The sequence below is a fragment of the Enterobacter cloacae complex sp. 394F7 genome, from assembly GCF_057320385.1.
Genome location: NZ_JBXWCS010000006.1, coordinates 1 through 56,840 on the forward strand (window position 1 = coordinate 1; position 56,840 = coordinate 56,840).

Genomic DNA, 56,840 nt, shown 5'->3' on the forward strand with positions numbered 1-56,840 from the left:
ACCAGGGCGTCCATCCGGTGACACCGTTTTCCGTGAGCAGGGTGGAGGAAATGGCCTGAATATCCTGCTGCTGAAAGATGCGGAAGTTCTGGCGCAGTCCGCAGCGCCAGAGTGGTGGGGCGATGGTCAGGTGATAATGCATCTGCCAGCCGTCGTTGTTGCCCAGAGCCACGGTAGTGACGATGCCACTGATACAGCGCTGTGGCGTGTTGCCCTGCCAGATGGTCAGAACGATATTTTTTTCCAGGAAATCAGGAGCAGTCAGTCTGAAGAGGGTGCTGGCAACGTTGACCTCCATCACAAAGGGAAGGGAGTATTGCTGGTAAAGGGTGAAATCCACCACGGCCAGTGCTGTCTCTTCCTGACCGTCGATACTGAGTGTAAAGCGTAGTCCTTTCAGTGACATAAACACATCTCCTTATGTTAATGAGCACAACGATATCTCTTCTTAACGAAGGGAAAAATAATGGATGGTTAAATTCAATATAAATTCAGAAAACATTTATCTTATTATTTTTAAAATATATTAATTGGATGCAACTATTTGTTTTTATGATATATTTGATAATGCGCGCTGTTTAAAATAAATAAAGTCAATAAAATTTAATAGTCCGGTATGATACATACAAACTTGTTTATATAATTACTCACACATATTCATCCGCTCTTGAAAAACAATGCTCCTGCTTTTCCCGCTAACAGAATGTAAGGACAGTAAGATGATGAAAATGACCCGTATTGCTGTGGTCGCTGCGTCTCTGATGGCATGCAGTTTCACGGCGCAGGCCGCAAATGTGGAAGCTGCTCCAGCACCATCGCAGGATCCGCTGGTACAGCACCTGAAGCTCAGCAATGACCAGGTTAAGAAGATTGACGATCTCCACAAACAGCTGGAACAAAATGTCAGCATGATCCCGATGACCGGCGTGAAGAACGGCGCACTGATCGACATGTTCCAGGCGGGTAAATGGGATGAAAGTACGGTGAAAAGCCAGCTTGCCGCTTTCAGTAAAATTGAGGAGCAAACCCGTTATTATCGCGTGAAATATTACTTCGACGTCAGCCAGGTATTGACGCCGGAACAGCGTAAACAGATCAGAACCGATATGGCTAACGCGCTGGCAGAGTAATGTCGTACCCGCGCATGACGCGGGTATTTATTTCTTGATCGCCGTCACTTTTAGAAATTACTCGCTAAAAAGCCTCACCACGAAGCAAAATTTCCTCTAAAAAAAGAATATCCTTATTTATCTTGTGACTTTTTTCTCCTTCGCTCCGGTTACTATTTTCCCACACCAATAATACGCACCTGCACTCCTCTTACTCGCTATCGCTGGCGATAAGAACAACATAAAAACAATGTCTTACCCTACAAAAAGCGAGTGCCTTATGGATACGGCTACAAACAGCAGTGTGATTGTGAATGATTCCCCCGCGGCAAGGCGGGCGGGAATGCGTGAGAGCGAATGGCGCGAGGCGATCAAGTTCGACAGTACCGATACGGGCTGGGTCATCATGAGTATCGGGATGGCCATCGGCGCGGGGATTGTTTTTCTCCCGGTGCAGGTCGGATTAATGGGGCTGTGGGTCTTTTTGCTCTCGTCCGTGATTGGATATCCGGCGATGTATTTATTCCAGCGCCTGTTTATTAATACGCTGGCGGAATCACCGGAATGCAAAGATTATCCGAGCGTCATTAGCGGATATCTCGGGAAAAACTGGGGCATCTTATTAGGCGCACTCTATTTTGTGATGCTGGTCATCTGGATGTTTGTCTATTCCACCGCCATTACCAACGACAGCGCCTCTTATTTGCAGACCTTTGGCGTTACCGACGGGCTACTCTCAGAAAACCCGTTCTACGGGTTAGTGCTGATCTGTATTCTGGTGGCCATCTCTTCCCGCGGTGAAAAGCTGCTGTTTAAAGTCTCCAGCCTGATGGTGTTGACCAAGCTATTTGTGGTTGCCGCGCTGGGCTTGTCAATGATTGGCCTCTGGCATTTAGCCAACGTAGGCATGCTGCCGCCAATGGGGCTGCTGATTAAAAATGCCATCATTACGCTTCCCTTTACCTTAACCTCAATTCTGTTTATTCAGACCTTAAGCCCGATGGTGATCTCCTACCGTTCACGGGAAAAGTCCGTTGAGGTGGCGCGTCATAAAGCGCTGCGGGCCATGAATATCGCCTTTGGCGTGCTGTTTGTGACGGTATTCTTCTACGCCGTCTCCTTCACGCTGGCGATGGGGCACGATGAAGCGGTCAAAGCCTATGAGCAGAACATCTCTGCCCTGGCGATTGCGGCGCAGTTTATCAGCGGAGAGGGTGCGGGCTGGGTCAAAATCGTCAGCGTGATCCTCAATATCTTTGCTGTTATGACGGCGTTCTTCGGCGTCTATCTTGGTTTTCGCGAGGCCACGCAGGGCATCGTGATGAACATCCTGCGTCGCAAAATGTCGGCAGAGAAAATCAATGAAAACACCGTCCAGCGTGGGATCATGCTGTTCGCCATCCTGCTGGCCTGGAGCGCGATTGTGTTAAACGCGCCGGTGCTGAGCTTCACGTCTATTTGCAGCCCCATCTTCGGCATGGTGGGCTGTCTGATCCCTGCATGGCTGGTCTACAAGGTACCCGCCCTGCATAAATATAAAGGCGTATCACTGGTGATTATCATCATTACCGGGCTGCTGCTTTATGTTTCTCCTTTCCTCGCATTCTCCTGAGGAGCAATTAAGGTCGTAACGATGTCTGAGCAAACTAACCCTTTATGGAATCATTTTATTCGCGCGGTGCAGGAAGAGGTTAAACCTGCCTTGGGGTGCACTGAACCCATCTCTCTGGCGCTGGCCTGTGCGATAGCCGCTGAGCACCTGCCCGGTGAGGTAACGCGCATTGAAGCATGGGTATCGCCCAATCTGATGAAAAACGGGCTTGGCGTAACGGTACCCGGCACCGGCATGGTCGGGCTACCCATTGCGGCGGCGCTGGGAGCGACGGGCGGGAATGCCCGCGCCGGGCTGGAGGTGCTAAAAGGGGCGTCAGCCGATGCGCTGGAACGCGCCAAAGCCCTGCTCAATGCGGGTCAGGTCCTGGTGAAACTGCAGGTGCCGTGCGAGGAAATCCTTTATTCGCGCGCCTGTGTTTATGCCGGAGAGGCCTCGGCCATGGTGACCATCGCAGGCGGGCATACTCGCGTGGTGGAGGTGGTCTGTGAGGGCGAAACACGCTTCACCCGTGATGAACAGCCGGGAGAGGCGGGTGACGATCCGCTGGAGGTGTTCTCTCACACCACGCTGTCGGCGATCCTCACGTTCGTGGAGCAGGTTCCGTGTGAGGCGATCCGCTTTATTCTGCAGGCGGGGCAGCTTAACGATGCCCTTTCTCGTGAAGGGCTGAGCGGAAAATGGGGGCTGCATATTGGCGCGACGCTGAATAAGCAGCGTATGCGCGGATGGATGGCGAAGGATGTTGGCTCGGACATTGTTATCCGCACCAGCGCGGCCTCTGACGCCCGAATGGGCGGTGCTACGCTTCCGGCAATGAGCAATTCAGGGTCCGGCAATCAGGGGATCACCGCCACCATGCCGGTAGTGGTTGTGGCGGAGCACGTTCAGGCTGATGAGGAACGGCTGGCCAGAGCGCTGATGCTGTCCCATCTTTCGGCGATCTATATCCACGCCCAGCTTCCGCGCCTGTCGGCGCTGTGCGCTGCGACAACCGCAGCGATGGGGGCGGCAGCCGGCATGGCCTGGCTGATGGGGGGAAACTATCAAACGATCGCGATGGCCATCAGCAGTATGATCGGTGACGTCAGTGGGATGATTTGCGACGGCGCGTCAAACAGTTGTGCGATGAAAGTCTCAACCAGCGTCAGCAGTGCCTGGAAAGCGGTGATGATGGCGCTGGATGAGTCTGCCGTGACGGGCAATGAAGGGATTGTGGCGCACGATGTGGAGCAGTCTATCTCTAACCTGTGCGCGTTAGCGTGCCGCTCAATGCAGGCAACGGACCGGCAGATTATTGAGATTATGGCGAGTAAGGTGTAGCGAGTTCAGGGGCTCGATCGGTTCCCTCTCCCTGTGGGAGAGGGTTAGGGTGAGGGCATTCTCTACACCGGCAAATCAATCAGCAGCGCACGCAGCGGCGTATCGGCCACCAGCGTAATATTCGCTTCATCACGAATAAATGCCCCGTCGCCGCAGGTGAGCGCCTCTTTCTCTTCCGTGTGCGTTACCGCATGCACCGTACCGTGAATCGATTGCAGGTAGGCGCGTGGGCCATGAAGCTGGAAGCTAGCCTGTTCACCTTTCTTCAGTTCGATATGGTGTAGCCACACCTGTTGACGCAGTTGCAGGCTGCCTTTGCTCCCGTCCGGAGAAGCGATCAGCTGTTGCTTTTCGCTCTGCAGATCGATTTTTTGCACCAACGGATTTTCCCGCTCAGGGCAGGCATCCAGCCATAGCTGCATGCGGGTCAGCGTTTTGTCTTTGCTGAGGTTATGCTCGCTATAGCTAATGCCTGGCTGCGTGGAAATTAACAGCGCTTCGCCAGCCTTTGCCTGGACATGATTGCCCTCGCTATCGCGGTATTCTGCCTCGCCTTCCAGGATCAGGTTCAGGATATCGACTTTCGGATACGTACGCGGCTGGAAGGAGGCGCCCGGGGCGAGCACTTCCTGATTTAACACGCGCAGTGAAGCGTAACCGAGGAGTTTAGGGTCAAAGTAGTGTCCAAAGGAAAAGGTGTAGCGGGCCTGCAGCCAACCGAAATCGGCTTGTCCGCACTGTTTAGCTGTTCTTGTCGTAATCATAAACTTGACCTCTCTTTACACTAAAACAATGGTAAAGGTATGGACGCTTCATTGTTAGCCAGATATTCTGCCCGGTATGTTCAAATTTCCTGAATGAGAACGAGATGGCTAAAGAGAGAGCATTGACGCTTGAGGCGCTTCGCGTCATGGACGCGATTGACAGGCGTGGCAGCTTTGCCGCCGCGGCAGATGAACTGGGGCGCGTTCCGTCTGCGCTCAGCTATACCATGCAAAAGCTGGAGGAAGAGCTGGACGTGGTGCTCTTTGACCGTTCCGGTCATCGAACAAAATTCACGAACGTTGGACGGATGCTGCTGGAACGTGGTCGCGTACTGCTGGAAGCGGCGGATAAACTGACGACGGACGCCGAGGCGCTGGCACGCGGCTGGGAAACCCACCTGACGCTGGTCACTGAGGCTCTGGTGCCTACCGAGGCGTTATTCCCGCTGGTAGACAGGCTGGCAGACAAAGCGAACACGCAGCTTTCAATCATCACCGAGGTGCTGGCAGGCGCGTGGGAGCGTCTGGAGACGGGCAGGGCGGATATCGTGATTGCGCCGGATATGCACTTCCGTTCATCGTCTGAGATCAACTCCCGTAAACTCTACAGCGTGATGAACGTTTACGTCGCCGCGCCAAATCACCCGATTCACCAGGAGCCGGAGCCGCTTTCTGAAGTGACGCGCGTGAAGTACAGGGGCGTGGCGGTTGCGGATACCGCGCGCGAACGTCCGGTGCTAACGGTGCAGTTGCTGGATAAACAGCCGCGTCTGACGGTCACATCGCTGGAAGATAAGCGCCAGGCATTGCTGGCAGGACTGGGCGTGGCGACCATGCCGTATCCGTTTGTTGAAAAAGACATTGCTGAAGGGCGTCTGCGCGTCGTCAGCCCGGAGTACACCAGCGAAGTGGATATCATTATGGCGTGGCGTCGCGACAGCATGGGCGAAGCCAAATCGTGGTGTTTGCGAGAAATTCCAAAGCTCTTTGCGCATCACAACAAATAAAAGAGTAAGCCCGATGTGCCTAAGCGCCATCGGGCATAAATTTACGCGCCGATCTTCGGATCCGGACCAAAGCGGTTTTCACCCGGCGTCCCGCTCTGACAGTTGAAGATTAAAATCACAATCCACCCCACTACCGGGATTAACAGCAGCAGTAACCACCAGGCGGAACGATCCGTGTCGTGAAGCCGGCGGAACTGTACGGCCCAGGACGGCAGAAGAATAAAGATGGCATAAATCGATGTAAGGACGCCTTCCCCACTCGCCCACTCCCAGCCCAGAATTTTATCCACGATGCTCAGCACCAGAGCAAAAATGAAGTTCACCAGAATGAACATCCAGTACTCTTTGCGGCGCGCGCGGCCACCAAATCCAATGTAGTTGCGCAGTACGTTTAAATACCAATCCATTTCCTTGCCTCATTTATCAGTCAATCACTTGTTTTCTAAGCGATCGAGGTAAGGATAGATGGAGATTGTGAATTAAAAAAGGGCATCTCACGATGCCCTTAATATTTATCCAAAACGAACGTCGCGCCCGTGGGGTTCATTCAGATCCTGCCACGGCCCGATGGATATAATACCCGTCGGGTTAATGGTTTTGTGGCTGCGGAAATAGTGGGTGCGGATATGGTCAAAATCGACCGTTTCGGCAATTCCCGGCATCTGGTAGATGTCGCGCAGGAAACCATACAGGTTCAGATAATCGCTGATGCGGTGTTTGTCACACTTAAAGTGGGTGACATAGACCGGATCAAAGCGAACCAGCGTCGTCCACAGGCGGATATCCGCTTCCGTCAGACGATCGCCCGTCAGGTAGCGGTGCTGGCCGAGGATCTGCTCCAGACGCTCAAGAGATTCAAAGACTTTTCCGACCGCTTCGTCGTAGGCTTCCTGGCTGGTGGCAAAACCGGCCTTGTAAACGCCGTTATTAACGTTGTCGTAAATCCAGCTGTTCAGCTCATCGATTTTGTCTCGCAGCTCAACCGGATAGTAATCCCCGGCGCGCGCGCCATGGGCGTCGAAGGCGGTGTTGAACATGCGGATGATCTCCGCAGATTCATTGCTGACAATCGTCTGGTTTTTCTTATCCCACAGAACCGGTACGGTGACGCGCCCGGTGTAGTGTGGGTCGGCGCGCAGATAAAGCTGGTAGAGGAAATCGTGATGATACAGTTCATCACCCGTCGCAGCAGGGAAATCACGGTCGAACGTCCAGCCGTTTTCCAGCATTAGCGGGTTCACCACCGACACCGGAATTAAGGATTCGAGGCCTTTCAGCTTGCGCACAATTAGCGTGCGGTGCGCCCACGGGCAGGCGAGGGAAACATAGAGGTGATAACGATCTTTCTCAGCCGCAAAGCCACCTTCGCCACTCGGGCCGGGAGCACCATCGGCGGTAAGCCAGTTACGGAAGGCCGAAACAGAGCGCTTGAAGCGTCCACCGGTGGATTTGGTGTCATACCAGACATCCTGCCAGACGCCGTCTACGAGTTGTCCCATTTTTTTCTCCTCCGTCAGATAGCAAAAGCGAGGAGAGGTCTCCTCGCTTTGTGTTTATTCAGTATAGCGTTCTTACCATTTCTTATTCAGAACGCGGTCGATGCTGTATGCGCCCGGGCCGGTGACAGCCAGCAGCAGGAAGCCACCCGCGATGGTCAGGTTTTTCATGAACATCAGGGAGTTCACACCTTCAGCAAAGTTGCTGTGGAAGATGAACGCCGTCAGCAGGGTGAAACCTGCGGTAAACAGCGCGGTGGTACGGGTCAGGAAGCCGAACAGTACCGCCAGGCCGCCGCCGAACTCAAGCAGAATGGTCAATGGCAGCATGAAGCCCGGAACGCCCATGGCTTCCATATACTGCTGGGTACCCGCATAACCGGTGATTTTGCCCCAACCTGCAACGATGAACAGAATTGGCATCAGAATACGTGCTACCAGTACACCAACATCTTCTAATTTTTTCATTTTACTCTCCAGGAAACCACATCAGCGGCTGAACATTATTTCTCTGCAAATTCGGGTAGATACCGCGTCTTTGCTGTCGATGGAGAGCATCATAAACGTGACGGTTGGCGATTGTTAGCAAGGAAAACTGTCAATCTTTTTCAAAGATATTGAGTAAGGGCAGGTGCGCGCTGGTGCCCTCACCCCAACCCTCTCCCACAGGGAGAGGGCGTAAAAACAAAAAACGGTAACCAGGGTTACCGTTTTGCTTTTATCACCGAAGCTGCTGCTGGCGAATCGTGGCTTTCACCAGGCGCCAGGCGCTCCAGGCACCAAAACCGCGTCGGGCCCAACGGATCAGCATATTCGGATGACGGATCGTCCAGATTGCCATCACACTGCTGCCAACCAGAGCCCAGGAACGCAGGCTCAGGAAGGTGTTCCAGCCACGGTCAAACCGACGCGTCGCGTCAATCCAGTCGCGGCGGCTGGCAGACAGATCCAGCCGTTGCTGCTGGATCTGACTTAACAGAAAGGCTTTTCGCTTTTCACGTTCGGCTTTATCGCTCACGGCTTGTCATCCTCCAGCAGAGCGCGATCGTTCGCCAGCTCCTGGCGCGTATGGCGCAGGAAAGTGGACTTACGCGCTTTGCGCATCGTCCAGATACCGCCAATCAGTGCTGCAACCAGCAAAACGACGGTGGTGGCAATCATCGCGTTGAGTCGATATTGCGGATCGATGGCCCAGATGATGAGTACCATCAGGCTCATCAGACCAAACGCGGCGAAGAGCATGGTCAGTCCAAGCATCAGCAGCATCTGGAAGAGGTTGGCTTTCTCCTCTTCCAGCTCTACCACTGCCAGCCGGACGCGCGTTTCGGCAATCCCGACCAGCGTCGTTAAGATACGCTGGCCGATGCCGAGGACGTTGTTAGCAGGCCCTTGTGCGTGACGAGGATCTTCCATATCAACGACGCGTCAGCAGTACGCCCAGTACCACACCGATTGCGGCACCAATACCGACACCCGTCCACGGATTATCGCGTACATATTCGTCGGCGCGAGCGGCGGCTTCACGGGTCTGTTTCGCCAGCGCATCACCGGTTTCACCCAGACGATGACGGCTCTCTTTCAGCGCTTGCTCCGCTTTACTGCGCAGTTTGCTGACCTCTTCTTTTGACTTATCTGCGGAGGAGTTCAGCACCTCTTCAAGGGTGTCAGCCAGGGATTTCAGTTCAGCGCGCAGATGTTCAGACGTCGTATCTTTTGACATGATTTTCTCCTGTTGAGATTTCCGTTAACTCAATAATCGCGAGCTTCCAGCGCTTTCAGGTCGTCCTGCGCTTCTTTCAGCTTTCTCTCGCGCTTGGTAATTTTTTCCGCATCCCCTTTCTCTTTCGCTTCCTGCAGGTCGCGACGGCGCTCGGCTATTTCGTCCTTCTGTTCAGCGATTTTTTTCTGGTGATCGGCACGCAGTTTGCTGTCCGAACAGTTAGCTTTGACTTCACTCAGCGCTTTTTTCAGACCCTCAACACGATGCTGATTGTTGTGCTTTTCGGCATAACCGATCTCACGCTGAATATCCTGCTCTTTCTCCTGACAGAGAGAGTTAGCGAAGGATGCAGTGCTTAAAGATAAAAGGGCCAGAGCCAGAGTAATGCGGAATTTCATTATCGAAACCTTCCATTGTGTTGCGGCATACGCCGCTATCCAGACTAAGCGGAGAACATCTGAGGGGTGCTCCGCGTACTTAAGCATAGTAAGTAAACGGGGGATTCACCAAAGTAAGTGAAAAGATTCGGAATCCTGGTAATTATCCAAATCGATGCGACGTATCGCGAATCAGCGACAGCCAGGACGCAGGCTGGCTGTCATCGTCCTGCTGAGCAATGATATATCCATGGGGCAGCGTGCGGTCGAGAACCACTTTCGCGGCCGCGCTCTGCGCACGGGAGTCAAACTTGATCAGTAACACATCATTTTGCGGCGTAATGCTTTTAAAGCGGATCCCGTTGGCATCCAGATGATGCCAGACAGAGAAACCATCAGGTACGCTGGCACCCTGATTCACCGGGCGAATGGCCAGCGTAGACTCCTGATGCGAAAGCGCGCTCCAGACCAGAAGCATGGCGCTAATTAGCACCAGCACGGTCAGGGCATACGCACAACGACGCAGGGAGAGCGCTGAGATAACCATTGCTAGCTCCTGGCTCCGTATTTTTTCTTCCACAGGACAACCAACGAACCAATCAGGCCGAAGACCAGCAGAACGACAGGCAGCAGCATCAGGCATGACATCAGCTGATCTTCATACTTCATAAAGACCGGCGTTTTACCCAGCGCATAGCCCAGCGTGGTGAGGATCAGCACCCACAACAGGCCGCTCATCCAGTTAAAGAACTGGAAGCGCGCGCTGCTGAGCCCTGAAAGACCTGCGATGGTTGGCAGCAGGGTACGCACAAAGGCGATAAAACGGCCAATCAGCAGTGCCGAAAGTCCGTGCTTATGGAAAAGATGGTGCGCCCGCTGATGGTAATGGGCGGGAAGATGAGAGAGCCAGTTCTGCACGAGTCGCGTATTGCCAAGCCATCGTCCCTGGATGTAGCTCACCCAGCAGCCGAGGCTGGCGGCGACGGTCAGTAAAAAAATGGTTTGCGGGAATGCCATCGCCCCTTTAGCGCACAGCACGCCGACCAGCACCAGCAAACTGTCGCCTGGCAAAAAGGCCGCAGGCAGCAGACCGTTCTCAAGGAACAGGATCATAAACAAGACAAAATAGAGCATGCCAATCATGGAAGGGTTGGCCAGCGTTTCGAAATCCTGAGCCCAGAGGGCATTCAGTAGTTGGGTCAAAAGTTCCATTCAGTGTTCCTGGAAATCGGTTAACGTCACGCCTGTTATCCGGGACAAACAGCACGGCGACATTATTGTGATTTCATTATGGTCGCTCGCGGACACATTGCGGTGTGGCCAACACTGTTCCCTGTTAATTGGCTGGTTAGCAAGCACTAACTTACAAAATAAGGAATTGAATCCAATTGTAACAAAGCCCAACGTTCTGCGTCACAGAATTTGCAGGGTGTGATGATTTTGGCGTAAGCCCTGGAAGTGAGCGAGGGGATTTACAAAGGCTGACACTATATATGTTTTGCTTACCCATCAGCGCCGGAAGGCGCAGCGAAGCGCCTGCCAGCACGGAGGCAAACTATTTTGCCTGACTTGAGGCGGTATCGAGATGAACGACCGGATTATCCGCAAAAAGATAACGGTCAGCGTTAAATTCGAAGTCGTCACTGGTCTCATTGAACAACATCTGCTTGGTGTTCTCCAGGTGCTGCCACATGGCCAGTTTCGCGGCATGGGGATCTTTACGAATCAGCGCCTTGAGGATTTGGTCGTGATCGTCACACCAGTTATCCACCGTTCGAGAATCGATATGATCGTGCAGTTTTTTCCAGTACGGGTTGTGAACGCGCTGAGTCCACATTTTTTCTACAATTGCGGCCAGCGCGGTATTTTGTGTTGCCAGTGCCACCTGAACGTGGAACTGCAGATCCCACTCCGAATCGCGGAAACATTTTTCCTTGCGGGCGTTCTCCTGGATCTCCATCAGTTTCATGATGTCCTGCTTGGTCACCTGGGTTGCCGCAAATTCCGCAATGTTGCTTTCAATGAGCTGGCGGGCCTGGAGCAGCTCAAACGGACCATAGCTGGCAAATTCCAGGCTTTCGTCCGCAACAGGAGAGTGTTTAGGCTGATTAGAAATCACATGAATGCCGGAACCTTTGCGAACCTCAACGTAACCTTCCACTTCCAGCATGATGATCGCTTCACGCACCACGGTGCGGCTCACGTTTTTTTCATCGGCTATGAAGCGCTCAGCGGGGAGTTTGTCACCGACAAGATAGACCCCTTGCTCGATGCGATCTTTCAGCTCGGCAGCAAGTTGTTGATATAAACGACGTGGTTCGGTGATTTCCATATGCGCTCCAGGCAGGGTACGGCGGATGATTTGTTATACCACTTTTGCATGCCACTCTCCAGATTTTGCCATTAAAAAAGCCGCCCGGAGGCGGCTGGTTTTATAGCTGGGGTAAGCGCAGCGCCACCCGGCACAGCAATGCTAACTCTGCGTCGCCGGTTTCCCGAGGGACTCTTTCGCCAGTTCGTCGGCAGATTTGCTTTTCAGCACCGTCCAGATAACGACTGCCCCCATCAGGTCGAAGATAGCCAGTACCGCAAACAGCGGGCTGAAACCGATGGTATCCGCCAGCGCACCCACCACCAGCGCAAACAGGGTACTTGCGGTCCAGGCGGCCATCCCGGTCAGGCCGTTGGCCGTTGCCACTTCGTTACGGCCGAACACGTCAGATGAGAGGGTAATCAGCGCACCGGAGAGCGACTGGTGAGCAAAGCCACCGATGCACAGCAGGGCGATAGCCACGTACGGGCTGGTGAACAGGCCGATCATCCCCGGGCCAATCATCAGCAGTGCGCCCATGGTCACGACCATCTTACGGGAAACAATCAGGTTCACCCCAAACCAGCGCTGGAACAGTGGCGGCAGGTAACCACCCACGATACAGCCCAGGTCAGCGAACAGCATGGGCATCCAGGCGAACATGGCGATCTCTTTCAGGTTAAAGCCATAGACCTTAAACATGAACAGTGGGATCCAGGCGTTAAAGGTGCCCCAGGCCGGTTCAGCCAGGAAACGTGGCAGCGCGATACCCCAGAACTGACGGGTCCCCAGGATCTGCCAGACGGACATTTTTTTGCCGTTGTTGGTCTGGTGCTGCGCTTCCTGACCGCCAATGATGTACTCGCGTTCTTCTTCAGACAGTTTTTTCTGGTCACGCGGGTGTTTATAGAACACCAGCCACGCCATGGCCCAGGCAAAGCTCAGTACGCCAGAGATAATAAACGCCATCTGCCAGCTGTGCATGACGATGGCCCACACCACCAGAGGAGGGGCAATCATCGCCCCGATGGACGAGCCGACGTTGAAGTAACCGACCGCAATAGAACGCTCTTTTGCCGGGAACCACTCAGAGCTGGCTTTCAGCCCTGCCGGGATCATCGCCGCTTCCGCCGCACCTACCGCGCCGCGTGCCAGCGCCAGGCCACCCCAACTGCCTGCCAGCGCCGTTGCACCGCAGAATACCGCCCAGGCGATGGCGAAGAAGGCATAACCGATTTTGGTACCGAGAATGTCCAGCACATAGCCTGCAACAGGCTGCATGATGGTATAAGCCGCGGAGTAGGCGGCAATGATGTAGGAGTATTGCTGCGTGGAGATGTGCAGCTCTTCCATCAACGTGGGCGCGGCGGCTGCCACGGTGTTACGCGTGAGGTAGCCCAGCACGGTGCCGAGCGTCACCAGTGCGATCATATACCAACGTAACCCTTTAATTTTACGCATCTAAAACCTCATCGTTATGTTATTTCCGTGCCAGGGCACGGCAACCTCTCACCGGTTTGGGGGAGGGCTGTGTAACGGGAGGGGCGTAACCGGGAGAACGTCCCGGAACGGCCCGAACCTTGCCATAAATAAGCGTGCATAAGTCGGTTTCCGTACCGTTAAATCCGATGTCTGACACCGGTAATGCATTCCGTCGGCTGCGTGTTTGCGACGGCGAAAAGATAACTTGTCATACAACTTTAAAAGGTGAGTGACATCACAAATGCATGATTCTTTGTAGGGGCATTATCTGGCGCAGGCGAAGCCAGTTCTGACGCGGTCTGCAGAAGGGTTTACCTCATTTGGGGTAATTTTTTTGTCCAGGTTTATTGATCCAACTCACGAAAAAAACCTCAGGCTCTGGAAATTGGTGTGATAACTTTGCAGCATCTGAACATAAGCTTTCTGCCGCTCCCGTTACGAGGAAGACGATAATGACACCGTTTATGACCGACGATTTTCTGTTAGATACTGAATTTGCCCGCCGCCTGTATCACGACTACGCAAAAGACCAGCCCATTTTTGATTACCACTGCCATTTACCGCCGCAGCAGGTTGCCGACAATTACCGTTTTAAAAACCTGTATGACATCTGGCTGAAGGGCGATCACTATAAATGGCGCGCCATGCGCACCAACGGCGTCGCTGAACGCCTGTGTACCGGCGACGCAAGCGACCGCGAGAAATTTGATGCCTGGGCGGCTACCGTGCCGCAGACCATCGGTAACCCGCTCTATCACTGGACGCACCTCGAACTGCGCCGTCCGTTTGGCATTACCGGTAAGCTGCTTTCACCGGCTACGGCGGATGAGATCTGGGAGCAGTGCAACGACTTGCTGGCTCAGGATAACTTCTCCGCGCGCGGCATCATGAAGCAGATGAACGTGAAGATGGTGGGCACCACCGACGACCCGATCGACTCGCTTGAACATCACGCGGTCATTGCAAAAGACACCGCGTTTGATATCAAAGTGCTGCCAAGCTGGCGTCCGGATAAAGCCTTTAACATCGAACTCGACACTTTTAGCGACTATATGGTCAAGCTGGGCGAGGTTTCTGACACCGACATCCGTCGTTTTGCGGACCTGCAGAGTGCGCTGATCAAACGTCTGGATCACTTTGCGGCACACGGCTGTAAAGTCTCTGACCATGCCCTGGATGTGGTGCTGTTTGCAGAATCTAACGAAGCCGAGCTGGATAGCATTCTGGCGCGCCGTCTCTCCGGTGAAGCCCTGAGCGAGCATGAAGTCGCCCAGTTCAAAACTGCGGTACTGGTCTTCCTTGGCGCTGAATATGCCCGTCGCGGCTGGGTGCAGCAGTACCACATTGGCGCGCTGCGTAATAACAACCAGCGTCAGTTCAAACTGCTGGGCGCGGACGTGGGCTTTGACTCCATTAACGACCGTCCGCTGGCCGAAGCGCTCTCTAAACTGCTGAGCAAACAGAACGAGCAAAACCTGCTGCCCAAAACCATTCTCTACTGCCTGAACCCGCGCGATAACGAAGTGCTGGGCACCATGATCGGCAACTTTCAGGGTGAAGGGATGCCGGGCAAGATGCAGTTCGGCTCCGGCTGGTGGTTCAATGACCAGAAAGATGGCATGGAGCGTCAGATGACGCAACTGGCGCAGTTGGGTCTGTTAAGCCGCTTTGTCGGCATGCTGACCGACAGCCGCAGTTTCCTCTCCTACACCCGCCACGAATACTTCCGCCGCATTCTGTGCCAGATGATTGGCCGCTGGGTGCACGCGGGCGAAGCACCGGCGGATATCCAGCTGCTTGGCGAGATGGTGAGAAACATCTGCTTTAACAATGCGCGTGACTACTTCGCCATTGAACTGAACTAAGCCCGTTTGAGGTTGATATGCACTACATCAAAATCCATTCGCTGGATAACGTCGGCGTCGCGCTGGCAGATCTGACCGAAGGAACAGAGGTCACTTTCGGTAATCAATCGGTCACGTTGCGCCAGGCCATTGGACGTGGACATAAGTTTGCCCTGATCCCCATTATGAAAGGGGAGAACGTGGTGAAGTACGGTTTACCGATTGGCCATGCGCTGGCGGATATTGCGCCGGGTGAATACATTCATTCCCACAATACCCGCACCAATCTGAGCGATCTGGACGAGTACAGCTATCAACCTGATTTCCATGCGCAAGAGGAGCAGGCGGCGGATCGTGAGGTGCAGATCTACCGCCGCGCCAACGGTGAGGTAGGGATCCGCAACGAACTCTGGATCCTCCCGACCGTCGGTTGCGTGAATGGGATCGCGCGTCAAATCCAGACGCGTTTCCTGAAAGAGACTCACGATGCCGAAGGCATTGACGGCGTGCACCTGTTCAGCCACACCTACGGCTGTTCACAGCTGGGTGACGATCACATCAACACCCGTACCATGCTGCAAAACATGGTGCGTCATCCGAACGCGGGGGCGGTGCTGGTGATTGGCCTGGGCTGCGAGAACAACCAGGTGGATGCCTTCCGGGAGACGCTGGGCGAGTTTGACCCTGAGCGCGTGCACTTTATGGTGTGTCAGCATCAGGATGATGAAGTGGAAGCGGGCGTTGAGCAACTGCACCAGCTGTATGAGGCGATGCGCCACGATAAACGTGAGCCAGGCAAGCTGAGCGAGCTTAAGTTTGGGCTGGAGTGTGGTGGCTCGGACGGTCTTTCCGGGATCACCGCGAACCCGATGCTGGGCCGCTTCTCGGACTATGTGATCGCCAACGGGGGAACGACGGTGCTGACGGAAGTGCCGGAGATGTTCGGTGCCGAGCGTATCCTGATGAGCCACTGCCGTGATGAAGCGACGTTTGAGAAAACGGTCACCATGGTGAATGATTTCAAACAGTACTTCATCGCTCATAACCAGCCGATTTATGAGAACCCGTCGCCGGGTAACAAAGCAGGTGGGATCACCACGCTTGAAGAGAAGTCACTGGGTTGTACCCAGAAAGCGGGCGCCAGCCAGGTGGTGGATGTCCTGCGCTACGGCGAACGCCTGAAAACCCACGGACTGAACCTGCTGAGCGCCCCGGGGAACGATGCGGTTGCCACCAGCGCGCTGGCCGGTGCCGGCTGCCACATGGTGCTGTTCAGCACCGGCCGCGGTACGCCGTACGGCGGGTTTGTCCCGACGGTCAAAATTGCCACCAACAGTGAACTGGCGGCGAAGAAAAAGCACTGGATCGACTTTGATGCCGGTCAGCTCATTCACGGTAAAGCAATGCCTGAATTGCTGACGGAGTTTGTGGACAGTATTGTGGAATTTGCCAACGGCAAGCAGACCTGCAACGAGAAAAACGACTTCCGTGAGCTGGCGATCTTTAAGAGTGGGGTGACGTTGTAAGTTGGGTGCGGGCCGGTGCCCTCACCCTGACCCTCTCCCACGGGAGAGGGGACAAACACTAAAAACGGCAACCTCAGGGTTGCCGTTTTGCTGTTAACCTCGTAATGCGTTCTTCGCTAAACGCGCATCTTCCGCCTGACAGGCCGCAGCGGTGAACAGCACGTCGGTAGAAGAGTTCAGCGCCGTCTCACAGGAATCCTGCAGCACGCCGATAATGAAGCCGACTGCGACCACCTGCATGGCAATTTCGTTCGGGATACCAAACATATTGCACGCCAGCGGGATCAACAGCAGAGAGCCGCCCGCCACGCCGGATGCGCCACAGGCACACAGCGAGGCCACCACGCTCAACAGCAGCGCCGTAGGCAGATCCACCGCGATACCCAGCGTATGCACTGCCGCCAGGGTCAGCACGGTGACGGTGATCGCCGCGCCCGCCATGTTCACGGTTGCACCCAGCGGGATAGACACGGAGTAAGTATCACGATCCAGATTCAGTTTTTCCGCCAGCGCCATGTTAACCGGAATGTTAGCTGCAGAGCTGCGGGTAAAGAAGGCGTACACGCCGCTTTCACGCAGGCAGGTCATTACCAGTGGATACGGGTTGCGGCGGATCTGCCAGAACACCAGCAGGGGGTTAACTACCAGCGCCACCAGCAGCATGCAGCCAACCAGGACCATCAGCAGCTGTGCGTAGCCCCACAGCGCGTCAAAACCGGTGGTTGCCAGCGTAGAGGAGACCAGACCAAAAATACCGATTGGGGCGAAGCGAATAACGATTTTCACCATGAAGGTCACGGCGTTCGAGACATCGTTAACCAGGTTTTTCGTGGTCTCATTACCATGACGCAGCGCGAAGCCCAGCCCAATTGCCCAGACCAGGATGCCAATGTAGTTTGCGTTCATCAGCGCCGTGATTGGGTTGGAGACCATGCTCATCAGCAGGCCACGCAGCACTTCCACAATCCCGGATGGCGGCGTGACATCACCGGCCGCGCTGGTCAGGTGCAGCGTAGACGGGAACAGGAAGCTAAATACCACGGCGGTTAAGGCAGCGGAGAAGGTGCCCAGAAGATACAGGAAGAGGATCGGCCGAATGTTGGTTTTTTGTCCGTGTTGGTGGTTGGCAATCGACGCCATGACCAGCATCAGAACCAGTACCGGTGCCACGGCTTTCAGTGCGCCAACGAAAAGGGTTCCAAGCAGCCCCGTGGCTTCTGCAGCAGGTTTTGACACCATAGCCAGCAGAATACCCAGTACCAACCCGACCAGAATTTGTTTTACAAGGCTGCCCTGCGCCAGGCGCGCGAACAGACCGCGTGATTGTGTGCTCATACGTTATTCCTGAGTGAAATTGCGTTCCATCCTGGCTGTGCTCTAAGGCACATTTATGTCCGGATGTAAGTATTTGTTTGCCTGGTTGAGTATCAGGGAAAGCGAGGAAAGGCGGAAGAGTAAAATGCTGGATTTTACGTGTTGCGTCATGTTTTTTAACTATTGATTAACGAAAGTGCCGGGTGGCGCTGCGCCACCCGGCAAAACGCACTACGCCTGCTGCTTTTTATCGTGCTGGCGGTTAACCCAGGTATTGATAATCAGCGTTACCAGCAGAATGCCAAACACCACGCCGAGCGAGATGGCAATCGGGATATGGTAGAAATCAACAATCAGCATCTTGATACCGATAAACACCAGGATCACCGACAGACCGTACTTCAGCATTGAGAAGCGCTCAGCCGCGCCTGCCAGCAGGAAATACATCGCACGCAGACCGAGAATAGCGAACAGGTTAGAGGTCAGCACAATGAACGGGTCGGTGGTGACAGCGAAGATAGCCGGGATACTGTCCACGGCGAAGATCACATCGCTCAGCTCCACCAGAATCAGCACCAGCAGCAGCGGGGTGGCGAACAGCAGGCCATTCTTGCGGACAAAGAAATGCTCGCTCTCGATTTTGTCCGTCATGCGCAGATGACCACGGATCCACTTCACCAGCGGCTTATCACCAATACCGGTTTCGTCTTCTTTCGCCAGCGCCATTTTAACCCCGGTGAACAGCAGGAACGCGCCAAAGACGTACAGCAGCCATTCGAACTGGGTTATCAGCCAGCTTCCGGCGAAGATCATGATGGTACGCAGGACGATTGCCCCCAGCACGCCGTAAACCAGCACGCGACGCTGCAGGGCAGCAGGCACGGCAAAGTAGCTGAACAGCATCAGCCAGACGAAGACGTTATCAACCGCCAGCGCTTTTTCAATCAGATAACCGGTGAGGAAGGCGAGCGCCTGAGGATCAGCCACCGCACGGCCTTCGGTCGAGGCCAGATACCACCAGAAGGCAGCGCAGAAAAGGAGTGAGAGGGATACCCACACCAGCGACCAGACGGCGGCTTGCTTGACGCTCATACCGTGCTCGCCGCGGCGGCCCTGCAAAAAGAGGTCGATTGCCAGCATGATGAGCACGACAACCGCGAATCCGCCCCACAACATTGGAGTGCCGACAGAATGCATACTATTTTCCTTACACATAAAAAACAAAAACGGCCATGGTCAGAAGACGATAGCCGTTAGCTTTTTATGCATAGACCTCGCCTTCCGGCAAGGTCTCACTTACAACCACGAAGGTTGCCCGGCGACCGGATGCGGTTTTGCACGCATCGTAATGACGATCCACCGGCAAGGAAGTTACTCCCCTTTGCTCGTAACAAAATATGTCAGACCATCAGTTTCGTCAATGGTCCTCAGTCATTCATTACAAAGCTTTACGCGATAGCTTCTGTGCTAACGCCGTCAGCCGGGAAAACCACGCCGGTCTGGCGACGGATTTCCGTTTGCAGCTTCGCCGTGGTGCGGCTTATCGCAAGTCCAGGGTGATTCACTTCGTTGTCTTCCACCAGACGGGCGAAGACCTCTGCCTCATAGAGCATAGTGTTAATATGCTGAGGCTGCGTCAGCTCCTGCGCTTTACCGCCGCGCGGCACAAAGCTCAGCTTCTGGCATTCGGAGATCTTCTCGATAACCAGCGATCCGTTTTCACCCTGAATTTCACTTGGCAGGACGGAGTCACTCACTTTGGAGTGCTGCAGCGTGACGCTGAAATCACCGTAATCCAGCACCACGACACCGTGCGCATCCACACCGCTCTCCAGCAGGCTGGCAGTGGCCGTTACGCCGTGCGGCTCGCCCCACAGGGCAACCGCAGAGGCCAGGCAATAGAAACCGATGTCCATAATCGAGCCGTTAGAGAAGGCCGGATTAAAGGTGTTCGGGTTCTCGCCGTCCAGATAACGCTGGTAGCGCGACGAGTACTGACAGTAGTTAATAAAGGCTTTGCGCACTTTGCCCACCTTCGGCAAAGACTGCTGTAGCAGCAGGAAGTTCGGCAGGCTGGCGGTTTTGAACGCTTCGAACAGCACCACCTGGTTGTCGCGGGCGCACTGAATGGCGGCTTCCACTTCCTCGATATTCGAGGCCAACGGCTTCTCGCAAATGACATGCTTTTTATGGCTGAGGAAGAGCCGGGTTTGCGGGAAGTGCAGGGCGTTCGGGCTGGCGATATAGACCGCGTCAATGGCGTCGCTTTGCGCCATCTCATCAAGCGAGGTGAACAGATGTTCAACCAGATAATCGTTCGCGAAGGCCTGCGCCTGTTCAAGGCTGCGGGAATAGACGGCGGTGAGCTTAAGTTTGCCGGTTTCGTGGGCGGCGTCGACGAACTGGCGCGTGATCCAGTTCGTACCAATGACTGCGAAACGTATCATAAACGTTTACGTACTCCATAGCGGGGAACCTTTAGCCACTGTAGCACGTGATTGTTGCAAAACCAGTGCGCTACTGCGCATTACTCTTTAACGATAAATGCGTAAGCCACAAACGGGTATCAAACTCCAGCTGATGGTACTGTGGCTCCATGTGGCAGCACAGGGAATAGAACGCCTTGTCATGCTCTTTTTCCTTCAGGTGCGCCAGCTCGTGCACCACGATCATCCGCAGAAAGGCTTCCGGTGCGTTGCGAAAGACGGTGGCGACGCGGATCTCGGCTTTTGCTTTTAGCTTACCGCCCTGTACGCGTGAAATGGCCGTATGCAGGCCGAGCGCGTTTTTCAGCACGTGGATCTTGTTGTCGTACATCACTTTATTGATGGGTGGTGCACTCTTCAGATACCGGTTTTTGAGATCCTGCGTATACTGCCAGAGGGCCTTATCGGTCGCGACATCGTGCGTGCCGGGATAACGTTTTTCCAGCACCGCCCCCAGTTTTTGCTCGGCAATTAACGTGCGTACCTGGGAGAGCAAATGCTCCGGGTAGCCCTGGAGATAAGTCAGCTGGTTCATCAAAACCCCAAAATAAGTTGAAAACGGGTATACTCACGCACCCTTTTCAGGGATAACGCCAAATTTTACCATTCAGGAGGGCCGATGAGCCACTTAGACAACGGTTTCCGTTCACTCAACCTTAAACGTTTCCCGGAGACGGACGACGTTAACCCGCTTCAGGCGTGGGAAGCGGCGGATGAATATCTGCTGCAACAGTTGGATGACACTGAAATTCGCGGCCCGGTTCTGATCCTGAATGATGCCTTCGGAGCGCTGGGCTGCGCCCTGGCGGCGCACACGCCTTACAGCATTGGCGATTCATACTTAAGCGAGCTGGCGACGCGTGAAAACCTGCGTCACAACGATCTCGATGAATCCAGCGTGAAGTTCCTCGACAGCACCGCAGACTACCCGCAGGCGCCGGGCGTGGTGCTGATCAAAGTGCCAAAAACCATGGCGTTGCTGGAGCAGCAACTGCGTGCATTACGGAAAGTCGTCACGCCAGAGACGCGCATCATCGCGGGCGCGAAGGCGCGTGATATTCATACCTCAACGCTGGAGCTGTTCGAGAAAGTGCTGGGCCCGACCACCACGACGCTGGCCTGGAAAAAAGCGCGCCTGATCAACTGTACCTTCAGCGCGCCGGAACTGGCTGACGCGCCAGAGACGCTGAGCTGGAAGATGGAAGGCACCGACTGGACCATCCACAACCATGCGAACGTCTTCTCACGTACCGGCCTGGATATCGGCGCACGTTTCTTTATTGAACATCTGCCGGAAAATCTGGAAGGGGAGATTGTGGATCTCGGCTGCGGTAACGGCGTGATTGGCCTGACGCTGCTGGCAAAGAACCCACAAGCCAGCGTGGTCTTCAGCGACGAATCGCCAATGGCGGTGGCGTCGAGCCGTCTGAACGTGGAAACCAACATGCCAGAGGCGCTGGATCGCTGTGAGTTTATGATTAATAACGCGCTGTCCGGCGTAGAGCCTTTCCGCTTCAACGCCGTATTCTGCAACCCTCCGTTCCACCAGAAGCACGCCCTGACGGATAACGTCGCGTGGGAGATGTTCCACCATGCGCGCCGCTGCCTGAAAATCAACGGCGAGCTGTATATTGTGGCGAACCGTCACCTGGACTACTTCCACAAGCTGAAGAAGATTTTCGGTAACTGCGTCACCATCGCCACCAACAACAAGTTCGTGGTGCTGAAAGCGGTGAAGCTGGGACGTCGTCGCTAAATAACCAGTGCAAGCTGGGTGCCCTGCGCAATGGCCCGCCGCGCATCCAGCTCCATCGCCACATCGCATCCGCCGATCAAATGCACCGTTTTACCCGCCTCACGCAGCGGATCCGCCAGATCGCGCTTCGGCTCCTGCCCGGCACATAAAATCACATGATCCACGCGCAGCAGCTGTGGCTCACCGCCGATCGTGACGTGCAGGCCGTCGTCGTCGATCTTCTGATAGCTCACCGCCGGGATCATCTTCACGCCGCGCGAAAGCAGGGTGGCGCGGTGGATCCAGCCGGTTGTTTTCCCCAGTCCTTCACCCGGCTTACTCGCTTTGCGCTGCAGCATGACGATCTGCCGTGGGCTTTTCGGCAGCTGTGGCCCTTCCGGACGCAGGCCGCCGGACTGGCTCAGGCTGGTGTCGATGCCCCATTCCACGCAAAATTCGGCAATGTTCTGGCTGGTGGCCTCGCCCGGCTGGCTTAAATACATGGCGGTATCAAAGCCAATCCCACCGCAGCCGATAATGGCCACGTTTTCCCCAACCGGCGCTTTATCGCGCAGCACATCGAGATAGCTCAGCACTTTAGGATGATCGATACCCTCGATCGCAGGCGTGCGCGGGGCGATCCCGCTCGCCAGGATCACCTCGTCGTAATCCAGCAGATCTGGCGCACTTACCCACTGGTTGAGCCGCAGATCCACACCCGTTAGCTCGATCATCCGGCGGTAGTAGCGCAGCGTTTCATAGAACTCCTCTTTGCCGGGGATCTGTTTGGCAATATTAAACTGCCCGCCAATTTCGCCTGCGGCATCGAACAGCGTCACGCTGTGCCCGCGCGACGCCGCATTTACCGCAAACGCCAGCCCCGCGGGGCCCGCCCCAACAACCGCCAGGCGTTTTGATTTGTCTACCGGGAGCACCGGCATTTTGGTTTCATGGCAGGCGCGGGGGTTAACCAGGCAGGAGGTCACTTTCCCGACGAAGATCTGATCCAGACAGGCCTGATTACAGCCGATGCAGGTGTTGATCTCATCCGCCCGCCCGCTTTGCGCTTTGGAAAGCAGTTCTGCATCTGCCAGGAACGGACGCGCCATCGACACCATATCGGCATCGCCGCGTGAGATGACATCATCCGCCACCTGCGGATCGTTAATACGGTTAGTGGTCACCAGCGGAACAGACACTTTGCCTTTCAGCTTGCGCGTAACCCACGTGAATGCCGCGCGCGGTACCGGCGTGGCGATAGTCGGGATGCGCGCCTCGTGCCAGCCAATCCCGGTATTGATGAGGGTGGCACCGGCGGCTTCAATCGCCTGCGCCAGCTGGACGGTCTCGTCAAACGTCCCGCCGCCTTCCACCAGATCCAGCATCGACAGGCGGAAGATGATAATAAAGTCAGCGCCCGCACGTTCGCGCACGGCGCGTACCACTTCGACGGCAAAGCGCATACGTCGCGCATAATCGCCACCCCATTCGTCGTCACGCTGGTTAGTGCGGGCGGCGAGGAATTCGTTAATCAGATAGCCCTCGGAGCCCATTACCTCGACGCCGTCATAGCCTGCTTCACGCGCCAGCGCCGCACAGCGGGCGAAGTCGTCAATCAGCGCCAGCACTTCATCGTGGCTGAGGGCATGCGGCTTGAAGCGGTTAATCGGTGCCTGAATGGCCGACGGTGCCACCAGATTGGGCTGATAGCTATAACGCCCGGTATGCAGGATTTGCAGGGCAATTTTACCGCCTTCGCTGTGAACGGCATCGGTCACAATGCGATGGTGCGGCAGTTGTGACGCATCGTTAAGCACCGCTCCGCCTTCCATCCCCACGCCTGATGGCGCGGGAGCCACACCCCCGGTGACGATCAGCGCCACCCCGTGGCGTGCGCGTTCGGCATAAAAGGCCGCCAGACGCTCGGCCCCGTCCGGATGCTCCTCCAGCCCGGTATGCATTGAGCCCATCAACACGCGGTTTTTGAGCGTTGTGAACCCCAGATCGAGGGGGGCGAATAGCGACGGGTAGCGGCTCATAGTCTCTTCCAGTGTAAAATTATTGTTATGTGGTCGGATGAGTTACTAATTTAGCCAGCGGCAGCGGAAAGGTAAAAGCGGGATCGAATGATTGTGATAGATCTCAAAGAACTTCCCCGGTGGCGCTGCGCTTACCGGGGCTACAAAACCGTAGGCCGGATAAGCGCAGCGCCATCCGGCGTTTTTTACGGCGCTGCTGCCCGCACCAGCCCAGGTGCCTGCCACATCGAGGTCGTCAGCCCGCTGTCCACCAGTCCGAGCTGGTCGGCGTACACCGCCTGCCACTTCTGCATCATGCCATCGTACAGCGCCCGGTGCTGCGGGTTCGGGGTAAACTCGCGGCTCCATTTCACCAGCCGCTCGCCGGTGGTGGCCATATCCGCAAACAGTCCGGCCCCGGCTCCGGCGGCAATGGCGCAGCCCAGCGCCGTCGCCTCTTTCACTTCCGGTACGCGCACCGGCAAACCGGTGACGTCACTTAAAATCTGGCTCCATAGCGCCCCCTTCGACCCGCCTCCGGCAAACACCAGGCTCTCGAAGTTAACGCCGGAGAAACGTGAGATCTGCGCCAGGTTGCAGGCCGAGACAATTGCCGCGTTCTCTTCCAGCGCGCGGAACAGCGTCGCTTTGTTGCACTTTTCCGGGTCGATGGAGAGGTTAATAAACGACGGGGCGGCGTGGTACCACTGCTTAAAATGCATCGCGTCGGAGAAGATGGGCATCACGCCATGCGAACCCGCGGGCACCCGGCTCGCCATCTCCTCGAGCAGGGAATAGGTGTCCATCCCCATACGTTCGGCGATCAGCTTCTCTTCCGCACAGAAGGCGTCGCGGAACCAGCGCATGGTCAGGCCGGTGAAGAAGCTGATCGACTCCGCCTGCGCCATACCGGGGATAACGTGTGGGTTCACGCGAATATTCATCTCAGGATCGGTGCGCACCTGCGGCAGATTGACCACCTGCTGCCAGAAGGTACCACCCAGCACCGCCGTTTGCCCGGCGCGGACCACGCCCAGCCCCAGACAGCCCAGCTGCACGTCGCCTCCGCCCATCACCACAGGGGTGCCTTCACGCAGGCCGCTCTGCTGCGCGGCCTCTTTAGTGATAGCGCCCAGCACGGTGCCGGTCTCTTTCACCGGAGAGAGGATATCGGCGCGCAGCCCGGCCATATCCAGCAGTGCTGGCCGCCAGTCGCGGGAGAAGAGATCCAGCATCCCCGTAGTGCCCGCATTTGATGGATCAACCGCCAGCTCGCCGGAGAGCTTCGCCGCCAGCCAGTCGCTGATCATGGTAATAGTGGCAGCCTTGCGATAGATATCCGGGCGATGGTGCGCCAGCCACAGCAGACGCGGCATGGCGCTCAGGGCCAGGGTCTGGCCGGAAACGTCGTACACTTCGGATTCAAACTGGTTGTCGTGGATCTCTTTGAGTTCGGCCACCTCGCGGCTGGCGCGGGCGTCGACGTTGGCGCAGGCCCAGATGGCCTCACCGTTGCGGTCATACAGAACAATCCCTTCGCGCATGGAGCAACAGGCGACGGACTGGATATCCGCCGCGCTCAGGTGCGCGCGATCCAGCGCCTGGTGGATGCACTGGCAGGTGAGCCGCCAGTTGGTATTGAGGTCGAATTCCATCGAGCCCGGCACATTTTCCACGCTCAGGTGCTGCCACTCGGCCTGACCCACGGCAACCTGGTTGCCCAGCAGATCGAAAATAACGGCACGCACGCTGCCTGTCCCTGCATCTAACGCTAAAAGGTAACTCATGAGTTTGCCTCGTTGTTAGCGCAGGGCTTACCCCGTTACGTAAGGGCCAGCACCGCGCGGGCTGTTGTCTCTTCCGTCACCAGGCCATTGATACGGCGACCTTTCAGTGCGGCGTAAATCGCATCGGCTTTCTCAACACCGCCAGCCACGCCGACGATGGTAGGTAACTGCGCCAGTTCATCAAGCGTGACGCCCAGCAGTTCTTTGTGGATCTCCAGCTCCTCAACGCACTCTCCTTCGGCAGTGAGGAAATAACCGAGAATGTCGCCGACGGCCCCTTTACGGGCATACATCAGTTGTTCACCTTCGCTGATGTAGCCTGAGCGCAATATCGTTGCATCACGACGCTGGTTCACGGACCCAATCCCGACCACCGCCACGTCGGCGGCCGTTGCGGCGAGGATCACGTCCCGTACGCTGGTTTCACGTTTTAAGATCCCGGCCACCTCGGCGGAGGAGACGCGAAGCGGGGCGGGGATCATGCTGACGCTGCATGCCGCGTCCAGCTGGCCGATACCGGTCATATAGGGCCCCACGCCGCCGGAGAGCGTCACCAGGCGGATCTGCTGCGAGCTGATAAAGCCGCTTAAATGTTGCAGGCTGCTCATGGTGGTTTCACCAAATCCCACCGCTAACAGCTGGCCGGGTTCCAGCACGCCCATTAACGACTGCGCGGCACCAATGCCTAACCGCACGTTCATTGGCGGGGTATTCAGTGCTGGCAGCACGCGCACCAGCTTTAGCCCAAAGCGCTGCTGCAGTTCGGTTTCCAGTGCCAGACAGCCCTCATAGCGGGAGTTGATCTGCACGCGGATCACCCCTGACTGGCGACCTTTCTCCAGCAGGCGAGAGATCTTCAGGCGCGGCAGGCCGAGCCGTTCGCCAATGTCGTTTTGCGTCAATCCGTCGTGGTAGTAACACCAGGCCACGCGGGCAACCAGCTCCTCTTCCGCCAGTGCCAGCCCGGCAAACCGACCTTCTTCCGCAGTGCGTTTATCGCTCATAATTGAACTCTTATAAAAATTTAGATCATATGTTCGTGACGGCGCAGGTCGAAAGTGTGAGCCACGCGGCAAAACGGATCATTTAGATAGTTTCTTTCTCAGATGGATCTTAATCGATAAAACTGTGATCCCTGCACGGTTGTAAATATAGTTCACCGTCTACGCTTTTGAACATTATTAAATCTAAAAATCATTTGTTCAATAGCGGAGCGATGATGACCCCACTTATCGAAGCACGAGCCATCTGCAAGCAGTTTTCCGGGGTGCCGGTTTTGAAAGGCATTGATTTCACGCTGCTTGCGGGTCAGGTGCATGCGCTGATGGGCGGGAACGGCGCGGGTAAATCGACGCTGATGAAGATCATCGCCGGGGTGGAGACGCCGGACAGCGGTGAACTTTCCGTAGCAGGTCATTCATATGCGCGGCTCACGCCCGTGCAGGCCCATAAGTTAGGTATCTATCTGGTGCCTCAGGAACCGCTCCTGTTCCCCAATCTGACGGTGCGGGAAAACATCCTTTTCCGCCTGCCGCGTGAACGGGAAAGAGAGAATCGGCTGACGGAGAAGCTGCAGCAGCTTCAGTGCCAGCTAAATCTCGACGCCACCGCCAGCACGCTGGAAGTGGCGGATCAGCAGATGGTGGAGATCCTGCGCGGTCTGATGCGTAACGCAACGATCCTGATCCTCGACGAGCCCACGGCCTCCCTTACGCCGGGTGAAACCGAACGTCTGTTTCGCCAGATCCGCGCCCTGCAGGATCTGGGCGTCGGCATCGTCTTTATCTCGCATAAATTGCCGGAGATCCGTCAGCTGGCAAGCCACGTCTCGGTGATGCGCGACGGTGCCGTAGTACTCAGCGGGGAAACCGCGCAGTTCGACGATAACGCGCTGATTGCCGCCATGACGCCGGTGAGCCGGGAGAAAGGCTTAAGCGATGCGCAAAAACTGTGGCTGGCGCTGCCGGGAAACCGTCGCACCCAGCCGCAGGATTTTCCGGTATTGCGCGTGGACGATCTTACCGGGGAGGGGTTTATCGATCTCTCGCTTGAGATCTACGCTGGCGAGATCGTCGGTCTGGCCGGGCTGGTCGGATCCGGGCGCACCGAATTTGCCGAGACACTCTACGGCCTGCGTCCGGTACGTGGGGGACGGGTCTGGCTGGAGAATCAGGAGATCACTCACGAGAGTGTGGGCGCCCGGCTGGAAAAAGGCCTGGTTTATCTGCCGGAAGACAGACAGGTGTCCGGCCTGTTCCTGGATGCACCGATCCGCTGGAACACGGTGGCGCTGAACGAGCCGTCTCTCTGGCAGCAGCGCAAGCGGGAGTCCGCGGTGGTGGAGCGTTACCACCGCGCGCTGGGGATCAAACTCAACCATGCGGATCAAACCGTGCGCACCCTCTCCGGCGGGAATCAACAGAAAGTGCTGCTGGCCCGCTGTCTGGAAGCCAACCCGTTACTGCTGATCGTCGATGAACCGACGCGCGGCGTGGACGTGTCGGCACGTGCCGATATCTACCAACTCATCAAAAGCGTGGCCGCGCAGAACGTGGCAGTGCTGATGATCTCAAGCGATCTCGATGAGTTTCCTGGCCTTGCCGATCGCGTGCTGGTCATGCACCAGGGCGTGCTCAGCGGCGAGTTGCCGCGCCATGCCGTCAGCCTCGATCGGATGATGGCGCTGGCGTTCGGAGGACAATCATGAAGACGTTACTGAAAAACCGCGAGCTGAGCGCGTTTCTCGCCATTCTGGCGCTGTTTGCCGTGCTGGTGGCGCTTAATCCGGCGTACCTGAGCCTTCAGACGCTGGGGATGATCTTCGCCAGCGCGCAAATCCTGATCCTGCTGGCGCTTGGCGCCGCGCTGGTGATGCTGACCCGCAATATTGACGTCTCCGTGGGCTCCACCGTGGGGCTCTCCGCCATCGCCGTCGGCGTGGCGCTGAACAATGGCTACAGCCTACCGGTATCGATGCTGTTCGCGCTGTCTGTCGGCGCGCTGGCAGGGGCGTTCAACGGGTTGCTGGTGGTGGCGCTGCGCATCCCGGCGATTGTCGCCACCCTCGGCACGCTGGGGCTGTATCGCGGGGCGATGCTGCTCTGGACCGGTGGAAAGTGGATTGAAGGGTTACCGCCGGGGCTGAAATCCCTCTCTGAACCCGTAGCCGTGGGCATTTCGCCGCTCGGCATGGTGGTGCTGTTTTTGGCCGCCGTCGGCGCGTGGACGCTCTCGCGCACCGCGTTTGGACGCGATTTCTATGCCGTGGGCGATAACCTTGCCGCCGCGCGCCAGCTGGGCGTGGCGGTTAACCGCACGCGGATGATCGCCTTTACTCTCAACGGCATGCTGGCGGCCTGCGCCGGGATTGTCTTTGCCGCGCAGATTGGCTTTGTGCCAAACCAGACCGGGAGCGGGCTGGAGATGAAAGCCATCGCCGCCTGTGTGCTCGGCGGCATTTCGCTGCTGGGCGGGACGGGCACGCTGATTGGCGCACTGCTGGGGGCCTTTTTTCTGACGCAAATCGACACCGTACTGGTGCTGTTTAAGCTCCCGGCGTGGTGGAATGACTTTATCGCCGGGCTGGTGCTGCTGGGCGTGCTGGTGCTCGACGGGCGTCTGCGCCGGGCGCTGGCGCGTCATCAGCGGGCGCTGAAATACGGTCGCTTCCAGCCGGGTAACAGAGGGGGAAAGCACGTCACCCCATTTCCCAAACGCAAAAAAGAGGTGGCGTAAATGAAGCTTAACTGGGAAAGCGCGCTGTTGATCTTACTGGTGCTGGAGATCCTGCTCTTTGGCGCCATCAACCCGCGGATGCTCGACATCAACATGCTGCTGTTCAGCACCAGCGATTTTATCTGCATCGGCATTGTGGCGCTGCCGCTGACGCTGGTGATTATCAGCGGCGGGATCGATATCTCCCTCGGTTCAACCATTGGCCTGTGCGCCATTGCGCTGGGGGTGATGATGCAATCGGGCTGGCCGATGGCGGTCGCCATTCCTCTGACGCTGCTGCTGGGCCTGCTGTGCGGGCTGGTGAATGCGGCGCTGATCCACTACACGGGTATCAGCCCTTTAGTTATCACTCTCGGCACGCTCTACCTCTACGGCGGCGGGGCGCTGCTGCTCTCCGGCATGGCGGGCGCGACGGGCTATGAGGGCATCGGCGGCTTCCCGGACAGCTTTACCGCGTTCGCTAACCTGACCGTGTCAGGTCTGCCCATTCCGCTGGTGCTGTTTGCGCTCATTACGCTCTTCTTCTGGCTGATTACCCACCGCGGACGCTTTGGGCGGCATCTGTTCTTAATCGGCCAGAACCCGCGCGCCGCGCGCTATGCGGCGCTGTCGGTTAACGGCATGTCCTACGCGCTGTATGGCCTGGTGGGCGTCGCCTCGGCCATTGCCGCCCTGGTGATGGTCTCCTATTTCGGTTCCGCGCGCTCGGATCTGGGGCGCGATCTGCTGATGCCTGCCCTCACCGCTGCCGTACTCGGCGGGGCGAATATTTATGGCGGGTCAGGTTCGGTTATCGGTACGGCACTGGCAGCGCTGCTGGTGGGGTACCTGCAGCAGGGGTTACAGATGATCGGCATCCCCAACCAGGTGTCGAGCGCGCTGTCAGGGGCGCTGTTGGTTGTGGTGGTGATGGGACGTTCGCTGAGTCTGCACCGTGAATGGGTGCGTTCTCTCTTTAGAAAACTATCCGGAGCGTAAGATGAAAACAAAACTGATAGTCCTGGCAATGGCCCTCAGCTTCGCCTCGGCGCAGGCGGCGGACCGCATCGCCTTTATCCCGAAGCTGGTGGGGGTGGGCTTCTTCACCAGCGGCGGCAATGGCGCGAAAGAGGCGGGGAAAGACCTCGGCGTGGACGTCACCTACGATGGCCCAACCGAGCCGAGCGTCTCCGGCCAGGTGCAGCTCATCAATAACTTCGTCAACCAGGGCTATAACGCCATTATCGTCTCCGCCGTGTCGCCGGATGGCCTTTGCCCGGCGCTGAAGCGCGCCATGCAGCGCGGCGTCAAAGTGCTGACCTGGGATTCCGACACCAAACCGGAGTGCCGCAGCATCTACATCAACCAGGGTACCCCGGAGCAGCTCGGTGGCCTGCTGGTGGAGATGGCCGGGAAGCAGGTGACAAAGCCGAATGCCAAAGTGGCCTTCTTCTACTCCAGCCCGACCGTCACCGACCAGAACCAGTGGGTGAAAGAGGCGAAGGCCAAAATCGAAAAAGATCATCCCCAGTGGCAGATAGTGACCACCCAGTTTGGCTATAACGACGCCACCAAATCCCTGCAAACCGCCGAAGGGATCTTAAAAGCGTACCCGGATCTGGATGCGATCATCGCCCCGGATGCCAACGCTCTGCCTGCCGCGGCGCAGGCGGCGGAAAACCTGAAGCGGGAAGGGGTGGCGATTGTCGGATTCAGTACGCCTAACGTCATGCGTCCGTACGTCGAGCGCGGCACGGTTAAAGCCTTCGGCCTGTGGGATGTGGTGCAACAGGGCAAAATTGCGGTCAATGTCGCCGATCGTTTATTGAAAAAAGGCGATCTTAACGTCGGCGACAGCGTGGAGGTAAAAGATATCGGTACGCTGAAGGTCGAGCCGAACAGCGTCCAGGGCTACCAGTATGAAGCAAAAGGCAACGGCATCGTGCTGCTGCCAGAGCGCGTGGTGTTCACCAAAGAGAACATCAACAAATACGATTTCTGACGGGGGAGCAAATGGCTGATTTAGACGACATCAAAGACGGTAAGGATTTTGGCATCGGTACACCGCAGCAAAATGTACCGTTCACCCTGAAGGGCTGTGGCTCGCTGGACTGGGGCATGCAGTCCCGGCTTTCGCGCATCTTCAACCCAAAAAGCAACCGCACGGTGATGCTGGCCTTTGACCACGGTTACTTCCAGGGGCCGACCACCGGTCTTGAGCGTATCGATCTCTCTATCGCACCGCTGTTCGGCGAAACCGATGTGTTGATGTGTACCCGCGGTATTTTGCGCAGCACCGTACCGGCCGCCACCAATAAACCGGTGGTCCTGCGCGCCTCTGGCGGTAACTCAATTCTGGGCGAGCTGTCGAACGAGTGCGTGGCAGTGGCAATGGAAGACGCGCTGCGCCTGAACGTCTGTGCGGTGGCGGCGCAGGTGTACATTGGCAGTGAATTCGAGCATCAGTCGATCAATAACATCATCAAGCTGGTGGATGCGGGGGCACGCTACGGGATGCCCGTGCTGGCGGTGACGGGCGTCGGCAAGGAGATGGCGCGCGATGCGCGTTACTTCTCGCTCGCCAGCCGTATTGCCGCCGAAATGGGGGCGCAGTTTGTCAAAACCTACTATGTGGATGAAGGATTCGAAAAAGTGACCGCCAGCTGCCCGGTGCCGATCGTCATCGCCGGGGGGAAAAAGCTGCCGGAGCACGAGGCACTGGAGATGTGCTGGCGCGCGATTGACCACGGAGCCTCCGGCGTGGACATGGGGCGCAACATCTTCCAGTCCAGCGCGCCGCTCGCCATGCTGAAGGCGGTGAAGAAAGTGGTTCACGAGAACATGAGCGCCCGGGAGGCGTTCCAGTTCTGGCAGGAAGAGAAACAGGGAGAAGCGAAATGAACGTGACGTTAGTGGAGATCAATATCAAACCCGAGCGGGTGGACGAGTTTCTGGAGGTGTTTCGCGCCAACCACGAGGGCGCAATTCAGGAGCCGGGAAACCTGCGTTTTGACGTATTGCAGGACCCCCGGGTGAAAACCCGGTTCTTTATCTACGAGGCCTATAAAGACGAAGAGGCGGTGCTGGCGCATAAAAAAACGCCGCACTACCTGGCCTGCGTGGATAAACTCGAAGAGCTGATGTCGGAGCCGCGCAAAAAACGCAGTTTTGTGGGGCTGCTGCCGGAGTGACAAATTAACCGGCAGCCAGCGATTCAATGGGGATAGTGGTGAAAGAGGCGAAGAATAACGGATGTTATACTCTGGCGCCGGTTGTCTTTTATTTCATCTATCCCCAACGATGAGCTGACGTTAAAAAACGCCTCTTCTTTTATTTTATGACGCCAGCAATCCTTTCAATCAGATAGGGATAGAACGGATTCGAGGTGATACGCATTAAGGAGTCCATATCTGCCAGCAATACCGCACGCTCCCCTCTGACGCGTAAAACACCCAGACTCAGACCATAGTGATTCGGTTCATAGGGTTCACTTCCATATAAAGAGTCATGGACAGGAAACGGGAGGGCGACATGAGATAGAGAAAAAACATCTCTCGGATAGCGCACATTAAGGGGCTGCACGTCTGCTGTTGTTGAGTGTGCTAAGTGTGTCGAAGCGACCATGTTCATACTCTCTGAAGAGGCATTTTTGACGATAGTCGTCGTGTAAGTACGCTGTGGTGTTGCCAGTAAGTGTGATAGCGCGCGATCCGAAGAGTGGCGAAACAGTGCACGAAAATTGACCGCACGATTAATATCAAACAACACCAGTTCGCTACCGTTATCCGGTAGATTGTGATGGAGCACGTCCAGCACTGCCCGGGTACTGACTGTGGAATCAAGAACGGACTGAAACGTAAGCACATGAGGAAGATCTTTCCAGCCAGCCGATGACTTGCGTCGCGTAAGGTCCCGTTTCAATGTCTCAGTCAGAAGATAAGCCTGCCGCGCACCATTCACGGGAAAAGAGTTATATTTAAAAGGATTAAATTCTGGTACCAGACCTAACCAGACCGCACGAGAAAAGGCCGGGAGAAAGGCTGTCCATTCGGCCATTCCCGAAAACCGAGCAAAGCGGCTTATGCCTATCATGGGAGAAATCAGGACAATTTGTTGTGGCTTCTTCAGGCTCTCATCATCAAGGGCATCGATGGCATATTTCATGGCCAGCGCCCCACCATTGGAAAAACCAACAATATGCAGCGGCGCATCCGCATGGGTCATTTTTGTTGCCTCGCGCACCGCAAGACGCGTTGCTGCCAGCCAGTCCTGCCATTTTACATCCGTTAATGCCCCGGGTACGGTACCATGGGCAGGTAGACGGATCCCGATGGCGACAAACCCTTCTTTTTGATAGAGCCGGGCAATATGCTGCAGGCTGTAAGGGGAGTCCGTAAGTCCGTGCAGTAACACGACAGCCCCTCTCGGTTCCGCCTGTGGGCGCATGATGTAGGATCGATTCCAGTCTGTGGGAAGGGTGTCCGGAAATACCGGGCTTGACGGGTTATAACGATTTAAACTCGTTGTATCCTGATCGGTTTGCTTCATAACGACATTGTTATGCACCTCCATGAAGAGGGCGTTTTCAGCATTGATATAGTCATCCCAGTCGGCCCGATCGATCTCGTTTTCGCGTAATTCATTAGGGACAAAAGTATGCCAGGGCTGGAGTTCGCCGCTACGCTGTACCCAATAAAACAGGCCTGTCATTGCACAAAGCGTGAAGCTCAAAAGGATAAAAATACAACGCTTCAATACTCTAATACTTTTCTTGCGCATAAATCCTCTAAACATAGATATTCAACCTGATATCTGCTGTATTTAGGTTTTAAAGCGCAGCGTGGTTGATGATGGGGGCACAGAATAAAGATATGGACATCGCATAAACTATGCTTTTAACCATTGCATGATAAGCAAGGAGTTAATGGCGAAATTGATATGCGCGACGATAGATAACATAATACTAAGCGCTGCCACAAACAGAACCTTGAGGTTGAGGATGCGTGTTTTTTTTAAGTTTGCATCCAGCCATAACATATTCCTTATTTTATTCTTTTGATATAAATACATTATCCCCATAGATAAATATAAGAGAGGCATGATAATGCTTACTGAATTGATTTGTAACAGCAGTAATTCACTGCCAACTAATGCAAATAGCCATGAAATAAATAGCAGCATAAGCGTTGCTCCTCAGTTTTTTTTGTTGGTAAGGTAAAACCAAATCATAAACAGAACATCTAAAAACAACCAAACCCCGCCCAGCAACAAAACGTGCGAGACAGCACCCGGCCAGAACAAAGCGCCATTGGGGGAAACAGAAAAGAAATCCTGTCCCCAGACCAGGCGTGCCACAATCATGAAAAGGGGCAGCAATAAAAGGTTGAACAGAAAAAGATAACGGATAAAGTTTGGTTTTTTGGGCCGTCTGATATTTTCTTCCGGGAACATGGTTTCCTCACTGGTTTCGGTGAAAATAAAGAGGCATTCTAGTGCGAAAAGATAGATGGAACTTAAACACACGTCATTTTATAGCGTGCGCAGCTGCCACCTCGCTGATTAATGAATGAGTGTATGGTGAGTGAGGATCTCTTGTTTGTTTGAACTTCATATAACATCGCCCCCTAAAATAAGCCACCAGACAGAGCTTGTTTAAGGTTCTGACTTCTTTTTTTAATGTAGATTAGGTGATAACAAATGTTTAAAAAAACACTCACAGTAGTGGCAATTCTTTCAACTCTTTCTGTTGGTGCTAACGCCGCTGAAATTGGCGCTCAGTTAGGTACACAACATACGGAGTTAAATGCACTAATTGCGCCAGAGCCGACCGGTATTTTTTATACTGCAAACTGGGCTAACAATTATAATGATGGCCGTAATTCTGGCGGTGTCGGCCTGGGTTATCAGGTGTCTCTGGGTAAAGCCGATCTTTACGCAGGTGCCAAGGCCATCTATATGGCGCCTAAGAAAGGTGATAATGGATTTGCGGCACCGATTGGTGGCGGGGTTCGTGTCCATTTTAGCGATGAGGTGTATGCCTATGGTGAAGGTTATACCGCGCCACGTGGCCTGAACAATGCCGTCGAAAACTATGTTGAAGTTGATGCAGGGTTGGCCTGGCAGGTACGAGATGAGGTGAAACTCAAAGCGGGTTACCGTCATATTAGCGTTCATGGTAAATCCGGTACGCCTAATCATACGCTGCTTGATGGTGCTTACCTGGGCGCCGCACTTCAATTCTAAACAAACACTCACCGCGAGCCCTACGCTCGCGGTGAGTCGTTGCATATAATCCAGTCATTTTTCTTTACCCTCCTTTTTATCCAGAGACTCTTCTTCCTTCTTCTCTTAAAACGTTTCCTTTCCTGCGCTGATAGTAAAAAGACCGAGAGTGTAATGCAGGGCTGAGCCCTGCTACAGGTTGTAACGTAACCACCCGAAGAGTACGTTTCCGTTATTATAGGTGCCAGGAATATAGGTGAACTGGATATTCACATTTTTATAACTCGCTGAAAAAAGCGGGAATATAATCGGTAAGGGAATGTAGTTGCCCATATCTTTACGCGCCGTTATCCCGGCGGTCACCCCTAATCCCAACCTGAAATTATTTTGTTGGCCTGGATGCCATCCTTTCTCCCATGCATAGCCGGTGACCGGTTGCCACTCATTATGTGAGTCTTTAAACACCATTCCATACAGTGCACTCCAGTTGCCATTGCTGTGATGACGAGAAACACCCACTCCGGCACCCCAGGGCATTTCATTATAGCGATCGGTCTTTTCTTTATCGTACATGAACCGGTTATGCCAGCTGATAAAAGGAAGATAAATATCGTGGCTATCATAATCTGTCCAGGTTTGCGTAATATCGGAAACAATCCTGCTGCCCCAGCTTGCTGCATTTTCATCAGCATGAGTCTGGCCATAGGCACGTGTGGCAAAAAGAAGTAACCCGCTCCAGAGTAAAACAGAGCAAATCAACAAAAATAAATGATAAAAGCCGCCGATAAAGTCGATTTTTTCCTTACAGGGCTGCCAGGGGGTAGTGCTTTTCATTGCGAACGCTCCAGTGGATAAAAGTAGTTAAAAATAATAAATAGGCCAGCGCATTAACAAAACATGAGACGAATTGTTAATAGCGCCAGAGATGACTGATTTTCTAAAACGAAATGACTAAGGTTGGACATTACGCCATCCTTAGTCATTGTGATTTAATTTATGGCTTTCTTTTTAAGGAGTTCGAACTCCTCCTGGCTAATAATGTCCTGGTCTAATAGTTTTTTGGCGTCTGATATTTGTTCCGCTGGGGATTTACAAAGACTATATTGTGCTGCGGCATTCGCATCCAGTCTGTAAGCACGTTGTCTTTTGGCCATTCCCTTACCTCTCAGAATGAGGTAAAAAACAGAGGTGATCAGCGGGATGAAAAGTAACAGCATTATCCAAAGCGATTTAAAGAAGCCGTTGAGTGTATTGTCACGGAATAAATCAGTAACGATCTGGAAAATAACAAACAGATACGCAATAAAAAAGAATATAGAAAACAGGGTGGCTGCCATATTCCAGAATTGTAATAGATGAGTCGTCACAATGATGCCCTCTTAAGGATATAAATGGTCACATGGAATGAATAAAAGATAAAAACCTGCCACAAAAAATTTTCATCCTTAACGAAAAGGACAATCATCCTGTTGTGGCAGATATGATAAAGCGTGTTATTGAGCTGGAGAGATCGTTACCTGACCGCGATGCGAGGTAATATTTACACGTTGCCCTACGACAAATTCACCTTCACGGGCGGGCTGTACGGTAACGAACTCTTGCCCGTTATCAGGACGAATAAAGAGTTCAGCCGCATTGTGTCGCGCCATTCCTCGTTGTATCGACTGTCCTGCCATCGCGCCAGCAACGGTACCGCCAGCTGTCGCCAGCAGACGGCCGCTTCCGCCACCAATAGCATTACCGGCAGCACCGCCAATCAACGCGCCCCCGACTGTACCGGCAGCGCTGCTTCCGGTGTCGTTTTGGATTGTGATGTATCTCACCCCTGTGATTGTGCCGTGCGACAGCGCCATCACCTGACCGGAAAGCGCAGCACTTGCATGATGGGCAGAACCAACGGGTTTTTCAGTACAGCCAGCCAATGCCAGCAAACCGGCTAAAATTAAAACAGAACGTTTAAACATCTCTCTTCCTTATGAGTAATCAACGGCATCACGAATTAATGGACATGTCATACAGTGGCCGCCACCGCGTCCACGCCCTAATTCACTCCCAACAATTTCAATGACCTCAACGCCTTCCTTACGCAAACGGTCGTTTGTTTTGGTATTGCGGTCATAGGCGATAACGACACCTGGAGACATGGCGACCACGTTATTTCCGCTATCCCATTGCTGACGCTCGGTGTCGTAAACATTGCCTTCGGTTTCAACGACCCTGAGCGAGCGTAAATTGAGTGCCCTGGCTACCACCTCTGTTAACGGCTCTGAATAATGCTCCAGACGCATTCCGCCTGGGGAGTCGTCCTTAATCAGTGAAAAGACTTCAATTTGATCAACAATGGCGGGATAAAGCGTCACTAAATCTCTGTCACAAAAGGTGAATACGGTATCCAGGTGCATCGCCGCTCTGAGCTTCGGCATCGCGGCAATAATAACGCGCTCGACATGGCTAAACGGGTTCGAAAACAGGGCAGATGCAAGCTGGGCAATGGCCTGATAGGACGTTCGTTCGCTCATACCGATTAAAACGGTCTTGTTGCCAATAGGCATAACATCGCCGCCTTCAAGGGTGGCGGATCCGTGATAACGCGTTGGATCTCCCCACCATGTATTGATCGTCTGACGGGTGAAGTCCGGATGGAACTTATAGATAGCAGTGGTCAGTAACGTTTCTTCACGGCGAGCCTGCCAGTAAAGGGGATTAAGCGTAACCCCGTTATAAATCCAGCTGGTGGTATCTCGCGTATAAAGCGTATTCGGCAACGGCGGGAGCAAATATTCACGCAGCCCTGTCGCTCTTCCGACGAGTTCAAGTTCTTCTTTATCGCCCCTGTGTCTGTTCAGCAAATCATAGGTTGAAAGCCCGCCGATCATAAACTCAGCCAGCCGATCTGCGGGTAACGAATCCAGGAACGAGCGTGTTTCATTAAGCAAACCCAACGGGATTTCATCAGCAGTAATCTGCTGTTCGATGAGCCAGTTGCGTGCCTGACGGTTAGCCAGCGTTTCGGAGAGCAGATCATGCATCTCAACAACGTCAACACCGCATCCGCGCATCTTATTAATAAAATCGAGATGATCCTGACGGGCACGTTCTACCCACATGACATCATCAAATAACAGTCGGTCGCAATTGCCCGGTGTAAGACGGCTATGTGCTAACCCAGGGGCGCACACCATTACTTTGCGTAACTGGCCGACCTCGGAGTGAACACCCAGTGGTATATCTTGCATAGTATCTCCTTAAGAGAGTAATTAAATGGTAATATTTCCGTTTATAATTCCATAAATACAGGCCAAAGCCGCGAGCACGATGGCGGAAAATAATATTCGTTCCGTACCAGAGAATATTTTTTTGTTTTGCTCACGCTTAGCAATGTAATAAAGAAGTGTGCCAGGCGCATAAATAACGGCGGACAGCAGCACATACGTTAATCCGCCGGCATAAATCATCAACGAGGCATAGGCAGTGGCAATGACAGAGATCACCAGGTCTTTATAATATCCCTTTGTGCACTGTTCGTAGGTTTCTCGTGTAATTACCAGCTTCAGGCTATACGCGGCAACCAGAAGATAGGGGATAAGCGTCATCGCGCTGGTTAGCTCAAGGGCTAACAGGAATGCGTAATCGCTGAAAAAAGTGATAATTAAGAACAGCTGTATCGAGATATTCGTCAACCATACGGCTGAAGAGGGAACGCGCCAGCGATTCTCGCGTGCAAAAACGGCAGGCATGCTCTTTTTCAACGCCGCGGAATAAATAACCTCAGCGGCGAGCAATGACCAGGAAAGATAGGCTCCGAGGACAGAGATAATTAACCCCACGCTGATGAAAATCATGCCCCAGCGTCCCACTATGCTTTCGAGAACACCGGCCATTGAGGGTTGCCGTAAGGCTCCCAGCTCGGCCTGGGGCATAACGCCATAAGAAAGCATGGTGACTAACATCAGTAAGCACAGCACCCCGATGAAGCCGAATACGGTCGCCAGGCCAACGTCTTTCCGGTTAGTTGCATAACGCGAGTAGATACTTGCCCCTTCGATTCCAAGGAATACGAATACGGTCACCAACATGGTGCTTCTGACCTGGGAAAATATTGATCTGAAGAGAGGAGGTTCTCCGGCGGCCCCGCCCCAGAAATTAAGCATAAACATCTCTTTTTTGAATGCCATTATCAGAATGGCGATAAATACAAAAATAGGGATGATCTTGGCACAGGTGGCCAAGGTATTGATAAAGGCCGCTTCTTTAATACCCCGCAATACCAGGAGATGAAAAGACCATAAAACAACTGATGAGACAGCGATTGCCAGCAACGTATTACCTTCGCCAAATGCAGGGAAAAACGCGCCTAATGTTGATTTAATTAAAATAAAATAGGATACGTTGCCGATACATGTACCCGCCCAGAAACCGAGTGCTGAAATGAAGCCCGGATATTCGCCGAAACCGGCTTTGGCGTAGCTAAAGACGCCCGCATTGAGTTCAGGCTTTCTTTGCGCAAGGTTCTGGAATACAAATGCCAGCATCAGCATACCGCCACCGGCAATCACCCAGGCAATAATTGCACCAAGCCCACCGGTTGCTCGTCCGAATGCAGCAGGTAATGAAAATATACCCGCTCCGATCATCGCTCCGACGACAAGCGTCGTTAAAGACCAAAGCGATAGCGTATTGGTCGTAGATTTGTTCATATAATTTTCTTAACAATGAAGCTGTGATTGATGAAGTGTGAGTTTAAAAGCGTTAAATATACCGTACTTAAATGAAGTTAATTTTTATGCCATCAAGGCAGCACAGGGGCTGGGTGTAACTCAGATCGCACCGTTTAGATCGTAATAATAACCCTCTTCTCTTTGATTTCTGATTTGCCCGCTGTTGTAGGGTGCCAGTTTCTTTCTCAGACGACCAATAAGCACCTCGACGGTATTGTTTTCTTTACCCATCCAGTCGTGGTAGAGATGTTTCATGATTTTACGTTTGCTCAGCGCCTTGCCTTTGTTCTTCACCAGTAGCTTCATAATTTCAAATTCAAAACGGGTCAGTCGAATTTTTTGCTTGTTGATGAAGAGTACTTTACTGTTTAAGTCGAGTTCTAAATTACCTGCAGTAATACGGCTGGAAGGGGTGAGATAATTCCGGCGTACTAAAACCCAAATTCTGATGATAATCTCTTCAATATGACTAGACTTGACAACATAATCGTCAGCGCCGCTTTCAAACGCTTTCACCTTGTGTTCAATATCGTTGCTGCTGTTAAGGATCATGATGCGGATAGTGCGCCCTTCGCGTCGCCACTTACGAATCGCCTGTAACTCAGCAGTGGAAAGCGTTTCAGATGCCATAATCAGGAGTTCAGCTTTATTTGAAAACATAAACATTTCCACTTCCTCAATACTCGAAGATACATCAGTTAAAATACCTGCCTCTTCAATTTGGGTTTTCAAATAATGCTGATTTATAATGTTAGGATCTAATATTAACACGCGCATATCTTCCTCTCACTTTGTTGCTTCGCCTGTTAGGGTTTTTGACATTTTATGAAATGGATTTCTATGCTTTACAGATAAAAGCATCGTCACCAAAAGTTGGCTAAATAATACTTTCGAAATAAATTCAAACAATTCTTTTATGAGGGATGTTAGAAATACAAAATAAAAAAATGCAGAATAAAAGAAGTGAAGGGAAGAGTATGAGAAAAGCAGAGGAAGTAGAATTAAATCAAGAAAAATCACATTTAATAAGATTTTTGTTCTGATTTTTTTGGCGTGTGGAGTGTTTGTTTAGATGAACGTATGGTTGCTCCATTTGCTTTCTGGTTGGATTTTTGTTAAGAGTTAAGTGCGAGTTTTATTTTTTGATTTAACAATCTATACATCTGTCTTGCATTCATAACATTAGCACAATGAGTCATGTGCTTGGGTCAATAAACTCATTTTCGGCAAATAAATATGGCACGCTGCAAATCGCTTATTCGCCAGGTTTTGGTGTCAAGCTTCTGGATCTTATAGTGCAGGACAGGCTGGCTTGAGGTGAGTTTCTCAACCAGCACAGAAGGTGCATTATCCTGCGGATTAGCAAGAAATTTACCTTTCGTAACTTTATGGAATCCGTTTTGCACGTCTGTGTCGATGGTCATGTTTCCTGTACGATCGACAAGATACTCTTTACCATAATAGTTCAATGTGCCGTATTCGCTCACCGTGACGAGACCATCGTTGGTAATGTGGAAAACAATTTTGATATTTCCATTAATCCCTTGCTGGACATTTTTTGAATCTTCATAGTTGATATGTACCGTCGACATACAGTTCATCGGTAGGTAATCATAAACACCAACAAGCTTGTATATTCCCATTGCAAGCAAGGGAAGCATCAACAGGCATAAAACAATATTAATTGTTGTTAATATTGACGAAGTTTTCGCATTCATGTCCTTTGCCTGTATTTTGTTTGCCACACAGGGCAATGTGAGTTGAGTACACCTTGCTTTTTAAAGGCGCTCTGTTGTCATCAAAATAGATATTTTTGGGATATTGCTGGCATTTTAATGCGATTCTTTGCCCTAAATTTGTATTAAAAAATGAGTCAATATTCTCTTGTTTGACGCCATTTTCGTCAGTATAGACATCGCATAATCCGACTGACTTATATTTATGCATAGTGCTATCGTTTAAATGGTACAAATAAAAGGCAGTGATGGTGCTCACCATTAAAACGGTTAATGCTATTGTGCTAATGTAAAAACCTTTGTGGGAGGAACAGATTTTTTTAAATTTTTCGTACGTGCTACTACGTGTAGTACTAACACGAGTACACTGACAGTGCAGTACAAATCCTTGCTTTGGTATTGTTTCGATTTTGTCTTCAAGCGAGAATTCAAGAAATGCTTTTCGCAACAGAGATATGTTTCGGTTCAGGTTGTTATCAGAAGCAACCAGACCATGTTCTTCCCAGACTTTTTCAAGGAGTTCAGTACGGCTGACCTGAGAATTATTGGCGTCAATAAGTGCATTTAATAATCGCGACGTCGCCAGTGAAAGCTCAACTTCGCGTTTATTATCGGTTAAAATGCGCGATTCATCATTATAATGCACTATCCCGTCAAGTAGGTACTGCATAGCTTAAACGTCCTCGCAAATGAATCTGAGCATTATAATTTTAGCGCTACTATTATTCAATCTTCTGATTTCTATTAAGAGTCGTGATGACGTATTTTTACCGGGTTAATTACACGTAGACAGAGGGACAAACTGCGAGGGCGGGGACGTTGCTTTCTCAACCATTCCTGAGAATGATTACTTTATGAATGATGCGGTGTGGCCGGGTAAGCGCAGCGCCACCCGGCGTTTTTCAGGCCAGTTCCAATTCCGCAAGGATCGCTGAAAGCGCCTCGCGCGGCTCTCCCTGAATTGCCTGCAACGGGAACGGCAAGCCGGGTGTTGCCACTTTTCCCCTCATTTCCGCCGCTGCCGCGATGACCCTTACGCTACCGTAACGACGGAACAGATCCCATAGCGGCTCTAACCGTTCTGACTCTGTACTTTTACCCGAACGCGCTATCGCCAGCGCCGCTTTTGGGAACAACCCCGCGAGAACCGAATACCAGACGTCAAACCCGGCCTGCAGGGCTGAGGCTGCCCGCCAGTCACCGGCGATACCCAGTGTGACCGTATCAGGAAGCCGGGCACGTACCTGCGACAGATCCTCCGGCAAGCGGCCAAGCTTGATGGAGCCCACATTTGGCAGAGACGCGACGGCAAATAGCAATTCATCGCTAAACGCAAAACCGGTCGTGGCAGGGTTATCGTAAATGCACAGCGGTACGGAGAGCTGGCGGGTCACCGTTTCATAGAGCTTAAATACTTCCTCATCCGTTAATCGCTGGTACGACACGGGGGCCATCAGCACGCCGGAGACTCCGGCCGTTTGCGCGTCGTCAGCCAGACGCAGAATATCGTCCAGCCGCATTGCGCCGATGCTGACGATAACCGGTATGTTACCGGCATGTTCCACCGCACAGCGTGTCACCCGGGCACGCTCTTCAACGGTCAGATAGGCATAGCTCCCGGTCGAGCCAAGAATGCCCAGTGAATCCACGCCTGCCTCAACCACAGGAGAGAGCAGATGCGTAAAGGCCTGCTCATCAAACGTGCCGTTTTTCAGGGGCGTTAACGGAAATGCGCTGACTCCACGAAACATTTTTTATCCTCTTACAGGGTCAGTAACTGCCTGTGCACCACTGCACCCGGCATCAGACGTTGCAGGTTATCAATCAGATCCGCTCCGGCTTCTTCCAGTGCCGTAAGCGGCATTGACGGCAGACTTTCCAGAATAAACCACATGGTTTGCGCCTGACTGTCAAGACGCGTCCGTATACCCTGGCGCCAGTTCCAGCGACGGCAGGTAACACCGAGGTCGTCGCGCCAGATAACCTCGCCCGGCTCCGGGTATTCCACCACCGGCTGCCCCTCTTTGAAGGTATCAAACGGCTCGCTGCCGTCGGCCAGCGTCAGACGTGGCGCCCCCGTGTAAGCCGCAAGATTTTCTCCACCAACCGGGATGGCGTAGCGAATACTCACCGCGTTGTAGATATCCACCACCGGATCCAGCGGCGGCAGCGAGCCGTCTTTTAAGACCCGCTTACGCAGGGCGGATGCCGAGCAGGGCGTGCGTTTCGGTTTTGCGCCGAAGGCCTTAAATACCTCATCCCAGCCGGAAAGGTGCGCGTCAGCCCACGGAACATCATCATTCAACATTTGCTGGCAGGCCTGCCTGAGCACGGCCGGAGCGACTTCCGGGTGGGTAATCGGCGCAGCGTCAACCACAATGCTCAGCGCCCGAAAGCCCGGGGCAATCGCGGCAAGACGCGGGTCTATTGACGGCGTAACGAGAGACATAAATAATCCTGTATTGACTGTTTTATACCATGGTAGTGACCAATGACTGAAAAAGTCAATATAATGACCGAACAGGGTGCCGATATCGCCCAGGTAAGCCTGGCCGTCGCCAGCCGTATTCGCAACTGGCGTAAAGAGAAAAAACTGTCGCTGGATGAGCTCTCGCGGCGTGCCAGCGTCAGCAAAGGCATGCTGGTGGAGATCGAGAAAGGGGCGGCTAACCCCAGTATCGCGATTCTGTGCAAGCTGGCTGCCGCGCTCGGCGTGTCGGTGGCGGATATTGTGAATGTCTCCAGCGAACCGCGGGTGCATATCATTGAGGAAGCGGCGATCCCGGTGCTGTGGCAGGGGGAAAAGGGCGGACGCGCGAGACTGCTGGCAGGAACTGCGGGCCCGGATATGATTGAACTGTGGCAGTGGGAGATGCAGCCGGGAGAGCGATTTACCTCTTCGGGGCATCCGGCGGGCACCTTTGAGCTGTTGCACGTGAACGAAGGCGTTTTATCGCTGACAGTGGGCGAGGCGGTGACGCAGGTTGCTGCCGGGGCATCGGCGGTGGCGAAAACTGAAGCGGCGCACGGCTATGCCAATGAAGGCAATACCGTGCTTCGCTTCACCATGACGGTAGCGGAGTTTCACCGATAAAAAGCAGGCCGGGTAAGCGCAGCGCCACCCGGCTTTTTTTACGCCTCTTCCACACTCACGCGCAGTGCCGCCAGCGCTTTACGTGCCGCCTTCAGCACCTGCTCACACTGCTCAATGGTCAGCGTCAGCGGTGGCTCAATGCGGATGGTTTTGGAATTGTTGAGCGTGCCGGCCACCAGCACCCGCTGGCGGAACATCTCGCTCGCGAAGCTATAGCCAATTTCGTTATCAACAAACTCAATGGCCATCAGCATCCCTTTACCTCGTGCCTCCTGGATCAGATCCGGGTATTCACGTCCCAGCTGACGGAAACCGTCCAGCAGCATGTCGCCTTTCTGCTCCGCCTGCGCAGGCAGGTTTTGCTCCAGCAGCACGTTGATGGTGGCCAGCGCGGCCGCACAGGCCAGCGGGTTACCGCCAAAGGTGGTGGTATGCAGGAACGGGTTGTCGAACAGCACCGAGAAGACCTCTTCGGTGGCAACCGTCGCACCAATCGGCATTACGCCGCCGCCGAGCGCTTTCGCCAGACACAAAATGTCCGGCTGAACATTCTCGTGCTCGCAGGCGAACATCTTGCCGGTACGCCCCATGCCGGTCTGCACTTCGTCGAAGATCAGCAGCGCGCCAAACTCATCGCACAGCTGACGTACGGCAGGCAGATAGCCCTGTGGAGGCAGGATCACGCCGCCTTCGCCCTGAATTGGCTCCAGGATCACCGCGGCTACGTCATCGCCGGTTTTACGGCATTCGCTGAGCACGGTGCGCATGGCATTAATGTCGCCGAACGGCACGTGGCGGAAGCCCGGCAGCAGCGGCATAAACGGTTTGCGGAAGGTGGATTTGGCGGTCGCAGACAGGGCGCCCAGGGATTTACCATGGAACGCGCCGCTGGTGGCGACAAAAGTGAATTTCCCGCGCGGCGACTGGTACGCTTTGGCGAGCTTAAGCGCCGCTTCGACCGATTCCGTGCCGCTGTTGCTGAAGAAGCTGTATTTCAGTTTGCCGGGCGTTAAGGCTGCCAGCGTTTTCGCGAGCATGGCGCGAAGCGGGTCGAGCAGTTCCTGGCTATGGAGAGGTTGTTTCGCGAGTTGATTCTGTACGGCGGAAACCACTACTGGATTACGGTGCCCCACGTTGAAAATGCCAAAACCACCCAGGCAATCAATAAACTCCTGTCCCTGGGTGTCGACAAGCGTATTCAGACTTCCCGCTTGCCACTCTACGGCTCCGTAATCCCCGCCGGCGGTAACAGATTTGCGATACTCCAGAAAACCTGGATTGACGTGCTCTTTAAAGTAATCGATGACCTCTCGGTTAAGTTGTTTCATCTCCTCATGATCAAGCGTTCGCTTCTCAATGAGATTCAGTGCGTGCGCGGTACAGGCAAGAGCCGAGGCGCTGGAAGGTAACCTGTTCAAAATATGCTCCCGGGGATCGCGTATCACATGATACTGCGTTAAGTATTGCAGGGATTACGCCACTTCAGCGGACTTAACGAAAATCGGGATAAACGCCAGGTTAAAATAATGTTGCGCAATATTTAATCATGCCGATGTTTTCCAGGCGGGATTTAGCGGTACGGAAAACGGGGGCAGGAAGACGTGGATGGGGTCAATTGCACCAGGGGGGTGCAGGCGGTGCGACTTAAGTGGGCGTTAACAGATCATCCTTTGCAGGTAATTTCATTGTGAAAGTATTTAAAATCAATCAATTATAAAATCTCACAAAAAGTGCGGTTTAAGTGAAATCTGCGATCTCCATCAAGTTTAACAACTAAAGATAAATTGTTTACCGCCGAAAAAACAATAAACCACAAAATTAACATTCAAATAACCTGCAAGGGATGCTCACGATGTCCTCTCCAACCTATGTCACCCAGAATGAATATCTTCTGGACGATGACACCACCTTAATGTCTACCACAGACGTCCACAGCTATCTGACTCATGCTAACGACACCTTTGTTCAGGTGAGTGGCTATCAGCTTAATGAGCTGATGGGTCAGCCGCATAATCTGGTGCGCCATCCTGATATGCCTAAAGCCGCTTTTGCCGATATGTGGTACACCCTGCAACAGGGCGAGCCGTGGAGCGGAATTGTCAAAAACCGCCGTAAAAATGGCGATCACTACTGGGTGCGCGCCAACGCGGTGCCGATGGTGCGCCACGGGAAGGTCACCGGCTATATGTCGATTCGCACCAAAGCGACGGCAGAAGAGATCGCCACCGTGGAGCCACTCTATAAGGCCCTGAATGCCGGACGCTGTACGAAACGGATCCATAAAGGGCTGGTGGTGCGTCAGGGCTGGTTCGGAAAGCTACCGGCAATGCCGCTGCGCTGGCGGGTACGCGGCGTGATGGCGGTGCTCTTTGGCGTGCTCGCCGCTACGCTTGTGGCAACCTCAGCAGGCTGGGTGTCGTTGGCCGCAGCAGCGATAATGATGCTGCTGGGCACGTTGTTGTTTGAACAGCAGATTGTCCGCCCGGTAGAGAACGTGGCGCGACAGGCGCTGAAGGTGGCAACCGGCGAGCGCAATAGCGTGCAGCACCTGAACCGCAGCGACGAACTGGGCCTGACCCTTCGCGCGGTGGGGCAACTGGGGCTGATGTGTCGCTGGCTAATCAATGACGTATCAAGCCAGGTGGTGAGCGTGCGCGACGGCAGCGACAAGCTGGCGCAAGGTAATGAGGATCTGAACGACCGCACGCGTCAGACTGTTGCAAACGTGCAGCAGACCGTGGCGACGATGAACCAGATGGCGGCCTCCGTTCAGAGTAATTCTGAAACCGCCACCGAGGTCGATAAGCTCTCCGTAGCCGCCAGCAGTGCGGCGACCAAAGGTGGGAACGCGATGCAGACGGTAGTCAAAACCATGGACGATATCGCCGACAGTACCCAGCGTATCGGCTCCATTACCACCCTGATCAACGATATTGCCTTCCAGACCAATATCCTCGCCCTGAATGCGGCGGTAGAAGCGGCACGGGCCGGTGAGCAGGGCAAAGGCTTTGCGGTGGTGGCAGGAGAAGTTCGCCATCTTGCCAGCCGCAGCGCTAACGCCGCCAATGATATCCGTAAGCTGATTGATGCCAGCGCCAGTAAGGTACAGTCCGGCTCCGAGCAGGTACACGCCGCAGGACGCACCATGGATGATATCGTTGAGCAGGTGAAAAACGTCACGCAGCTGATCGCGCAGATTAGCCATGCCACCTCTGAACAGGCTACCGGGCTTTCGGAGTTAACCCGCGCGGTGGCTGAACTGGACAGCATCACGCAGAAAAACGCCGATCTGGTTGAAGAGAGTGCGCAGATCTCCGCGATGGTAAAACACCGGGCCGGACGTCTTCAGGATGCAGTGACGGTTCTCCATTGAGTCTGTAATGTTCCAGAAAAGCCGTTTATTCTGCCAGGCGTAAACGGCTTTCGTCGCTTCATTTGTAATTATTTCTGTGATTTATTGTTAATTTTATATTAAATAACTAAAGAAAGTGCCTCAGTTATTTATCCCTGCCTAAGTCATTTTTCCACGATGCTATTTCATAAATGCCCCGTCTGGTGGTTGAGTAACGATCGATACGGCCATATTAATAGTCTCTGCCTATCCATTGTGATGGTTATGAAATAAAAAAACGATCAAAGTCATAAAGTTAGCGGTTTCGTTACCGATAACGGTGATCGTCTGAGAAATAATCACATCGATGGAGTAAATATGTTCTTACATGACGTAAAAATCGGCACGAAATTATTTCTGGCGTTTGGATTCTTTATTGTCCTGATGGTGGTGAGCGCGAGTTTGTCTTTAATGAGTCTGAACCGGGCAAACAACGGGATGCAATCCATTATTACCAGTGATTATCCAACCACGGTAAAAGCGAACCAGTTAATCGATAACTTCCAGGAATTTATTAGCACTCAGCAGCTCATGCTGCTGGATGAACAGGGAACGTACACGGCGCAGTCGCAGCAGCATCTTAAAGAGATTAGCGAGCACATCACGGTGCTCCTCGGTGAGCTGAACAACGTACTGCAGGATCAGCAATCGCAGCAGGTGCTCGCCGAGATACGCGGCGTGCGCCAGCAGTATCTGGACTCGCGCTATCGTATTTTGCAGGCGGTGCAGAATCACGATCGCGCCGGGGCGCTTCAGGAGATGATGACCAACACCCTCAAACTGCAGCAGGCCTATAAAGCCAAAGTGCAGCAGCTGATTGCGATTCAGAACACTGAGATGCAGAACGCCGGGGTGCAGGTGGAAAGTGATTTCAGGAGCAACCGTCTGCTGCTCATCCTCATTACTCTCTTCAGCGTGGCGGCAGGCAGCCTGATTGGCTGGTTTATCGTGCGTTCCATAACCCGTCCGCTGGGCCAGGCCGTGGACTTTGCGGCGGCGATTGCGGATGGCGATCTCACCGGCAGTATCACCTCGCACGGTAAAGACGAAACCGGCCTGTTGCTGCATGCCCTGATGGAGATGAAAACACGTCTGCTGGACATTGTGCAGCAGGTGCAGACCGGCTCGGAGAATATCTCCAGCGCCGCCGCGCAGATTGTCGCCGGGAACCAGGATCTGGCCGCGCGCACGGAAGAGCAGGCCAGCTCTGTGGAGCAGACCGCCGCCTCGATGGAGCAGATCACCGCGACGGTGAAAAACACCGCTTCGCATACCGGAGAAGCGACCAACCTGTCGGCAGATGCCGCGAAGGTGGTCAAAAACAACGGTGAGATGATGAAGCAGGTGACCAGCAAAATGCGCCTGATTAACGAGACCTCGAACCGGATGTCCGACATCATCGATCTGATCGATGCCATTGCCTTCCAGACCAATATTCTGGCGCTGAACGCGGCGGTGGAAGCGGCCCGGGCGGGCGAGCACGGTCGTGGCTTTGCGGTGGTGGCTGGTGAAGTGCGCCAGCTCGCGCAGAAGAGTGCTTCGTCAGCCAGTGAGATCCGTGAGCTGATTGAAAGCTCCACCAGCCAGACGCAGGACGGGATGAACCTGGTCGAGAAGGCGAGCGAGCTTATCAATGGCATGGTGGGCAACGTGGAAGAGATGGATGTGATCCTGCGTGAGATCCGCCAGGCCAGCCACGAGCAGACGGAGGGGATCTCGCAGATTAACAGCGCGATTGGCCTGATTGATGCCACCACCCAGCAAAACTCCGCGCTGGTGGAGGAGTCTGTTGCCGCGGCGGCCTCCCTCAACGAGCAGGCGATGCACCTGAAAGAGCTGGTACGCGTCTTCCGCGTGAGCGCGCACGCACCGGCTTAATCCAGCTGGGAGATCTCCAGCGCCGCGCGGTCGATCACGCCAACGATCTGCTTAAGCTGCGCGTCGCTGAGCGCTCCCTGATTAACCTTCAAATCTAACACCGCTTTGAAGTTATCCAGTGCCCGCTTCATCTGCGGGTTTTTGCGTAGCTGGAAACCGACCGCGCGGGCTTTGATACGCGCCTGAATCTGCTCAAGCTGTTCCTGGTTTTCCTCCAGCCACTGCTGTCCTGCCGCATTGATGGCAATGCGCTTACGCCCATTCTCTTCTTCCGTAATGGTGATAAACGCCTGATCCTGAAGATAATCCAGCGTCGGGTAAATCACGCCAGGACTCGGGGTGTAGTTCCCCTGGGTCAGGTTCTCAATCTCTTTGATCAGCTCATAACCATGGCTCGCGTTGCGGGTCAGAATATCCAGAATCACCAGCCGCAGATCGCCGTGACCAAAAAAGCGCGGTCGACGTCCGCCGCCATCATGTTCGTGTCGCATAGTGTGCCTCGTAAATTGATATATCTAAACTATATCTAAGATATATTCAGATGCAATCTAAAAGATCTTGCATTCTCGCTGATTAGCAATCATTATCATTTAAAATCAATTTAGATATATCGTATTCACCTGAGAAGGGTCTTAACATGGCAACCACCCGCTATCCACAACGCGTGCGTAACGAACTGCGTTTTCGTGAACTGACCGTGCTCCGTGTTGAGCGCGTAAGCGCTGGTTTTCAGCGCATAGTTTTAGGCGGCGAAGCGCTGGAGGGCTTTAGCTCCCGCGGTTTCGACGATCACACCAAAGTGTTTTTCCCGGCCCCGGGAACGACGTTTGTGCCACCGGTGGTCACCGACGAGGGCATTGACTGGGGCGACGGCGTGCGCCCGCAAAGCCGGGATTACACACCGCTGTACGACGCCGCGAAGCACGAGCTGGCGCTTGATTTCTTCGTGCATGACGGTGGCGTTGCCAGCCAGTGGGCGCTAGAGGCGAAAGTGGGCGACAGGCTGACGATTGGTGGCCCGCGCGGTTCGCTGGTAGTACCGAAGGATTACGCCTGGCAGCTGTATGTGTGCGATGAGTCCGGGATGCCGGCGTTGCGTCGCCGCCTGGAAGGCATCGCCAGCTTGCCGAAACGCCCGGAAATTCACGCGGTGGTCACCGTCGGGGATGAATCATACAAGGATTATCTGGCGCACCTGAGCGCGTTCAACATCACCTGGGTGATCGGCCACAGCGAGCAGGCGGTGGTTGAGCAGCTGGCGTCGCTGAACGTTCCGGCGGAAGATTACTTTATCTGGCTGACCGGGGAAGGGAAGGTGGTTAAAAACCTGAGCCGACTGTTTGAGACTGAGGCTATCGATCAGCAGCTGGTGCGTGCCAGCGCGTACTGGCACGCGAAATAATTACGCTGCTGAATCGAGCTGCGCTTCGCTCACCTGATGTTCGAGCGAGGCGCGGACCTCGTTCAGCGCCTTTTCCTGCTGCGCGAAGTACGCTTCCATATTGCTGAGCGACGACACCAGCAGCCAGGATTCTTCTTTCTCCAGTTCTGCCAGCTCGTTCACTAAGGTGTCGATCTGCTCGCGAACCTGAGCCATTTTTTTGCGGATGCGCTCCAGATCGTTCAGCCTGTCGCTGGCCATCAGCGGCTCGAAGCCCTGCTGCAGGCGCGCCACCAGAGAACGAATGGCTTTGACGTCTCCACGCTGTTTAGCCTGGTTGAGCTGCACCATCATCGCGTTGGCTTCTTCTTTCAAATCGTCCGCCACCAGATCCGGGTGACACAGCTTGCTCGCCTGCCGCCAGAGCCGTTTCAGCTCGTCCCGATCCTCCTGTGAAAGATCTTTCCCTTTACGCAGACGCACTTCGGCATCCTGATGCTGCTCGCGGTATTTCTCGTACTCTTCGTTGGCCTCGTCACGCGCCTGACGCGCAGGCTCTTCCTCACGCGTTAAGCCGCTCTCCAGCTCCAGCGCCTCGGCAAGCAGGTTGGCAATCAGGTTACTTTGCTGCTGCAGATGCTTACGCGCCTCGGCTGCCTGTACGGAATCGGCAGGAAGTTCGCGCCAGCGCTGGGTGAGTGTTGCCAGCACCTCCACGGCCTGGGCCATGTAGCGCTGACAGCGGCGGTAGTCTTCCTCGCGACGACGCGCCTCAGCCTGCTGGCGGCGCAGGTTCAGCTCGGCCAGCGTTTTACGCAGGGCGAGGATCTGCTGCATCAGCGGGCCCAGGCGGGAGAAATAGAGATCGTTGAACTCATCAAGCTGCTGTACGCGCGCGTTACGGCGGTCAATCAGATCGCGCAGTCGCTCTTCCAGCGCTTTCAGTTCCAGTTTGCTCGCGGCGACCTGCGGATCGCGCCATGGCGTCACGGCACGCTGGCTCTGTAGCCACGCGACGATCGCGGCGATGGCCGCAGTGTAGTTTTTCTGCTCAAGCGCCACGACGATTGCCTGTAGCTCATCGTCAAACGCTTCATTTTTCAGCCGGGTTAGCTGGCTCTGAATGATGTCGTCATCTTCCAGTTCAATGGCATTTTTAATGATTTCTAGCCGTTTGATCGGTGTGCTCATGATGCCTTTCGCTTTGGCGCTTAAGTATTTGAGTTAAGGTTAGTTGTTGGAAACGCTACAGGAAATAATACACACGGATGATGATCGGCGCGATGGGGGATTTCTTTAGATTTACGCAGTGTCACCCGCTAAATTCTGAAAATGCAGCAAAATAGACCTTAAATTAAATGTGTGTATTTACACTGTTTACTTTTTGACATAAGTTGCGCGTTTTTTGACAGGCAAGTCTGAAAACGGACTTTTAGCAAGGAGTGGCAGTGATGACAGGGAAAACGTCGATACTACAGGTGCTGGCTGGCATGGCCTTGCTGGCAGGTGCTGCGCAGGCGGCCCCCCTGTCTCCGGCCGACCGTAATACTATTCAGCAGCAACAGCAGCAGCTGCTGAATGAAAACCAGCGCCAGCGTGAAGAGCTGGAGCGCAGCGTGGTATTACCGCGTCCTGTTCAGCCCGACAGTGCTGCGACTCCGCAAGGTCCCTGCTTTGTTATCTCGCGCATTGAGCTGACGGGTACCACCCTTCTTTCTCCGTTAGCCAAAGATCGCCTGGTTGCGCCGTGGGTGAACCAGTGTCTTGATATGGCGCGTCTCAACGCCCTGACCAACGCCGTCTCTGACTGGTATATCAGCCGGGGGTATATCACCAGCCGCGCATTTTTAACCGAGCAGGATCTCTCTGGTGGCGTACTGCATCTCGCGGTACTGGAAGGCAAACTCCAGCAAATCCGGCTTGAAGGGGTTCCCGCCCGCACGCTGAGCATGACCTTCCCTGGCCTCGAAGGGAAAATTCTTAACCTGCGCGATATCGAACAGGGCATGGAGCAGCTTAATCGCGTGCGCCAGACGCCGGTTGAAATAGAAATTTTGCCCGGCGACAGACAGGGCTATTCAATCGTCAATCTGACGGCTTCGCCTGAATTCCCGCTCAGCGGTTCAGTGAGTTTCGATAACAGCGGGCAAAAGAGTACCGGTACCGGACAACTCAATGGCGCGCTGTACGGCAATAACCTGCTGGGGCTGGCGGATAAGTGGTTTATCAGCGGCGGGCGCAGCAGCGATTTTTCGAACAGCCATGATGCTCAGAATTTTGCCGCCGGGGTCAGCGTGCCTTACGGCTACGGCTTGCTGGACTACAGCTACAGCTGGAGCAACTACCTCAGCACCATCGATAATAACGGCTGGCTCTGGCGTTCGACGGGCGACACTGAAACCCACCGTCTGAATGGCTCATGGGTGCTGTTCCGCAATGGTGATATCAAAACCGGCGTGTCGGCGGGCATCACCCACCGCATCAACCATAACTATCTCGACGATGTTCTGCTGGCTACCAGCAGCCGCAAACTTTCAAGTTTCTCCCTGGGCCTTAACCACACGCAAAAAATTGCCTCCGGCGTGGCGACCCTGAACCCGACCTTCACTCAGGGTGTGCCGTGGTTTGGCGCCGAAGATGATAACGACAAACATGGCGATGTGCCGAAAGCCGAGTTCCGCAAATGGAGCGTCAACGGCAGTTTTCAGCGCCCGGTTGCTGACGGGCTGTGGTGGTTGACCAGCGTCTATTTTCAGTGGTCACCGGACCGGCTGTACGGCAGCGAGCGCCTGACGCTGGGGGGAGAGACCTCCGTGCGCGGCTTCAAAGAGCAGTACCTCTCCGGTGATAACGGCGGTTACTGGCGAAATGAACTCAATTATTCGCTCTTTACGCTGCCGTGGGTGGGGGATGTTGGCCTGCTGGCGGCAGTCGATGGTGGCTGGCTGAAGAAGGACGGATTTGACCGTTACGCCTCCGGCACGTTGTGGGGCGCCGCGTTTGGTCTGACGACGGCTCATCGCGGCTATTCAAGCCAGTTTACCGTTGGCACACCGATGGCGTATCCGGACTGGCTGGCACCGGATCACCTCACGATTTACTACCGCGTATCAGTGGCTTTCTAAGGGACAGGGATGATGAAACAGGATCAGGTTCGTTTTTCACAGCGCGCGCTGAGCGCGTTACTGAGCGTGCTGCTGGCAACGCAGCCGCTGTTACCCGCGGTGGCGGCATCCATCACCCCGTCCGGCAATACGCAGATGGATAAGGCGGCTAACGGCGTGCCGGTGGTGAACATCGCCACGCCGAACCAGTCCGGTATTTCCCATAACAAATACAACGACTACAACGTCGGGAAAGAGGGGCTGATCCTCAATAACGCGACCGGGCAGCTTAACCAGACTCAGCTTGGCGGGCTTATCCAGAATAACCCCAACCTGAAGGCCGGGCAGGAAGCCAAAGGCATCATCAACGAAGTCACCGGCGTTAACCGCTCAAATTTGCAGGGCTATACCGAAGTGGCCGGCAAGGCGGCGAACGTCATCGTGGCGAATCCCTACGGTATCACCTGTAACGGCTGCGGATTTATCAACACGCCGAATGTGACCCTCACCACGGGTAAACCGGTGCTTGATGCCAGCGGTAAGCTGCAATCTCTTGATGTAACCCAGGGTGCGGTCACCATCGAGGGCGCGGGCCTCAATGGCTCGCAGAGCGATGCGGTGTCGATCATCTCCCGTGCGACGGAGATCAACGCGCAACTGCATGCGAAAGATTTACGTGTCGTTGCAGGGGCGAACCGCGTAGCGGCGGATGGCAGCGTCAATGCGTTAAAAGGTGAAGGTACAGCCCCGAAGGTCGCGGTAGACACCGGCGCGCTGGGCGGCATGTACGCTAACAGGATCCGTCTGGTCTCCAGTGAAACGGGGGTGGGCGTAAACCTGGGCAACCTTAACGCGCGACAGGGGGATATTGCGCTCAGCAGTGCGGGAAAAGTGGTGCTGAAAAACACCCTTGCCAGCGGCAGCACCACGGTCAGCGCGGCGGACGTAACGTTACGCGGGGACCATAAAGCGGGTGGCAATGTCACGGTCTCCGGCCAGACGGCGCTGACGCTTGACCAGGCTCACGTTGCCGCGGATAACAACCTTCAGTTAACAACCCGCGGCACGCTGACGCAAAACGGCGGTGCGTTCACGGCGGCAAATGACGCTACGCTTGCGGCGACCACCCTGATCCAGAGCGCAGATGCCCAGGCAAGCGCGGGTCGTCATCTTGCCGTAAATGCTGAGAAAAATGCGGCGCTTAACGGTTCTCTTGTGGCGGGGAAGCAACTGTCGGTCAAGGGTGGCGAACTGGTGCAGCAGGGAAGTCTCAGTGCTTCCGAGATTGCCCTTAACGCGCAGACGTTGACGCAGGAGAGCCGCAGCACAACAAATGCCAGCGGGAACATCACGCTTACCACGTCTGGCCACAGCCAACTGAAAGGCAGCACAACCGCCGGACACTCTCTCGCCGTCAGCGCGGGCAGCCTCGCGAACAATGGCACATTAGCCGCCGTGGCGGATACCCGGATTAACACCGGTATATTCAGCAATAACGGCACCGTTCAGGGCAACAGCCTGACCGTCTCCGGGACGGATATCACCAGCTCCGGCGCGCTGAAGAGCGCCTCCACGCTGGATATCCGCGCAGACAATGCCACGCTTTCCGGTGAGACCGGTGCGAAAGGGAAAACCACCGTAACCGCGAGCGGCAATCTGAACAACAGCGGCACGCTTATCAGCGATGACAC

The 56,840-nt window shown here is 54.4% G+C and carries 56 protein-coding genes (1 of these 56 running past the window's edge); 20 read left to right on the forward strand and 36 right to left on the reverse strand.

Features of this window, described 5'->3' with window-relative positions:
• Positions 1-406 (reverse strand): contractile injection system protein, VgrG/Pvc8 family (locus AC2FAK_RS10460; RefSeq protein ID WP_485453291.1); only part of this gene is annotated, 406 nt, incomplete at its 3' end.
• A 313-nt stretch (positions 407-719) separates the two neighbouring features.
• Here AC2FAK_RS10460 and AC2FAK_RS10465 point away from each other — a divergent pair.
• From AC2FAK_RS10465 to AC2FAK_RS10475, 3 genes are all read left to right on the forward strand, one after another.
• The gene (locus tag AC2FAK_RS10465; RefSeq protein WP_020689383.1) at positions 720-1,130 is read left to right on the forward strand and encodes a Spy/CpxP family protein refolding chaperone; all 411 of its coding nucleotides are present in this window, start codon (positions 720-722) and stop codon (positions 1,128-1,130) included.
• A gap of 259 nt (positions 1,131-1,389) precedes the next feature.
• Entirely contained in the window at positions 1,390-2,721 is a 1,332-nt protein-coding gene (locus AC2FAK_RS10470) for an SLC5/6 family protein (RefSeq protein WP_485453292.1), read from the forward strand.
• Positions 2,722-2,742: 21 nt separating this feature from the next.
• Positions 2,743-4,044 carry an L-cysteine desulfidase family protein gene (locus AC2FAK_RS10475; RefSeq protein ID WP_038983577.1) on the forward strand — a complete coding sequence of 434 codons (1,302 nt, stop codon included), beginning with the start codon at positions 2,743-2,745 and terminating at the stop codon, positions 4,042-4,044.
• Positions 4,045-4,106: 62 nt separating this feature from the next.
• On the opposite strand, the gene AC2FAK_RS10480 is transcribed toward AC2FAK_RS10475, so the two are convergent.
• A complete protein-coding gene (locus AC2FAK_RS10480; protein ID WP_013098873.1) occupies positions 4,107-4,808 on the reverse strand; it encodes a pirin family protein in 702 nt (233 codons plus the stop codon).
• Between the two features lie 104 nt (positions 4,809-4,912).
• On the opposite strand from AC2FAK_RS10480, the gene AC2FAK_RS10485 reads away from it, so the two are divergent.
• Complete coding sequence (locus tag AC2FAK_RS10485) at positions 4,913-5,815, forward strand: LysR family transcriptional regulator (RefSeq protein WP_014885334.1); 903 nt, start codon at positions 4,913-4,915, stop codon at positions 5,813-5,815.
• A gap of 41 nt (positions 5,816-5,856) precedes the next feature.
• On the opposite strand, the gene AC2FAK_RS10490 is transcribed toward AC2FAK_RS10485, so the two are convergent.
• The 11 genes from AC2FAK_RS10490 to AC2FAK_RS10540 all read right to left on the reverse strand — a co-directional run bounded on the left by AC2FAK_RS10490 (position 5,857) and on the right by AC2FAK_RS10540 (position 13,180).
• Complete coding sequence (locus AC2FAK_RS10490) at positions 5,857-6,222, reverse strand: DUF805 domain-containing protein (RefSeq protein ID WP_013098871.1); 366 nt, start codon at positions 6,220-6,222, stop codon at positions 5,857-5,859.
• Positions 6,223-6,327: 105 nt separating this feature from the next.
• Positions 6,328-7,314 (reverse strand): glutathione S-transferase family protein, encoded by a 987-nt coding sequence (locus AC2FAK_RS10495; protein ID WP_020689387.1) that lies wholly within the window; start codon positions 7,312-7,314, stop codon positions 6,328-6,330.
• Between the two features lie 72 nt (positions 7,315-7,386).
• The gene (locus tag AC2FAK_RS10500; RefSeq protein WP_013098869.1) at positions 7,387-7,779 is read right to left on the reverse strand and encodes a DoxX family protein; all 393 of its coding nucleotides are present in this window, start codon (positions 7,777-7,779) and stop codon (positions 7,387-7,389) included.
• 253 nt (positions 7,780-8,032) lie between these two features.
• Positions 8,033-8,329, reverse strand: a complete 297-nt coding sequence (locus AC2FAK_RS10505; RefSeq protein WP_013098868.1) for a YqjK-like family protein — start codon at positions 8,327-8,329, stop codon at positions 8,033-8,035.
• Positions 8,326-8,724 (reverse strand): phage holin family protein, encoded by a 399-nt coding sequence (locus AC2FAK_RS10510; RefSeq protein ID WP_013098867.1) that lies wholly within the window; start codon positions 8,722-8,724, stop codon positions 8,326-8,328. Before AC2FAK_RS10510 ends, AC2FAK_RS10505 begins: the two co-directional genes overlap by 4 nt.
• A 1-nt stretch (position 8,725) precedes the next feature.
• The gene (locus AC2FAK_RS10515; RefSeq protein ID WP_095454856.1) at positions 8,726-9,031 is read right to left on the reverse strand and encodes an ElaB/YgaM/YqjD family protein; all 306 of its coding nucleotides are present in this window, start codon (positions 9,029-9,031) and stop codon (positions 8,726-8,728) included.
• A 29-nt stretch (positions 9,032-9,060) separates the two neighbouring features.
• Complete coding sequence (locus tag AC2FAK_RS10520; protein WP_014833392.1) at positions 9,061-9,429, reverse strand: DUF1090 domain-containing protein; 369 nt, start codon at positions 9,427-9,429, stop codon at positions 9,061-9,063.
• Positions 9,430-9,571: 142 nt separating this feature from the next.
• A complete protein-coding gene (gene mzrA / locus AC2FAK_RS10525; protein ID WP_047361235.1) occupies positions 9,572-9,955 on the reverse strand; it encodes an EnvZ/OmpR regulon moderator MzrA in 384 nt (127 codons plus the stop codon).
• Between the two features lie 2 nt (positions 9,956-9,957).
• Positions 9,958-10,620, reverse strand: a complete 663-nt coding sequence (yqjA, locus tag AC2FAK_RS10530; protein WP_095454857.1) for a DedA family general envelope maintenance protein YqjA — start codon at positions 10,618-10,620, stop codon at positions 9,958-9,960.
• 343 nt (positions 10,621-10,963) lie between these two features.
• A complete protein-coding gene (gene exuR / locus AC2FAK_RS10535) occupies positions 10,964-11,740 on the reverse strand; it encodes a transcriptional regulator ExuR (protein WP_013098862.1) in 777 nt (258 codons plus the stop codon).
• A gap of 141 nt (positions 11,741-11,881) precedes the next feature.
• Complete coding sequence (locus AC2FAK_RS10540) at positions 11,882-13,180, reverse strand: MFS transporter (protein ID WP_029883511.1); 1,299 nt, start codon at positions 13,178-13,180, stop codon at positions 11,882-11,884.
• A 473-nt stretch (positions 13,181-13,653) separates the two neighbouring features.
• Between AC2FAK_RS10540 and uxaC the strand changes: the two genes are divergently transcribed.
• Both uxaC and AC2FAK_RS10550 read left to right on the forward strand, forming a co-directional pair.
• Positions 13,654-15,066 (forward strand): glucuronate isomerase, encoded by a 1,413-nt coding sequence (gene uxaC / locus AC2FAK_RS10545; protein ID WP_023621438.1) that lies wholly within the window; start codon positions 13,654-13,656, stop codon positions 15,064-15,066.
• Between the two features lie 17 nt (positions 15,067-15,083).
• Complete coding sequence (locus AC2FAK_RS10550) at positions 15,084-16,571, forward strand: UxaA family hydrolase (protein ID WP_013098859.1); 1,488 nt, start codon at positions 15,084-15,086, stop codon at positions 16,569-16,571.
• A gap of 93 nt (positions 16,572-16,664) precedes the next feature.
• Here AC2FAK_RS10550 and sstT read toward each other — a convergent pair whose 3' ends face one another.
• The 4 genes from sstT to AC2FAK_RS10570 all read right to left on the reverse strand — a co-directional run bounded on the left by sstT (position 16,665) and on the right by AC2FAK_RS10570 (position 20,906).
• On the reverse strand, positions 16,665-17,906 hold the full coding sequence (sstT, locus tag AC2FAK_RS10555; RefSeq protein ID WP_038985779.1) for a serine/threonine transporter SstT: 1,242 nt from the start codon (positions 17,904-17,906) through the stop codon (positions 16,665-16,667).
• Positions 17,907-18,116: 210 nt separating this feature from the next.
• Positions 18,117-19,082 (reverse strand): TerC family protein, encoded by a 966-nt coding sequence (locus AC2FAK_RS10560; RefSeq protein WP_013098857.1) that lies wholly within the window; start codon positions 19,080-19,082, stop codon positions 18,117-18,119.
• 251 nt (positions 19,083-19,333) lie between these two features.
• Positions 19,334-20,332, reverse strand: coding sequence for a Gfo/Idh/MocA family protein (locus AC2FAK_RS10565; protein WP_013098856.1), 999 nt, complete (start codon positions 20,330-20,332; stop codon positions 19,334-19,336).
• A 70-nt stretch (positions 20,333-20,402) separates the two neighbouring features.
• Positions 20,403-20,906 carry a YgjP-like metallopeptidase domain-containing protein gene (locus AC2FAK_RS10570; protein ID WP_013098855.1) on the reverse strand — a complete coding sequence of 168 codons (504 nt, stop codon included), beginning with the start codon at positions 20,904-20,906 and terminating at the stop codon, positions 20,403-20,405.
• Positions 20,907-20,990: 84 nt separating this feature from the next.
• Between AC2FAK_RS10570 and rlmG the strand changes: the two genes are divergently transcribed.
• On the forward strand, positions 20,991-22,127 hold the full coding sequence (gene rlmG / locus AC2FAK_RS10575; RefSeq protein ID WP_013098854.1) for a 23S rRNA (guanine(1835)-N(2))-methyltransferase RlmG: 1,137 nt from the start codon (positions 20,991-20,993) through the stop codon (positions 22,125-22,127).
• On the opposite strand, the gene AC2FAK_RS10580 is transcribed toward rlmG, so the two are convergent.
• The 3 genes from AC2FAK_RS10580 to lsrR all read right to left on the reverse strand — a co-directional run bounded on the left by AC2FAK_RS10580 (position 22,124) and on the right by lsrR (position 26,915).
• Entirely contained in the window at positions 22,124-24,145 is a 2,022-nt protein-coding gene (locus AC2FAK_RS10580; RefSeq protein ID WP_013098853.1) for an NADPH-dependent 2,4-dienoyl-CoA reductase, read from the reverse strand. The genes rlmG and AC2FAK_RS10580 overlap by 4 nt on opposite strands.
• Before the next feature lie 185 nt (positions 24,146-24,330).
• Complete coding sequence (lsrK, locus tag AC2FAK_RS10585) at positions 24,331-25,911, reverse strand: autoinducer-2 kinase (protein ID WP_095454858.1); 1,581 nt, start codon at positions 25,909-25,911, stop codon at positions 24,331-24,333.
• A 35-nt stretch (positions 25,912-25,946) separates the two neighbouring features.
• Positions 25,947-26,915 (reverse strand): transcriptional regulator LsrR, encoded by a 969-nt coding sequence (gene lsrR, locus AC2FAK_RS10590; protein WP_013098851.1) that lies wholly within the window; start codon positions 26,913-26,915, stop codon positions 25,947-25,949.
• Between the two features lie 215 nt (positions 26,916-27,130).
• On the opposite strand from lsrR, the gene lsrA reads away from it, so the two are divergent.
• From lsrA to lsrG, 6 genes are read left to right on the forward strand one after another with little or no spacing between them, the layout of a single operon-like run.
• A complete protein-coding gene (gene lsrA, locus AC2FAK_RS10595) occupies positions 27,131-28,618 on the forward strand; it encodes an autoinducer 2 ABC transporter ATP-binding protein LsrA (RefSeq protein WP_029883836.1) in 1,488 nt (495 codons plus the stop codon).
• On the forward strand, positions 28,615-29,646 hold the full coding sequence (gene lsrC / locus AC2FAK_RS10600; protein ID WP_095454859.1) for an autoinducer 2 ABC transporter permease LsrC: 1,032 nt from the start codon (positions 28,615-28,617) through the stop codon (positions 29,644-29,646). Before lsrA ends, lsrC begins: the two co-directional genes overlap by 4 nt.
• Positions 29,647-30,624 carry an autoinducer 2 ABC transporter permease LsrD gene (gene lsrD, locus AC2FAK_RS10605; protein ID WP_040021999.1) on the forward strand — a complete coding sequence of 326 codons (978 nt, stop codon included), beginning with the start codon at positions 29,647-29,649 and terminating at the stop codon, positions 30,622-30,624.
• Between the two features lies 1 nt (position 30,625).
• Positions 30,626-31,627, forward strand: a complete 1,002-nt coding sequence (gene lsrB, locus AC2FAK_RS10610) for an autoinducer 2 ABC transporter substrate-binding protein LsrB (RefSeq protein ID WP_020689399.1) — start codon at positions 30,626-30,628, stop codon at positions 31,625-31,627.
• A gap of 11 nt (positions 31,628-31,638) precedes the next feature.
• On the forward strand, positions 31,639-32,526 hold the full coding sequence (gene lsrF / locus AC2FAK_RS10615) for a 3-hydroxy-5-phosphonooxypentane-2,4-dione thiolase (RefSeq protein ID WP_095454860.1): 888 nt from the start codon (positions 31,639-31,641) through the stop codon (positions 32,524-32,526).
• On the forward strand, positions 32,523-32,816 hold the full coding sequence (lsrG, locus tag AC2FAK_RS10620) for a (4S)-4-hydroxy-5-phosphonooxypentane-2,3-dione isomerase (protein ID WP_013098845.1): 294 nt from the start codon (positions 32,523-32,525) through the stop codon (positions 32,814-32,816). Before lsrF ends, lsrG begins: the two co-directional genes overlap by 4 nt.
• 139 nt (positions 32,817-32,955) lie before the next feature.
• Here the strand turns inward: lsrG and AC2FAK_RS10625 are convergent, their stop codons facing one another.
• The 3 genes from AC2FAK_RS10625 to AC2FAK_RS10635 form a co-directional block, all read right to left on the reverse strand.
• Positions 32,956-34,404 (reverse strand): alpha/beta hydrolase, encoded by a 1,449-nt coding sequence (locus AC2FAK_RS10625; protein ID WP_485453293.1) that lies wholly within the window; start codon positions 34,402-34,404, stop codon positions 32,956-32,958.
• Between the two features lie 108 nt (positions 34,405-34,512).
• Complete coding sequence (locus AC2FAK_RS10630; RefSeq protein ID WP_020689402.1) at positions 34,513-34,806, reverse strand: hypothetical protein; 294 nt, start codon at positions 34,804-34,806, stop codon at positions 34,513-34,515.
• Positions 34,807-34,818: 12 nt separating this feature from the next.
• Positions 34,819-35,076 carry a hypothetical protein gene (locus tag AC2FAK_RS10635; RefSeq protein ID WP_023622126.1) on the reverse strand — a complete coding sequence of 86 codons (258 nt, stop codon included), beginning with the start codon at positions 35,074-35,076 and terminating at the stop codon, positions 34,819-34,821.
• A 246-nt stretch (positions 35,077-35,322) separates the two neighbouring features.
• On the opposite strand from AC2FAK_RS10635, the gene AC2FAK_RS10640 reads away from it, so the two are divergent.
• Entirely contained in the window at positions 35,323-35,868 is a 546-nt protein-coding gene (locus AC2FAK_RS10640) for a YfaZ family outer membrane protein (protein ID WP_013098838.1), read from the forward strand.
• A gap of 171 nt (positions 35,869-36,039) precedes the next feature.
• Here the strand turns inward: AC2FAK_RS10640 and pagP are convergent, their stop codons facing one another.
• The 10 genes from pagP to AC2FAK_RS10690 form a co-directional block, all read right to left on the reverse strand.
• Entirely contained in the window at positions 36,040-36,681 is a 642-nt protein-coding gene (gene pagP, locus AC2FAK_RS10645) for a lipid IV(A) palmitoyltransferase PagP (protein ID WP_095454862.1), read from the reverse strand.
• A gap of 155 nt (positions 36,682-36,836) precedes the next feature.
• Positions 36,837-37,214, reverse strand: coding sequence for a zinc metalloprotease HtpX family protein (locus tag AC2FAK_RS10650; protein WP_170942743.1), 378 nt, complete (start codon positions 37,212-37,214; stop codon positions 36,837-36,839).
• Between the two features lie 126 nt (positions 37,215-37,340).
• Positions 37,341-37,811 carry an outer membrane lipoprotein gene (locus AC2FAK_RS10655; protein WP_058681000.1) on the reverse strand — a complete coding sequence of 157 codons (471 nt, stop codon included), beginning with the start codon at positions 37,809-37,811 and terminating at the stop codon, positions 37,341-37,343.
• A 9-nt stretch (positions 37,812-37,820) separates the two neighbouring features.
• Entirely contained in the window at positions 37,821-39,083 is a 1,263-nt protein-coding gene (locus AC2FAK_RS10660) for an arginine deiminase (protein ID WP_045293622.1), read from the reverse strand.
• 21 nt (positions 39,084-39,104) lie between these two features.
• Positions 39,105-40,544 carry a basic amino acid/polyamine antiporter gene (locus AC2FAK_RS10665; RefSeq protein WP_095454864.1) on the reverse strand — a complete coding sequence of 480 codons (1,440 nt, stop codon included), beginning with the start codon at positions 40,542-40,544 and terminating at the stop codon, positions 39,105-39,107.
• A gap of 120 nt (positions 40,545-40,664) precedes the next feature.
• Positions 40,665-41,342: a winged helix-turn-helix domain-containing protein gene (locus AC2FAK_RS10670; RefSeq protein WP_013098832.1), complete on the reverse strand. Its 678-nt coding sequence runs from the start codon at positions 41,340-41,342 to the stop codon at positions 40,665-40,667.
• A 440-nt stretch (positions 41,343-41,782) separates the two neighbouring features.
• Positions 41,783-42,283: a hypothetical protein gene (locus tag AC2FAK_RS10675; protein WP_047023552.1), complete on the reverse strand. Its 501-nt coding sequence runs from the start codon at positions 42,281-42,283 to the stop codon at positions 41,783-41,785.
• Complete coding sequence (locus tag AC2FAK_RS10680) at positions 42,246-42,971, reverse strand: winged helix-turn-helix domain-containing protein (RefSeq protein ID WP_023622408.1); 726 nt, start codon at positions 42,969-42,971, stop codon at positions 42,246-42,248. Before AC2FAK_RS10680 ends, AC2FAK_RS10675 begins: the two co-directional genes overlap by 38 nt.
• Before the next feature lie 232 nt (positions 42,972-43,203).
• On the reverse strand, positions 43,204-44,052 hold the full coding sequence (locus AC2FAK_RS10685) for a dihydrodipicolinate synthase family protein (protein WP_095454866.1): 849 nt from the start codon (positions 44,050-44,052) through the stop codon (positions 43,204-43,206).
• 11 nt (positions 44,053-44,063) lie between these two features.
• The gene (locus AC2FAK_RS10690; RefSeq protein WP_095454867.1) at positions 44,064-44,750 is read right to left on the reverse strand and encodes a B3/B4 domain-containing protein; all 687 of its coding nucleotides are present in this window, start codon (positions 44,748-44,750) and stop codon (positions 44,064-44,066) included.
• 42 nt (positions 44,751-44,792) lie between these two features.
• On the opposite strand from AC2FAK_RS10690, the gene AC2FAK_RS10695 reads away from it, so the two are divergent.
• Positions 44,793-45,395: a helix-turn-helix domain-containing protein gene (locus tag AC2FAK_RS10695; RefSeq protein WP_095454868.1), complete on the forward strand. Its 603-nt coding sequence runs from the start codon at positions 44,793-44,795 to the stop codon at positions 45,393-45,395.
• 38 nt (positions 45,396-45,433) lie between these two features.
• On the opposite strand, the gene ygjG is transcribed toward AC2FAK_RS10695, so the two are convergent.
• The gene (gene ygjG / locus AC2FAK_RS10700; protein ID WP_013098827.1) at positions 45,434-46,813 is read right to left on the reverse strand and encodes a putrescine aminotransferase; all 1,380 of its coding nucleotides are present in this window, start codon (positions 46,811-46,813) and stop codon (positions 45,434-45,436) included.
• A 434-nt stretch (positions 46,814-47,247) separates the two neighbouring features.
• Here ygjG and AC2FAK_RS10705 point away from each other — a divergent pair, with 434 nt between their 5' ends.
• On the forward strand, positions 47,248-48,768 hold the full coding sequence (locus AC2FAK_RS10705) for a methyl-accepting chemotaxis protein (RefSeq protein WP_029882945.1): 1,521 nt from the start codon (positions 47,248-47,250) through the stop codon (positions 48,766-48,768).
• Positions 48,769-49,104: 336 nt separating this feature from the next.
• Positions 49,105-50,664, forward strand: a complete 1,560-nt coding sequence (locus AC2FAK_RS10710) for a methyl-accepting chemotaxis protein (RefSeq protein ID WP_013098825.1) — start codon at positions 49,105-49,107, stop codon at positions 50,662-50,664.
• Here AC2FAK_RS10710 and AC2FAK_RS10715 read toward each other — a convergent pair.
• A complete protein-coding gene (locus tag AC2FAK_RS10715) occupies positions 50,661-51,155 on the reverse strand; it encodes a PadR family transcriptional regulator (RefSeq protein WP_013098824.1) in 495 nt (164 codons plus the stop codon). The two genes, AC2FAK_RS10710 and AC2FAK_RS10715, sit on opposite strands and share 4 nt — an antisense overlap.
• A 146-nt stretch (positions 51,156-51,301) precedes the next feature.
• Between AC2FAK_RS10715 and AC2FAK_RS10720 the strand changes: the two genes are divergently transcribed.
• Positions 51,302-52,066, forward strand: a complete 765-nt coding sequence (locus AC2FAK_RS10720; RefSeq protein ID WP_029882943.1) for a siderophore-interacting protein — start codon at positions 51,302-51,304, stop codon at positions 52,064-52,066.
• On the opposite strand, the gene AC2FAK_RS10725 is transcribed toward AC2FAK_RS10720, so the two are convergent.
• A complete protein-coding gene (locus AC2FAK_RS10725; protein WP_013098822.1) occupies positions 52,067-53,236 on the reverse strand; it encodes a DNA repair ATPase in 1,170 nt (389 codons plus the stop codon).
• Positions 53,237-53,496: 260 nt separating this feature from the next.
• On the opposite strand from AC2FAK_RS10725, the gene AC2FAK_RS10730 reads away from it, so the two are divergent.
• Entirely contained in the window at positions 53,497-55,170 is a 1,674-nt protein-coding gene (locus AC2FAK_RS10730; protein ID WP_095454869.1) for a ShlB/FhaC/HecB family hemolysin secretion/activation protein, read from the forward strand.
• Between the two features lie 9 nt (positions 55,171-55,179).
• Positions 55,180-56,840, forward strand: partial view of a hemagglutinin repeat-containing protein gene (locus AC2FAK_RS10735; protein WP_095454870.1) — the beginning only. The gene runs 8,362 nt beyond the window's last position; only the first 1,661 of its 10,023 coding nucleotides appear in the window; it begins with the start codon at positions 55,180-55,182; the stop codon falls past the right edge of the window.

Excerpts from the sequence above, each read along its gene's own strand:
- AC2FAK_RS10465 (WP_020689383.1), top strand. The coding sequence starts at position 720 with ATGATGAAAATGACCCGTATTGCTGTGGTCGCTGCGTCTCTGATGGCA.
- AC2FAK_RS10470 (WP_485453292.1), top strand. The coding sequence starts at position 1,390 with ATGGATACGGCTACAAACAGCAGTGTGATTGTGAATGATTCCCCCGCG.
- AC2FAK_RS10475 (WP_038983577.1), top strand. The coding sequence starts at position 2,743 with ATGTCTGAGCAAACTAACCCTTTATGGAATCATTTTATTCGCGCGGTG.
- AC2FAK_RS10480 (WP_013098873.1), bottom strand. The coding sequence starts at position 4,808 with ATGATTACGACAAGAACAGCTAAACAGTGCGGACAAGCCGATTTCGGT.
- AC2FAK_RS10485 (WP_014885334.1), top strand. The coding sequence starts at position 4,913 with ATGGCTAAAGAGAGAGCATTGACGCTTGAGGCGCTTCGCGTCATGGAC.
- AC2FAK_RS10490 (WP_013098871.1), bottom strand. The coding sequence starts at position 6,222 with ATGGATTGGTATTTAAACGTACTGCGCAACTACATTGGATTTGGTGGC.
- AC2FAK_RS10495 (WP_020689387.1), bottom strand. The coding sequence starts at position 7,314 with ATGGGACAACTCGTAGACGGCGTCTGGCAGGATGTCTGGTATGACACC.
- AC2FAK_RS10500 (WP_013098869.1), bottom strand. The coding sequence starts at position 7,779 with ATGAAAAAATTAGAAGATGTTGGTGTACTGGTAGCACGTATTCTGATG.
- AC2FAK_RS10510 (WP_013098867.1), bottom strand. The coding sequence starts at position 8,724 with ATGGAAGATCCTCGTCACGCACAAGGGCCTGCTAACAACGTCCTCGGC.
- AC2FAK_RS10515 (WP_095454856.1), bottom strand. The coding sequence starts at position 9,031 with ATGTCAAAAGATACGACGTCTGAACATCTGCGCGCTGAACTGAAATCC.
- AC2FAK_RS10520 (WP_014833392.1), bottom strand. The coding sequence starts at position 9,429 with ATGAAATTCCGCATTACTCTGGCTCTGGCCCTTTTATCTTTAAGCACT.
- mzrA (WP_047361235.1), bottom strand. The coding sequence starts at position 9,955 with ATGGTTATCTCAGCGCTCTCCCTGCGTCGTTGTGCGTATGCCCTGACC.
- yqjA (WP_095454857.1), bottom strand. The coding sequence starts at position 10,620 with ATGGAACTTTTGACCCAACTACTGAATGCCCTCTGGGCTCAGGATTTC.
- exuR (WP_013098862.1), bottom strand. The coding sequence starts at position 11,740 with ATGGAAATCACCGAACCACGTCGTTTATATCAACAACTTGCTGCCGAG.
- AC2FAK_RS10540 (WP_029883511.1), bottom strand. The coding sequence starts at position 13,180 with ATGCGTAAAATTAAAGGGTTACGTTGGTATATGATCGCACTGGTGACG.
- uxaC (WP_023621438.1), top strand. The coding sequence starts at position 13,654 with ATGACACCGTTTATGACCGACGATTTTCTGTTAGATACTGAATTTGCC.
- AC2FAK_RS10550 (WP_013098859.1), top strand. The coding sequence starts at position 15,084 with ATGCACTACATCAAAATCCATTCGCTGGATAACGTCGGCGTCGCGCTG.
- sstT (WP_038985779.1), bottom strand. The coding sequence starts at position 17,906 with ATGAGCACACAATCACGCGGTCTGTTCGCGCGCCTGGCGCAGGGCAGC.
- AC2FAK_RS10560 (WP_013098857.1), bottom strand. The coding sequence starts at position 19,082 with ATGCATTCTGTCGGCACTCCAATGTTGTGGGGCGGATTCGCGGTTGTC.
- AC2FAK_RS10565 (WP_013098856.1), bottom strand. The coding sequence starts at position 20,332 with ATGATACGTTTCGCAGTCATTGGTACGAACTGGATCACGCGCCAGTTC.
- AC2FAK_RS10570 (WP_013098855.1), bottom strand. The coding sequence starts at position 20,906 with ATGAACCAGCTGACTTATCTCCAGGGCTACCCGGAGCATTTGCTCTCC.
- rlmG (WP_013098854.1), top strand. The coding sequence starts at position 20,991 with ATGAGCCACTTAGACAACGGTTTCCGTTCACTCAACCTTAAACGTTTC.
- AC2FAK_RS10580 (WP_013098853.1), bottom strand. The coding sequence starts at position 24,145 with ATGAGCCGCTACCCGTCGCTATTCGCCCCCCTCGATCTGGGGTTCACA.
- lsrK (WP_095454858.1), bottom strand. The coding sequence starts at position 25,911 with ATGAGTTACCTTTTAGCGTTAGATGCAGGGACAGGCAGCGTGCGTGCC.
- lsrR (WP_013098851.1), bottom strand. The coding sequence starts at position 26,915 with ATGAGCGATAAACGCACTGCGGAAGAAGGTCGGTTTGCCGGGCTGGCA.
- lsrA (WP_029883836.1), top strand. The coding sequence starts at position 27,131 with ATGACCCCACTTATCGAAGCACGAGCCATCTGCAAGCAGTTTTCCGGG.
- lsrC (WP_095454859.1), top strand. The coding sequence starts at position 28,615 with ATGAAGACGTTACTGAAAAACCGCGAGCTGAGCGCGTTTCTCGCCATT.
- lsrD (WP_040021999.1), top strand. The coding sequence starts at position 29,647 with ATGAAGCTTAACTGGGAAAGCGCGCTGTTGATCTTACTGGTGCTGGAG.
- lsrB (WP_020689399.1), top strand. The coding sequence starts at position 30,626 with ATGAAAACAAAACTGATAGTCCTGGCAATGGCCCTCAGCTTCGCCTCG.
- lsrF (WP_095454860.1), top strand. The coding sequence starts at position 31,639 with ATGGCTGATTTAGACGACATCAAAGACGGTAAGGATTTTGGCATCGGT.
- lsrG (WP_013098845.1), top strand. The coding sequence starts at position 32,523 with ATGAACGTGACGTTAGTGGAGATCAATATCAAACCCGAGCGGGTGGAC.
- AC2FAK_RS10625 (WP_485453293.1), bottom strand. The coding sequence starts at position 34,404 with ATGCGCAAGAAAAGTATTAGAGTATTGAAGCGTTGTATTTTTATCCTT.
- AC2FAK_RS10630 (WP_020689402.1), bottom strand. The coding sequence starts at position 34,806 with ATGCTGCTATTTATTTCATGGCTATTTGCATTAGTTGGCAGTGAATTA.
- AC2FAK_RS10635 (WP_023622126.1), bottom strand. The coding sequence starts at position 35,076 with ATGTTCCCGGAAGAAAATATCAGACGGCCCAAAAAACCAAACTTTATC.
- AC2FAK_RS10640 (WP_013098838.1), top strand. The coding sequence starts at position 35,323 with ATGTTTAAAAAAACACTCACAGTAGTGGCAATTCTTTCAACTCTTTCT.
- pagP (WP_095454862.1), bottom strand. The coding sequence starts at position 36,681 with ATGAAAAGCACTACCCCCTGGCAGCCCTGTAAGGAAAAAATCGACTTT.
- AC2FAK_RS10655 (WP_058681000.1), bottom strand. The coding sequence starts at position 37,811 with ATGTTTAAACGTTCTGTTTTAATTTTAGCCGGTTTGCTGGCATTGGCT.
- AC2FAK_RS10660 (WP_045293622.1), bottom strand. The coding sequence starts at position 39,083 with ATGCAAGATATACCACTGGGTGTTCACTCCGAGGTCGGCCAGTTACGC.
- AC2FAK_RS10665 (WP_095454864.1), bottom strand. The coding sequence starts at position 40,544 with ATGAACAAATCTACGACCAATACGCTATCGCTTTGGTCTTTAACGACG.
- AC2FAK_RS10670 (WP_013098832.1), bottom strand. The coding sequence starts at position 41,342 with ATGCGCGTGTTAATATTAGATCCTAACATTATAAATCAGCATTATTTG.
- AC2FAK_RS10675 (WP_047023552.1), bottom strand. The coding sequence starts at position 42,283 with ATGAATGCGAAAACTTCGTCAATATTAACAACAATTAATATTGTTTTA.
- AC2FAK_RS10680 (WP_023622408.1), bottom strand. The coding sequence starts at position 42,971 with ATGCAGTACCTACTTGACGGGATAGTGCATTATAATGATGAATCGCGC.
- AC2FAK_RS10685 (WP_095454866.1), bottom strand. The coding sequence starts at position 44,052 with ATGTTTCGTGGAGTCAGCGCATTTCCGTTAACGCCCCTGAAAAACGGC.
- AC2FAK_RS10690 (WP_095454867.1), bottom strand. The coding sequence starts at position 44,750 with ATGTCTCTCGTTACGCCGTCAATAGACCCGCGTCTTGCCGCGATTGCC.
- AC2FAK_RS10695 (WP_095454868.1), top strand. The coding sequence starts at position 44,793 with ATGACTGAAAAAGTCAATATAATGACCGAACAGGGTGCCGATATCGCC.
- AC2FAK_RS10705 (WP_029882945.1), top strand. The coding sequence starts at position 47,248 with ATGTCCTCTCCAACCTATGTCACCCAGAATGAATATCTTCTGGACGAT.
- AC2FAK_RS10710 (WP_013098825.1), top strand. The coding sequence starts at position 49,105 with ATGTTCTTACATGACGTAAAAATCGGCACGAAATTATTTCTGGCGTTT.
- AC2FAK_RS10715 (WP_013098824.1), bottom strand. The coding sequence starts at position 51,155 with ATGCGACACGAACATGATGGCGGCGGACGTCGACCGCGCTTTTTTGGT.
- AC2FAK_RS10720 (WP_029882943.1), top strand. The coding sequence starts at position 51,302 with ATGGCAACCACCCGCTATCCACAACGCGTGCGTAACGAACTGCGTTTT.
- AC2FAK_RS10725 (WP_013098822.1), bottom strand. The coding sequence starts at position 53,236 with ATGAGCACACCGATCAAACGGCTAGAAATCATTAAAAATGCCATTGAA.
- AC2FAK_RS10730 (WP_095454869.1), top strand. The coding sequence starts at position 53,497 with ATGACAGGGAAAACGTCGATACTACAGGTGCTGGCTGGCATGGCCTTG.